Here is a 55,680-nt window from a genome sequence, read left to right on the forward strand (position 1 = left end):
CCCCGAACGGGCCAGGACGTTGCGCGAGGCGACGGAGCCGGGCCAGGTGCTGAAGGAGCTGACGTGAAGGTAGCCAGGTTCCACGCCCCGGGCGACCTCAGGATCGAGGACGCGCCGGAGCCGCAGGCCGGGCCGGGCGAGCTGAAGATCCGGGTGCGCAACTGCTCGACCTGCGGCACCGACGCCAAGATCTTCCGGTACGGCCACCACCACATCAGGCCGCCGCGCGTGATCGGCCACGAGATCGCCGGCGAGGTCGTGGGCACCGGGGCGCGGGTGCAGGTGATCGCCGCCATCCCGTGCGGGACGTGCCCGGAGTGCCGCCGGGGCCGCCTGACCGTCTGCCCGCGTCAGGAGTCGATGGGCTACCACTACGACGGCGGCTTCGCCGAGTACGTGGTCGTCCCGGCCAAGGTGCTGGCGGTGAACGGGGTCAACACCGTTCCGGACGGCGTCGGGTTCGCCGAGGCGTCGGTGGCCGAGCCGCTGGCCTGCGTGCTCAACGGCCAGTCGCTGGCCGGGGTGGGGCCGGGCGACGACGTCGTGGTGATGGGCGCGGGACCGATCGGCTGCCTGCACGTACGGCTGGCGCGGGCGCGCGGCGCGTCCCGGGTCTTCCTCGTGGACGTCAACGCCGACCGGCTGGCCATGGCGGCCGCGCTGGTGCGTCCGGACGCGGTGATCGACTCCGACGCCGTCGGGCAGGTGCTCAAGCTGACCGGCGGCCGCGGCGCCGACGTCGTGATCACCGCGGCGGCCTCCGGCGCGGCCCAGGAGCAGGCGGTCCGGATGGCCGCCCGGCAGGGGCGCGTGAGCTTCTTCGGCGGCCTGCCGAAGGACGACCCGGTCATCGCCCTCGACGCCAACCTGGTCCACTACCGGGAGCTGACCATCGTGGGCGCGAACGGCTCCAGCCCCGCGCACAACGCCGAGGCCCTGCGCCTGGTGGCCGAGGGCGCCGTCGTGGTGTCCGACCTGATCACCCACCGGCTGCCGCTGCCCCGGGTGCTCGACGGGATCGACCTCGTCAGCACGGGCAGAGCGATCAAGGTGACGATAGAACCCTGAAGGAGGTTGGCGATGGCGAGTCGAACGGTGGCCGTGGCCTCGGCCGGCGGCCTGCACGCGCGTCCGGCGAAGGTGTTCGTGCGGGAGGCGGCCCGGCTCGGGGTGCCGGTGCGGGTGCGGCTGGGCGAGAAGTCGGTGCCGGCCGGCAGCATGCTGGGGGTGTTGTCGCTGGGCGCGGTGCGGGGCACGGTGGTGACGCTGGAGGCCGAGGGCGCGGGGGCCGAGGAGGCGCTCGACGCGCTGGCCGCCCTGCTCACCCGCGACCTCGACGCCGTCCCCGCGCCCGGCGCGGCTGAAACTGCGGCCGGTGAGGCGCTCGATGCCTGAGGCGGCGCTGAAGGGCGTGGGGGTCAGCCAGGGCCGCACCGCCGGGCCCGTGGTGCGGATGGCGGCGCCGCCCGTGCTGCCCGCGCCCCGCCGGGTCACCGACCCCGGCGCCGAGGCGGCCGCCGTCGCGAAGGCCCTCGACGCCCTCGCCGCCGACCTGGAACGCCGCGCCGCCCACGCCGGCGCCGAAGGGGCCGAGATCCTGGAGGCGCTGGCCATGATGGCCGCCGACCCGCAGCTGCGCGAGCAGGCCGAGGCGCACGTGCGCGACGACGGCCTGGACGCCCCCCACGCCCTGGACGCCGCCTTCTCCGCGCACCGGGAGGCCCTGGCCGCGCTCGGCGGCTACCTCGCCGAGCGGGCCGCCGACCTCGACGACCTCAGGTCCCGCGCGGTGGCCGCCGCCCTGGGCCTGCCCATGCCGGGCGTGCCCGACCCCGGCCATCCGTTCGTGCTGGTGGCCGCGGACCTGGCGCCAGCCGACACCGCCGGTCTGGGCCCGCGGGTGCTGGCGCTGGTGACCGAGCGCGGCGGGCCCACCAGCCACACCGCGATCCTGGCCCGCGGCCGCGGCCTGCCCACCGTGGTGGCCTGCGCCGGGGTCATGGACGTCCCCGACGGGACGGTGATCGGCGTGGACGGCGTCACCGGCGAGGTCACGGTCGGCCTCACCGGCGCTGAGGCGGAGGGCGTACGGGAGTCCGACCGGCGCGACCGGGAGCGGCTGGCCGCCGGCGCCGGGCCCGGCAGGACCGCCGACGGCCACCCGGTGAGGCTGCTGCACAACATCGGCTCGGCCGCGGACCTGCGGCCGGGCGCGGAGGGCGTGGGCCTGTTCCGCACCGAGTTCCTGTTCCTCGGCCGCAGGCTGCCGCCCTCCCACGAGGAGCAGGTCGCCGCCTACGCGGAGGTGTTCGCCGGGGGCGGGCCGGTGACCGTGCGCACGCTCGACGCCGGCACCGACAAGCCGCTGCCCTTCCTCGGCCTGCCGGCCGAGCCCAACCCGGCGCTGGGCGTGCGCGGCCTGCGCGTCGACCGCGTGCTGCCCGGCGTCCTGGACGCCCAGCTCGACGCCATCGCCGAGGCCGCCCGCGCCACGGGCGCCGACGTGCGGGTGATGGCCCCGATGGTGACCACCGCGCGCGAGGCGGCCGACTTCGCCCGCCGCGTGCGCGCCCGCGGCATCGCCCGCGCGGGCGTGATGGTCGAGGTGCCAGCCGCCGCACTCCAGGCCGACGAGCTGCTGGCCGAGGTGGACTTCCTCAGCGTCGGCACCAACGACCTGGCCCAGTACACCTTCGCCGCCGACCGGCAGCATCCCGGCCTGTCCGACCTGCTCGACCCGGCCCAGCCCGCCCTGCTGCGGCTGGTCGGCATGTGCGCCGAGGCCGGGCTGCGGGCGGGCAAGCCGGTCGGGGTGTGCGGCGAGGCCGCCGGCGACCCGGCGGTCGCGCCGCTGCTGGTGGGGCTCGGGGTGTCCAGCCTGTCGATGGCCCCGGTGTGCGTGCCCGTCGTCCGCGAGGCGCTGGCGGCCCTCACCCTGCAGGAGTGCCGCGAGCGCGCCCGGCTGCCGCGGCGCTGACCGGTCAGCCGACCGGCTCGGGGTTGTGGGCCCTGAGCCGGAGCCGGTCGTCCTCGACGTCCACGGTGACCTTGCCGCCCTCGGCCACCTCGCCGGTCAGCAGCATCGTGGACAGGCGGTTGTCCAGTTCCCGCTGCACGGTGCGGCGCAGCGGGCGGGCGCCGAACTCGGGCTGGTAGCCGCGCCGGGCCAGCCAGTCCTTGGCCTCGTCGCTGACCTCCAGGGTGACGTCCTGGCCGCGCAGCCGCTGCCGGGTGCGGTCCAGCAGCAGGTCCACGATCTGGCGCAGCTGCTCGCGTTCCAGCCGCTTGAAGACGATCACCTCGTCGATGCGGTTGAGCAGTTCGGGGCGCAGGGAGTGGCGCAGCAGGTCCATGAGCTCGTCCTGCAGGCGCGGGGTGTCGCCCTCGGCGTCCAGGATGAGCTGGGCGCCGATGTTGCTGGTCATGATGACGATGGTGTTGGTGAAGTCGACCGTGCGGCCCTGGCCGTCGGTCAGGCGGCCGTCGTCGAGCATCTGGAGCAGGATGTTCATGACGTCGGGGTGGGCCTTCTCGATCTCGTCGAGCAGGACGACGCCGTGCGGGCGGCGGCGGACGGCCTCGGTGAGCTGGCCGGCCTCCTCGTAGCCGACGTACCCGGGAGGCGCGCCGATCAGGCGGGAGACGGTGTGCCGCTCCTGGAACTCGCTCATGTCGATGCGCACCATGTGGTCCTCGCCGCCGAACAGCGCGGCGGCCAGCGCCCTGGCCAGCTCGGTCTTGCCGACGCCGGTCGGGCCGAGGAACAGGAAGCTGCCGATGGGCCGGCCGGGGTCCGACAGGCCCGCTCGGGCGCGGCGGACGGCCTCGGCGATGGCGGTGACGGCCTCGTCCTGGCCGATGACCCGCTCGTGCAGGTGCTCCTCCAGCCGCATCAGCCGCTCGCGCTCCTGCTCGGTGAGCTGGGTGACGGGAATGCCGGTACGCCGGGAGACGACCTCGGCGATGTCCTCCACCATGACCTGCGGGACGCTGTCGTGCCCCTGCCGGGCGCGGTCCAGCTCGGGACGGAGCTTGTCGATCTGGACGGTGAGCTCCTTGGCCCGGTCGAAGTCGTCGGAGGTGACCGCCTGGTCCTTGTCGCGGCGCAGCGCGTCGAGGCGTTCCTCCAGCTCGCGCACGTCGCTGGCGGGGGTGCGCGAGCGCAGCCGGACCCGGGCCGAGGACTGGTCCATCAGGTCGATGGCCTTGTCGGGCAGGAACCGGTCGGGGATGTAGCGGGCCGAGAGGTTGGCGGCGGCGTCCAGGGCCTCGTCGGTGATGCGGACCTGGTGGTGGGCCTCGTACGCGTCGCGCAGCCCGGCCAGGATCTCGACCGTCTGCTCGACGGTGGGCTCGCTGACCAGGATGGGCTGGAAACGGCGTTCGAGCGCGGCGTCCTTCTCGATGTTCTTGCGGTACTCGTCGATGGTGGTGGCGGCGATGACGTGCAGCTCGCCGCGGGCCAGGGCGGGCTTGAGGATGTTGGCCGCGTCCATGCCGCCCTCGGCCGAGCCGGCGCCGACCAGGGTGTGCACCTCGTCGATGAAGACGATGGTCTCGTCGGCGTGCGCGCGCACCTCGTCGATGACCTTCTTGATGCGCTCCTCGAACTCGCCCCGGTACTTCGACCCGGCGACCATGCCGGTCAGGTCGAGCGCGACGACGCGGCGGTCCTTGAGCGTGTCGGGCACGCTGCCGTTGACGATGCGCTGGGCGATGCCCTCGACGATGGCGGTCTTGCCGACGCCTGGCTCGCCGATCAGGCACGGGTTGTTCTTGGTGCGCCGCGAGAGCACCTCGATGGCCTGCTCGATCTCGTCCTCGCGGCCGACGACCGGGTCGATCCTGCCCTGCCTGGCCTCCTCGGTCAGGTCGCGGCCGTACTCGTCGAGCGCGGGCGTGTCGGTGGGCCGCCGTCCGTCGCCGTGCTGCTGGCGGGACGCGCCGGACATGATGGCCTGCTGCAGCTCGTTGGCCGAGACGCCCTGCTCCTGGAGCAGGCGGGCGGCCCCGGAGTCGGGGTTGGCGGCCAGGGCGAGCAGCAGGTGCTCGGGGCCGATGTAGGAGGACTGGAGGGCGCGGGAGATGCGCTGGGCGTCCAGGACGGCGCGCTTGGCCGCCGGGGTGAGCGTGGTGGGCTGCTCGGTTCCGGTGCCGGGTCCGGCCAGGGCGTCGATGCGGTCGCGCAGCCTGCCGAGGTCGACGCCCGCCGCCTGCATCAGCGGGCGGGTGGCGTCGGACTCGGTCAGCGCGTCGAGGACGTCCAGGACGTCCATGTCCTGCGCGCCGCGCTGCCCGGCGACCTCCAGGGCCCGGCTGAGCACCTCCCTGGCCGAGGCGCTGAGGAGCTTGCCCACGTCGACCCGCTGCACGCTGGGACGGGACGGCGGCCAGCCCTCCATCCCGCCGAACACCCGCCCGGTGAGCTCCTCGAACCCCCTGAACGGATCTCCTCCGAAGAACGACCTGAACGGCATGTCGGACATTTGATCTCCCCCTAGTGCATCAGGGGGACATCTAGCCGAAGAAGCCGCAAGTCATAGCCAGCAATCGGCAAAGGGGACGCATTACTCGGTGGCTATGAGGTCGATCACGGGGGTGTCGCCCGAGACGAGCTCCAGCGTGCGATGCGCGGTGCCCGGGTTCTCCAGCAGCGCCATGACGACGGCGGCCACGTCGTCACGCGGCACCGAGCCGGGCGGCACCTGCGGGGCCAGCCGGACCAGGCCCGTGCCGGGCTCGTCGGTCAGGCGGCCGGGGCGCAGGATCGTCCAGGCCAGGCCGTCGCGGGCGCGCAGGTCGTCCTCGGCGGCGGTCTTGGCCTCGATGTAGGCGGCCCAGACCGCGTCGCTGCCCGGCGCGGGCGGGCGGCCCGCGCCCATGGAGGAGATCTGGATGAACCGCCGCACACCCGCCCGCTCGGCGGCGTCGGCCATCAGGACGGACGCGGCCCGGTCGACGGTGTCCTTGCGGGCCGCGCCGCTGCCCGGGCCGGCGCCGGCCGCGAAGATCACGGCGTCGGCGTCGCGCAGGATCTCCGTCACCTCGTCGGCGGTGGCCTTCTCCAGGTCGCACAGCACGGCCGCGGCCCCGGTGGCCTCGACGTCGGCCACGTGCGCGGGGTTGCGCACCAGGCCGACGGCGCCGGACCTGAGCCGCTCGGCCAGCCGCAGCGCGATCTTGCCGTGCCCACCCGCGATGATGATCCGCATGCCCCCATGGTGTCATGGACGTCATGAACGACTTCCCGCAGGCCCCCACGCCCGCGTTCCTGTTCGACCTCGACGGCACCCTGATCGACAGCGTCTACCAGCACGTCATCGCCTGGCGGCAGGCGCTGTCCGGGATGGGGATCGACCTGTCGGTGTGGCGCATCCACCGGCGCATCGGCATGAGCGGCGGCCTGTTCGTCAGCGCGCTGCTGCGCGAGACCGGCCTGAAGCTGACCCAGGAGCAGATCGACCAGCTCCAGGTGCACCACGCCGAGGCGTACGAGCAGCAGGTGGACTCGGTCAAGCCGCTGCCCGGCGCGGCCGAGCTGCTCGGCGAGCTGACCGCGCGCGGCGTGCCGTGGGCCATCGCCACCAGCGGCTACGCCCGTACGGCCCGGCTCGCGCTGGGCATGCTCGGCCTGCCGGAGGACACCCCGATGGTCACCCGCGACCAGGTGCGGCGGGCCAAGCCGGACCCGGATCTGTTCCTGGCCGGTGCGGCGCTCGTCCAGGTGGACCCGCTGCATGCGATGGTGGTGGGCGACAGCGTCTGGGATCTGCTGGCCGCCCGCCGGGCGGGCGCGCTCGGCATCGGGCTGCTGTCCGGTGGATATGGCAGGGACGAGCTCGAACGTGCCGGCGCCTTCCGCGTGTACGCCGATCCGGCGGACATGCTCGACAGGCTGGACGAGCTCGGCGTGCGCTCCCCGTCCTGAGCGAGGGGGGAATATCTCGCCGAACCTCCCAGCTTGATCGTGCGTATCCCCCACAGAGGAGCATTGAGATGGACTTGGCAGACATCGGCGTCACCGGCCTGGCCACCATGGGGCGCAACCTGGCCAGGAACCTGGCCAGGCACGGGTACGCCGTCGCTGTGCACAACCGCACGACGGCCCGCACCCAGCAGCTGGTCAGGGAGTTCGGCGGGGAGGGCACGTTCGTGCCGGCCGAGGAGCTGGCCGCTTTCGTGGCGTCGCTGAAGCGGCCGCGCCGGGCGATCATCATGGTGAAGGCCGGTCCCGGCACCGACGCGGTGATCGACCAGCTGGCCGAGCTGATGGAGCCGGGCGACATGATCGTCGACGGTGGCAACGCGCATTTCCAGGACACCCGGCGGCGTGAGGCGGCGCTGCGCGAGCGCGGCATCCATTTCGTCGGCACCGGCATCTCCGGCGGCGAGGAGGGCGCGCTGCTCGGCCCGAGCATCATGCCGGGCGGCTCGAAGGAGTCGTGGGAGGCGCTGGGCCCGATCCTGCAGGACATCTCCGCCAAGGTGGACGGGGTGCCGTGCGCGGTGCACGTCGGCCCCGACGGCGCCGGGCACTTCGTGAAGATGGTCCACAACGGCATCGAGTACTCGGACATGCAGCTCATCGCCGAGTCCTACGACCTGCTGCGCCAGGCCCTGGGGGCGACGCCGGCCGAGCTGGCCGAGGTGTTCAGGGAGTGGAACCGGGGCGACCTGGACTCGTACCTGATCGAGATCACCGCCGAGGTGCTGGAGCAGGTCGACGCGGCCACGGGCAAGCCGTTCGTGGACGTCGTGGTGGACCAGGCCGAGCAGAAGGGCACCGGCCGCTGGACCGTGCAGAGCGCCCTCGACCTGGGCGTGCCGGTGACCGGGATCGCCGAGGCGGTCTTCGCCCGCGCGCTGTCGGGCCACCCCGAGCAGCGCGCCGCCGCCGCCTCGCTGGAGGGCCCCAAGCTGTCCGGCGTCGGCGGCCGCGAGCTGATCGAGGACGTGCGCCAGGCCCTGTACGCGTCCAAGATCGTCGCCTACGCGCAGGGCTTCGACCAGATCGCCGCCGCCTCCAAGGAGTACGGCTGGGACGTCGACCCGGGCGCCATGGCCACCATCTGGCGCGGCGGCTGCATCATCAGGGCCAAGTTCCTCGACCGCATCCGCGCCGCCTACGACGCCGACCGGCAGCTTCCGACGCTGCTGGCCGACCCGACCTTCGCCGCCGCGCTCAACGCCGCGCAGGAGGCGTGGCGGCGCGTGGTGACCACGGCCGTGCGGATCGGCGTCCCGACGCCGGGCTTCTCCTCCGCGCTGGCCTACTACGACGGGCTGCGCCGCGACCGCCTGCCGGCCGCGCTGGTGCAGGGGTTGCGCGACTACTTCGGCGCGCACACCTACCACCGGGTGGACCGGGAGGGCGCCTTCCACACCGACTGGTCGGGCGACCGCGCCGAGCACCCCGCCTGACCGCCCGCCGGGGCTCGGCGGACGGTCAGCGGCCGGTCAGCGCGACCGGGTTGGCCACCGCCGTGACCACGCAGAACCCGATCGGGCCGGCCGCGTCGTGCAGGGTGACCTGGCCGGTCGCGACGCCGTCGGCGCTGAGGTGGCCGGTGGCCTCGACGCCGATCAGCTCGCCCTCGGGCAGCCGGGCGAGCGTCAGCGTGTAGTCGGCGTTGATGAAGCTGACGCCCGCCGAGCCGACGTTGGCCAGCGGGCTGGCGAAGTCGGCGGCCAGGGCGGCGCGGGTGAGCGGCGTCAGCGGCTCGTCGTCCACCAGCGGGTGCGTCTCCCGCAGCCAGACCCGGTCGCGCCCGCCCTGTCCCCAATCGGTCAGCCGCCACAGGTCGAACGGCGGCTTCCAGCCGTGCCCCTCGGCCGGGTCGCCGGCGGGCGGCGGCTCGTCCCAGGCGGGCGTGTGCGGCAGCCGGCCGGCGGGCTGCTCGCCCTTCCGGAGCAGCACGGCCGAGGCCCGGCCGATCACGCCCTGTTCGGTGGAGAGCACGGCGTCGGCGACCCGGATCCGCCGTCCGTCCCTGACCAGGGTGGTCTCCACCGTGACCGGCAGCATGGGACTGTTGCGGAACAGGTCGACGGTCAGCCTGGCGAAGTGCAGGCCGGGCTCGCCGTGCCGCTCCTCCAGGGCGCTCGCCGCCAGGCCGCCGAGCAGACGGCCGTGGAGCATGTCGGGGGACCAGGGGCTGCGCGCGTGCGGGGCGGGCACGAACTCGCCCTCCTTGCGCGTGAAGAACGCTGACGTCGCCATCACCGAATCATATTCTGGAAGCGAGCAGCCGCCGTCCCAGCGCGTGCAGATGTTCCTTCAGCTCGGCCGGTTCGAGCACCTCGAAGTCGAGGTCGAGAAAGGCCACGGCCACGGCCATCAGGCGCAGGTCGTCGCCGCGCATGGTGAGCACGCAGGCGGTCTCGTCCACCGGCTCGACCTCGCCGCCGATGCGGCCGGCCAGCCGTCCGGCCGGGGCGTGGATCAGGAAGCGGGCCTGCACCGGCCACATCTGGTGACCGAGCCGGTGCCGCACCCAGGCGGCGACGTCGGCCTCCGGCGGCTCGCGCGGGGCGAAGCGCGGGCCGTTGGGCGTGCGCACCTCGATCCGGTCGGCCCGGTACGTGCGCCAGTCGCGGCGGTCGACGTCCCAGCCGACCAGGTACCAGCGGCTGCCCTTGCTGACCAGGCTGTGCGGCTCGGCCCTGCGCAGCGTGACGGCGCCCTCGTGATCGGTGTAGTCGAAGCGCAGCTGCTCGCGGTCGCGGCAGGCGGCGGTGATGCGGGTCAGCAGCTCGGGGTCGACCGTCGGGCCCTGGCCGCCGACGCGCACGGTGTGCGTCTGCAGGGCGTTGACGCGCTGCCGCAGGCGGGCGGGCAGCACCTGTTCCAGCTTGGCCAGGGCGCGCAGCGAGGTCTCCTCGATGCCGGTCACCGTGCCGCCGGCGGCCGTGCGCAGGCCGACCGCGACCGCGACGGCCTCCTCGTCGTCGAGCAGCAGCGGCGGCAGCTCGGCGCCGGGGCCGAGCCGGTAGCCGCCGGCCACCCCCGGCGTGGAGCCCACCGGGTAGCCGAGGCTGCGCAGCCGGTCGATGTCGCGGCGCAGCGTGCGCGGGGCCACGCCGAGCCGTTGCGACAGCTCCGCGCCGGGCCACTCGCGCCGGGTCTGCAGGAGCGAGAGCAGGCGCAGGAGCCGCGCCGAGGTGTCGAGCACGGGTCCATTGTGGCCCGATCCTGGCCGCAATGCTGCCTAGCGTGGGCGGCATGAACCGATTCGTCATCGACATCCCGCAGTCCGCGCTCGACGACCTGCGGGCGCGGCTGGACCGTACGCGCTGGCCGGACGCCCTGGAAGGGGTCGGCTGGTCGTACGGCGTGCCGCCCGAGGCCGTGCGCGAGCTGGCCGCGTACTGGCTGGACGGCTACGACTGGCGGGCGCACGAGGCGCGGCTCAACGAGCTGCCGCAGTACACCACCGAGATCGACGGCCAGCGCGTGCACTTCGCCCACGTGCGCTCGCCGCGTCCGGGCGCGCTGCCGCTGCTGCTGACGCACGGCTGGCCGAGCACGTTCGCCGACTTCTCCCGGGTGGCCGAGGCGCTCGGCCGCGATTTCCACCTCGTCATCCCGTCCGTGCCCGGGTTCGCCTTCTCCGGCCCCACCACCGAGACCGGCTGGGGCGTGCGCCGGGTCGCCGCCGCCTGGATCGAGCTCATGGACCGCCTCGGCTACGACCGGTACGGCCTGCAGGGCGGCGACTTCGGCTCGCTCGTCTCGCCCGCCCTGGCCCGGATGGCCCCCGACCGGGTGACGGGCGTGCACCTGAACGCGCTCACGGCGTTCGTCTCCGACGACCTGTCCGGCCTGACCGAGGCCGAGACCGAACGCGCGCGGCGGATCGAGCGCTGGCAGCGCGAGTTCTCCGGGTACGCCGCCGTCCAGGGAACCAGGCCGCAGACCCTCGCCTACGCCCTGGCCGACTCGCCGGCCGGCCAGCTCGCCTGGCACCTGGACGCCTTCGCGAGCTGGGGCCAGGACCCCGGCGGCGTCGCCCCCGACGACATCCTGACCAACGTCACCATCACCTGGCTGACCGGCACCGCCGGCTCCTCCGCCCGCCTGTACCGCGAGAGCGGCGGCGACTGGGAGCCGCCCGCCGAGCCCGGCAGGACGCCGACGGCCGTGGCCGTCTTCCCCGGCGACAGCACGGTCCGCCGCTACGCCGAGCGCTCCCACAACGTGGTGCGCTGGTCGGAGCCGCCGCGCGGCGGCCACTACGCCGCCCTGCAGGCCCCCGACCTGCTGGCCGAGGACGTCAGGTCGTTCTTCACCGAGCTCTAGCCGCGCTCTGGCCGTGCTCTGGCCGTGCTCTAGCCGCGCTCTGGCCGTGCTCTGGCCGTGCTCTAGCCGCGCTCTGGCCGTGCTCTGGCCGTGCTCTGGCCGCGCTGTGGTGACCTTGCTCTAGCCGGGCATCACGCAGAACGGGTGGCCCTCGGGGTCGAGCAGCACCGTCCAGTCGTCGCCGCCCGGCTGGTGGCCGGGCAGGGTGGCGCCCAGGGCGACCAGCGCCCGCCTGGCCTCCTCGACGTCGGGGACGGTCAGGTCGAGGTGCACGTGCTTGCCGTCGTTGGGCCAGCCCGGGCCCCGGTAGCCGTCGATCCGCTGGAAGGCCAGCGGCACGGGGCCGCCGGTGACGGTGGCGTAGCCGGGGTCGGAGTCGCCGACCTGCCAGCCGGTCGCCTTGGCGTAGAAGGCCGCCAGGGCGACGGGGTCGGCGCAGTCGAAAACTATGGAGGACATCACTGTTGTCATGCCCCCACCCTGCCGCTGACCCCGTCGGAGGTCTTGAACATCCTTGCACCCCACCGCCGCCCCGGCCCTACCCCTGAACCCACCCCTCGCCGCACCCCGTCCTACGCCCGCCGCCCCATGCCTCCGCTTCGGGCCTCACCGCGCCGGCCCCGTGGCTCCGCCGCGATCCCCCTCCGACGCTGTAACCCCGGAGGCCGAAGGGGGCACGGGAGGCTCGGGCCGTGGCCGGCGGGGAGATTGTCGGTGGTGGGGCGTAGCGTTCGGCGGGTGCGATCCTCCAAGCTGCTGGCCCGTGGGAAGGGCTTCACCCTCGACCTGGTGACCTGCGTCGACGACCACCGCGGCTGGTCGCGGCCCGAGGTGGGCCGGGCCCACCGCATGGTGCTGGTCCACCGTGGCGCGTTCCGCCGCATGGCCGACGGCCGCCAGGCCGCCGTCGACCCGACGATGGCCTACCTCGGCGCGCCCGGCGAGGAGGAACGCTTCGCACACCCGGCTGGCGGCGACGTCTGCACCTCCCTGTCCCTGTCCCCCTCCCTCTGGCGCACGCTCGCGGGCGACACCACCCGCCTCGCCCGCTCGACGGTCTACGTCGACGCCCGCTTCGAGCTCGCGCACCGCCGCCTGCTGGCCGCCGCCCGCGCGGGAGACCCCGACTTCGCCCTGGTCGAATCCCTGCTGTCGCTGACCGGCGCCACCCTCACCCAGCTGGCCGGGCCCACCACCCCGGCCGTCGCAGAAGGGGCGGCCGGAGCGCGCCGGCCCGCGCCCTCCCCCGTCCGCTCCACCGCGGCCATCGCCGACGCCGCCCGCGAGGCGATCTCGGCCGACCATCCGGCGGCCGCCGGGCTGTTGCCGCTGGCGGAGTTCCTGGCCGTCTCCCCCTACCGGCTCAGCAGGGCCTTCACCCGCGAGCTGGGCGTCTCGCTGACCCACTACCGCAACCGGGTGCGGGTGAGCCGGGCGCTCGACCGGCTGGAGAACGGCGAGACCGGCCTGGCCGCGCTCGCCGCCGACCTCGGCTTCGCCGACCAGGCCCACCTGACCCGTACGATCCGCCGCCACGTCGGCCACACCCCGACGGTCCTACGCCGCCTGCTGGCCTCCTCCGCTCCCCACGGACGGGTGGATTTCGGGTCGCCTGCCACCGTAAGCTCCCCCAATGCGTGATGCAGGTGAGGACCCCCGGCCCGCCCGGGGCGTCGTACGCGAGGTCCACTCGCTCAACGGTCCCGTCGCCCTGGCCTACTCCCCCGACCTCGACGGCCTGGCCGATCCCGGGGAGATCGTGTGGGCGTGGGTGCCGTACGAGGAGGATCCGTCGCGGGGCAAGGACCGGCCGCTGCTGGTCGTGGGCCGTACCGGCCGCAGGCTTCTCGGCATGATGTTGTCGAGCAAGGGCGACGACGGCTCCGACTGGCTGGAGATCGGCGCGTGGGGCCGCGACGGGCGGGTGTCGTACCTGCGGCTCGACCGGGTCTTCGTCCTGGACGAGGACGACATCCGCCGCGAGGGCGCGGTTCTCGACGGCGACCGGTTCGCGCGGGTGGCCTCCGTCCTCATGCAGACGCACGGGTGGGGCGTGGGCTGACCCACGTACGGCCGCGCCCGTGCCGTCCCACGCCCGCACCGATCCTCCCCGCACCGCCCCCGCTCGCGCCCGCAGTGGCGGCGGTCCCGTCACGAGAGCAGGCGGTCCTGTAGCAGCGGGCGGTCCCGTCACGAGAGCGGGCGGTCCTTTAGCGGTGGGTGGGCCGTTACGGCGGGTGGTCCCATTACGGCGGGTGGGCCCGTAGCTCCCGGGATGGGCGTGAGGGAGTATCCGGATGGTAAGCGCACGATCCGGTCATCGTCCGAGATCGCCCGCGCCTGCGATCATGGGTGCATGCGTGTTGTGGTGATCGGCAGCGGGATCGTCGGGGCGAGCGCGGCCTACTACCTGAGCGGCCGCGGCGTGGCCGTGACCGTGGTGGACCGCGGCTCCCAGGGCCAGGCGACCCAGGCGGGCGCGGGCATCGTGTGCCCCTGGGGGGACCATCCGGAGGACGACTCCTGGTACCGGCTGACCAGCGAGGGCGCCCGCCACTACCCGAGGCTGGTCGAGGCGCTGGGCGAGGACATCGGCTACGCCAAGGTCGGCGCCCTGCTGGTGGCGGAGGACCCGGTCGACCTTGAACCGGTGCGGGCCCTGCTGCGCCGCCGCTACGCCGACGCGCCCGAGATGGGCGAGGTCACCGACGTGCTGACGCCGTCCGACCTGTTCCCGCCGCTGTCCGACGACCTCAGCGCGCTCCTCGTGCCGGGCGCCGCCCGGGTGGACGGCAGCGCCGTGCGCGACGCGCTGCTGCGCGCCGCCGTCGCCCGGGGCGCCGAGGTGCTGCAAGGCAGCGCCGTCCTCACCCCCGACGGGCAGGTGCGCCTGCACGCCGCCGACGAGGACATCCCGGCGGGGAGCGGGCCGCGGTGGGCCCAGCCGGGGCCTGGAGCCGGCGCGGTGAGCGGCCGGACGACCTCGTGGCGCCAGGCCGCTCCCCTCATGCCGGACTACCCGCCGTCCGCCACCGGCGACCTGACCGAGAGCCCCCTTGAGGCGTCCGCCGAGGGACCGGTCGGCGCAGCGGGCGACGCCCCCTTCGGCGGCCCTCCGGACGGCTCCCCCGAGGGACCGGCCCCGGTCCCCGCGCCCGTCCCGCCCGTGGAGCCGGACGTGCCCGTCCCACCGGCCGAACCCGTCGCCCCTTCCGTGGCCGAACGCGTGCCCGCCGGCGAAGGCGTGCCGCTGGAGGCGGACGTCGTGATCGTGGCGGCCGGGGCGTGGACGGGCGAGGTGTGCCGTCCGCTCGGGGTGGAACTGCCGGTGTTCCCCCGGCGCGGACAGATCCTGCACGCCACCCTCGACGGCGTGGACACCGCGTTCTGGCCCATCGTGCTGCCCAGGAGCGGGCCGTACCTGCTGGGGTTCCCCGGATCGCGGGTCGTGATCGGCGCGACCGTGGAGGACGTCGGGTTCGCGCCCCGGGTCACGATGGGCGGTCTCGAAGAGGTGATCGCGGCGGGGTTGCGGGTGGCGCCCGGCCTGTTCGGGGCGACGGTGTCGGAGACCAGGGTCGGCCTGCGGCCGGTCAACGCCCCCGGCCCAGCGCTCATCGGGCGGCTTACGCCGCGGGTGGTGGTGGCGACGGGGCTGAGCGCGTACGGGCTGACGGCGGGTCCGTTCACCGGCGAACTCGTCGCCAAGCTCGCCCTCGACGAACAACCCCCCATCGACCTCACCCCCTACGCACCCCGCACCGCCTGACCCACCGGCCTGGCCGGCGCGGGCCCCGCACCGACCAGGCCGACCCGTGGAGCCGGGTGAGGCCCAACCGGGCGTGAAGGCATCCATCGGCCGCCGCTCCAGAGCGTTTCAGCAGGACGACACCGCCCCCAAACGGCAGGCCGGCCCAGGAACGACAGCCGCCGGCGGAGCCATGCCGCATCCAGACTGCAGACCGAACCACGAGAAGAGCGGCCCAGCGAAACCACTCTCCACCCAAAGTGCAGGCACGCCTCACGACGAAAGCCAGCCGTACCGCGTTCGGACAGCAGGCTGAACCAGCTCAAAGGGCGGCCAACGGCGGCCCTGCCGCGTCCGGCTGCTGGGCATTGGCGGTAAGTCGGCATTAGCGAGACCCCGGCATGATCCAGGTTGTGCTGCGCGGATATGGTGGATTTCTCCCCACCGTGATCTCGTGGGGAGGCCGCGTTGCCGCTGTTCGCGCTGCTGATCGTCCTGCTGCTGGCCGCCGGATGCGCCACCGCCCCGGAACCGGCGGAAGGCCCCCAGAGCCCCACAGAACGGGCCGCTCCCGCCGTCACCCCTCCGCCGCGCCCCTCGGTCCCCGCGCCGATCCCCCTTCCCGCCGCGCACGTCAAGGTCCCCTACGCCGCCTCCGGCTCGTACGCCGTGGTGCCCGGCGGCGCGCCCGCCCGGCCGGGAGAGGGCGAGGTGGTGCGGTACCTGGTGGAGGTCGAACGCGGCCTGCCGATCGACGGGACCGTGTTCGCGGCCGCCGTGCACCGGACCCTCAACGACCCGCGCGGCTGGGCCCGCTTCCAGCGCGTCGACCACGGCCCGGTACGGGTACGGGTGGCGCTGTCCAGCCCCGGGCTGACCGTCCGCCAGTGCCTGCCGTTGCGCACCGGCGGCACGTTGTCGTGCTGGAACGGGACGCGCTCGGTCATCAACGCGCTCCGCTGGGCCGACGGCGTCCCGCAGTACGAGGGCGACCTGGCCGCCTACCGCGACTACCTCATCAGCCACGAGGTCGGCCACAGCCTGGGACACGGCCACCGCGCCTGCCCCGGGCCGGGCCTGCCGGCTCCGGTGATGGTCCAGCAGTCGAAGTCGCTGGGCCGCTGCCGTCCGAACCCGTGGCCCCACCCGGAACGCCGCCCGGACGAGCGCCGCGACGCCCTGACCCGCAACCCCTGACAGAAGGCGGGACCCGCGAGCCCGAGAGCCGCGAACCTCCTACTCCGAAGGACTCGCGGAAGCGGGCGGAGAACTCACGGAGGCAGGCGCCGCAGACGGAGAACTCGCGGAGGCAGGCGCCGCAGACGGAGAACTCACGGAGGCAGGCGCCGCAGACGGAGAACTCGCGGAGGCGGGCGCTACAGAGGAGAACTCCCAGCGGTGGGCGCCGCAGACGGAGAACTCCCAGCGGCCGGCGCCACAGAGGGAGAACTCGCAGCGGCGGGCGCCCCAGAGGGAGGGCTCGGCGCGGCAAGCGGAGTGGAGGGCAGGCCGGAGCCTGGGCCCACGCCGCGCAACAAGGTGTCCACCAGCCGGCCCGCCAGCGCCTCCGGCTCGCCGTCGCGACTCTGCGCCGCCTCGTGGATCAGCGCGTAGTACACCCGCCGGGCCCACTCCGGCTCCACGTCCTCCCGCAGCACCCCGGCCGCCCGCGCCTGCTGGAACAACCGCTCACACCTCGCCTCGACCTCGGAGTGCACCCGGGCCACTTCGGCCCCCGCCGACGGCCCGCGGCTCATCGCGAACCCCCAGTCGATCTTCACTCGCAGCACGTTCGCCGTCACCTGGTAGAGCGCGACCAGCGGCGGCGCCTGCTCGGGACGGGCGGCGTCCACGGCGGCGGCGAACTGCCGGGTGGCCCACTCGGTCATGGCCTCCACCAGCGACTCCCGGGAGGCGAAGCGCCGGTGGACGGTCGTGCGCGCCACGCCGGCCGCCTCGGCGATCTGCTCCATGCTGGCCGCCGGGTTCCTGCTGAGCACCCGTTCGGCGGCCTCCAGGATCGCCTGGACGGTCCGCTCCGCGTCGGACCGCAGGGCCCGTGTAGTCCCACTCACACCTCAGAGGGTACAGCACAGTTCCTCTTCGAATCGAAGTTGCATCATCAGTGTTGCAAGTTCTAGAGTCGTCGCATCACCACTGATGCAAGAAGGGCGACTCACATGGACATGCGACTCACCGGCAAGACCGCCGTCGTCACCGGGGCGAGCAGGGGGCTGGGGCTGGCGCTGGCGATCGTCGAGGCGCTGACGACTGAAGGCATGCGCGTCGTGGCCGCGGCCCGCACGATCTCCCCCGAGCTCGAGCGCACCGGCGCGATCGCCGTGACCGCTGACCTGTCCACCGCGGCGGGCCCGGCCGAGCTGGTCGAACGCGCGCTGGCCGAGCTCGGCGAGATCGACCTCCTGGTCAACAACGTGGGCGGCGGCGACGGCGGCGAAGGGCAGGTCAACGGCTTCCTCGGCTTCGACGACGACGCCTGGCGCCAGTCGTACGACCTGAACTTCCTCAGCGCCGTGCGAGCCACCAGAGCCGCGATGCCCAGCCTGTTGCGGCGGGGCGGCACCGTGATCAACGTCTCGTCCAACGGCGCCCGCGTGCCGCACATGGGGCCGGTCGTGTACACCACCGCCAAGGCCGCGCTGACGGCGTTCGGCAAGGCCCTGGCCGAGGAGTTCGGCCCGCGTGGCGTGCGGGTCGCCACGGTCTCCCCCGGCGCCGCGCGCACCTCGCTGTGGGAGGCCCCCGACGGGTACGGCGCCGCCCTGGCGGCCTCGCTCGGCATGGAGCACGAGCAGTTGCTCGCGGGGCTGCCGTCAGCCACCGGAATGACGACCGGTAGGTTCGTCGAACCGGAAGAAGTCGCCTCCTTGGTGACGTACCTGGCCTCGCCGCACGCCGGGAGCGTGAACGGCGCCGACTACGTCATCGACGGCGGAGCGATCAAGACGGTATGAACTATCGCGATATATCGTAGAACGGGAACACCGGGGAATCCCGCCCGGTTGGGCGGGATGGACATCATCTCCAGGGGAGTGTGGGCAATGGCAGGAATGCGGACCGCACGGCGGATCCTCGCGGGCGGCGCGCTCGCCGCCGCGGCCGGGTGGGCGTTGCGCGGGATACCGGCCGAGCTGGGCGTGCGGCCTTTGACGTCGGGGCCGGACCGGGTGAGCAGGATGCGGCGCTCGCCGCAGTTCAGGGGCGACACGTTCGTCAACCCCATGTCCGAGCCGACCGCCTTGATGACCACGCCGCCGGTAGGCCTGCTGGCCGAGATGGCCAGGAACAAGGAGCAGCGGCATCCCGCCGGGCCCATCCCGCTGCGCCTGCCGCCGTCCGGCCCGCCGCCGGCCGACGGCCTGCGCGCGGTCTGGTACGGCCACGCCTCCACCCTGGTGGAGATCGAGGGCAAGCGGGTGCTGTTCGACCCGGTGTGGAGCAACCGGGTCTCGCCGTCCCAGCTCGTCGGCCCCAAGCGGCACCACCCCCTGCCGGTGGACATCGGCGACCTGCCGCAGGTGGACGCGATCGCGATCTCGCACGACCACTACGACCACCTCGACATGGCCACCGTGCGCTCGCTCACGCGCACCCAGAAGGCGCCGTTCCTGGTCCCGCTGGGCATCGGGGCGCACCTGGAACGGTGGGGCGTGCCGCTGTACCGGATCATCGAGCTCGACTGGGACGAAGAGGCCGAGGTGGCGGGCCTGCGCTTCGTCGCCACCGCCGCCCGGCACTTCTCGGGGCGGGCCTTCACCAGGAACGACACCCTGTGGGGCTCGTGGGTGGTGGCCGGGGCGAACAAGCGGGTGTTCTACGCCGGCGACTCAGGATACTTCCAGGGCTACCGGGGCATCGGGGCCGCGCACGGGCCGTTCGACCTGACCCTGATGCCGATCGGCGCTTACAGCCCGGCCTGGCCCGACATCCACATGAACCCGGAGGAGGCCGTCAACGCCCACCTCGACCTCGGCGGCAAGCTGCTGCTGCCGGTCCACTGGGCGACGTTCACGCTGGCGCTGCACCCGTGGGCCGAGCCGGTGGACCGGTTGTGGCGGGAGGCGAAGGCGCGCGACGTCGAGATCGTGGTGCCCCGCCCGGGCGAGGGCGTCGACGTAACCGCCGTCCCGTCCGTGGACGGCTGGTGGGAGACCCTGGGATAACCGTCCCATCCGTGGACAGCCGGTGGGAGACCGCGGGACAGCCATCACGTCCGGGTGACGCCGGGTGTGGGGGGCCGTACGGCCCCCTACAGTCGTGGGGTGAGCAACATGGAACGTGACCCCCGCGAACTCCGCTGCGCCGCCGACGGCGGCGACCGGAGCGAGGTGCTGACCGGACGCGAGGTACCGCTGGGCGGCCCACGCGCGATGCGGGTGAGCAGGACGCTGCCCGGCGTGCACCGGCGAATGATCGGCGCCTGGTGCTTCGTCGACGCCTACGGCCCGGAGCCGGCGCTGATGCGCGTGCCGCCCCACCCGCACACCGGCCTGCAGACGGTGACCTGGCTGCTCGCGGGCGAGGTGCTCCACCGCGACAGCGTCGGCAGCCTGAGCACGGTGCGTCCCGGCCGGCTCAACCTGATGACGGCCGGGCGCGGCATCTCCCACTCGGAGGAGTCGCCCGGCACGACGCTGCACGGTGTGCAGCTCTGGGTGGCCCTGCCGGAGGCCCACCGGCGCACGGCCCCCGCCTTCGAGCACCACGCCACCCTGCCCGTGTTGTCCGGCCCGGGCTTCGACGCCATCGTGATCATGGGCACGCTCGGCGGCGTGACCTCCCCCGCCACCACCTACACCCCGCTGGTGGGCGCCGAGGTGACGGTCGACGGCACCGGCGAGGTGCCCCTCGACCCCGCCTTCGAGCACGGGCTGCTGCAGCTCGACGGGGAGGTCGAGCAGGCCGTGCCCGGAGCGCTGCGCTACCTGCCGCCGGGCGCCGGCACGTTGCCGCTGTCGGGCCGCGGGCGGGTGCTGCTGATCGGCGGCGAGCCGTTCGGTGAGGAGATCGTCATGTGGTGGAACTTCGTGGGGCGCTCCCACGAGGAGATCGCCGCCTTCCGCAAGGAGTGGGCGGAGGGCGAGGGCTTCGGCGCGGTCGAGGGCTTCGACGGCGAGCCGCTGCCCGCCCCGGCGCTGCCCTCCATCCGCCTGAAGCCGCGCGGACGGGTACGCCCCGAGACGCGCTAGTAGACCGAGATGTGCGGATGGTCGAAGTGGTTGGCCGTCGTGCCGCCGCGGTTCGACATCGTCCGCCAGGTGCCCGTCCTGGCGTGCCAGATGCGCTGGCGGTAGATGATGTACATGATCCCGAGGCGCCGGGAGTTCTTGATGGCCCACTCGGCGATCTCGTAGCCGCGCTTGACCTCGGCCGCCGACGGCATCGCGCCGCCGTGGCTGAGCATGAAGTCGCAGGCGCGGCCGAGCGGGTGCTCGCCGCCGTCCTGGATCGTCCGGTAGCAGCCGATCCCGTACGGCACCACGAACCGCTCCTTGATCAGCGTCTTGACCAGGCGCATGCGGGGGGTGATGTTCTCGGAGCCGTCCGGGAGCTGCGGCACCCACGTGCCGTCCGGACGCCGCACGCCCGGGGCCGTGTAGAGCTTGTCGATCCGGTCCCTGATCTTCTCGATCAGCTTCTCGGCCTTCTTCTTGCGCCCCTCCAGGTCGGCCACCGCGGTGCCGAGCTCCTCGGCGCGGGCGGCGGCCTCCTGCTCTGCCTTGAGGCGCTCGTCCCTGACCTTGGCGTAGCCGCGCAGCCGGGCGTCCTGGACGTCGATCAGGTGGCGGCTCAGCGCCAGGCGGCTCAGCAGCGCGTCCGGGTTCTGGCTGCCGGTGACCAGGGCGATCTGGTTGGGTTCGCCGCCGATGTACTGGGCCACGGCCAGCGTCCTGAGCTGGAGGGACTCGCGGTCGTAGACCTCCTGGGCGGCGGCCAGCCGCTCGCGCGCGCTCTTCTCCGTCTTCTCGGCCTGCTGCTGGGCGCGGCGGCTGTTGTAGTACTCCTCGATGAGCCGGTCCGACTCCTTGCTCAGCGCGGCCAGCTCCTTCTTGAGCTGCTTCACCGAGGGTTTGGGAGCCGCGCGCCCGGCCGAGGCGTTGCCCGCCGCCATCGGCGGCCCGGCGATCGTGGCGACCATGGCGACGAGCACGGCGAGCACGGCCCGCGCCACGTGGCCCACGGCGGAGGAGGCGACCGCCACTGTCCTCCTTAGCCTGAGCCGCAGGGCAGGTTCCGGTCAGGAGCTAATCAGAGTCCGGGACGCCCTCTTTCCGACGCTGATAGTAGGGGATCAAGCATCATTCCCCGCAACTCATGACTTTTCCTGACTACGTGATTTTCGTGCGCGTCTGACCGCGATACGGCCTCCGAGCAGGGCAGATCCGGGCACCACGAGCATGCCGAGCAGGCTGGAGCCCAGGCCGACGTCGAGGTCGGCGTCCAGCAGCCCGCCCCCGCCGCGGCCGAGCAGCGAGCCGCCGAGCGACAACCCGACCGAGACCGACAGGAGCGGTTCGTGGCCCTTGGCGGGCGGCTTGGCGGAGGGCTCCGGGGCGGGGGCGCTCGTGGCGGGCGGTCTGGGAACCGGGCCGCCGGTGGCGGACTGCCGGGTGGATGTCGGCGACGGCCGCGTGGACGGCGGCCCCGAAGGCGGCTCCGACTTCGGGGGCACAGAAGGCGGCCCGGACCTGGGCGGCCCCGACTCCGACGGCCCGTTGGTCGGCCTCGGCGGGCGGCTGTTCGGGGCCTTCGTGACGGGCGGCGCCGGAGGCGCGGACGACGCGGGCCCCGCGGTCGGCACGCCGGGCACCGTCGGCACGGTCGCCGCGGTCGGATCTCCGCTGGGCCCGGCCGTGGCCGTCGAGGACGGCGGGACCGTCCCTGACCCGCTCGGCGCGGGCAGCTCCGGATCGGGTGAGACGGGCGGCGTCGTGAACGAGCTCTCCGTGGACTCCGGCGGCATCGCGATGCCGCTGCCGGGCGAGGGCGAGCCGCTCCAGATCACGAACGTCGACGCCACCGCCGCCGCCGTCGCCAGCACCAGCCCGCCGGTCACCGCCAGCTTGGCCGGCGGTCCCAACGAGCTGCGCACCACGCTGGTGCCCGTCGCGACGCCGTTCTCCGCACCGCTCCTCCCGATGATCCCGCCGCCGAGGCCCTCGCCCATCCCTCCGCCGGTCCCGGCCGACGGCAGCAGCGCGGCGAACGGCATCGCCAGCACGGCCAGGCCGGACCGCCCGCGCAGCTCCCATCCCGCGCCGTACGTCCCGCGTGCCACCTCCTCCAGCTCGGCCAGGAACGCCTCGGCCGAGGCCGGCCGGTGGGCGGGGTCCTTGGCCAGGCCGTGCTCGACGAGCCCGCGCAGGCGTCCGTCCACGTGCTCCAGCGGGGGCGGCATGTGCTGATGCTGGAAGGCCAGGGCGGCCAGGTTCGCGGCGGTGAACGGGCGGCGGCCGGTGAGGCATTCGTAGAACACCAGGGCGGCGGCGTACACGTCGCAGGCCGGGCCGGCCGGGGCGTCCTCCCACTGCTCGGGGGACATGTAGGCGGGGGTGCCGGCCAGGGCGCCGGTCTCGCCGAACCGGGTCGCGACGCCGAAGTCGACCAGCTTGCTGTCGCCGTCCGGGGTGACGATGACGTTCTCGGGCTTGAAGTCGCGGTGCGCCACCCCGCGCCGGTGCGCCTCGGCGAGGCCGAGCAGGGCCCCCTTCAGCAGGGTGAGCGCGGCCTCCACGCCGGTGCCGCCCTCGGCGGCGATCAGGCGGCGCAGCGTGACGCCGTCGACCAGCTCCATCACGATCGCGGAAGTGCCCCCGGCCTCGACGTAGTCCAGCAGGCGGGCGGTATGGGGGCTGTCGATCTCGCTGATGACCCGTGCCTCGGCGCGGAAGCGGGCGGCGAACTCGCCGTCGGCGCGCAGAGACTCGGACAGGTGCTTGATCGCGACCGGTAAGCCGTCGGAGTCACGGACGGCGAGCATGACGCGGCCGGTTCCTCCGTGACCGAGTTCCCGGATCTCCGTGTAACCGGGAACAGCCATGTCGGGCCTCCTGACCGGATAAAGATCCTTATGTCAGGACGCTAGCCGAAGGTAACAGGCCGTGTCGAGTCCCTTCGCTGGAGTAACCGACCCCCTGTCCCAATCGGTATTTTTCCTACTTCCTATAGTAGGTCCGTGGCTCTCACCGATCATCTGCGCGAATGGCTCGGGGCCTGGCCGCCCACGGGAAACCTCGACGTCACGGGCTCGCCGCTGCGTACGCTGCCCGCCTGGGACGGTCGCGTGCACCCGGCCGTCGGCGTCGGCACCCCGGAGGGGGCGGTGTTGTCGGTGCCGCCCGAGCACGTCGCCCGGGTACGCGCCGCGCGGACGCTCCGGGAGATCCCCGGGCTGATCGGATATGGGGATCGCGGCTGGTTCGACGCCGTCTTCCGGTGGACCACCGACCCCGCGCCCCTGCCCGACGCCGGCGAGTGGGTCCCGGCGACGGACGAGGCCGTCCCCGGATGGCTGCGCGTGTTCGGCGGCGAGGTGCTGGTGGCCGTGGCCCCCGAGACCGGCGAGCATCTGGCCGGGGTGGGCATCAAGCGGCACGACCGGTTCGGCCGGGAGCTGTCGGTGGTGACCGCGCCCGAGGCCCGGGGGCGCGGCCTGGCCAGACGGCTGGTGGCGCAGGCGGCGCGGCGGGTGCTGGACGAGGGCGCGGTGCCGACGTACATGCACGCGGTCAGCAACACCGCCTCGGCCGCCGTCGCCAAGGCGGCGGGCTTCCCCGACCTCGGCTGGACCGCCTTCGGCGTCGCCGAGAACTGACCCACCGCGCCAAGCCGCGCGAAGGGACCACCGGCCGCGGGGTCAGGCGGCCGGGATGGCTGGGGCCGGGGGTCAGGCGGCCGGGATGGCTGGGCGGGGGGTCAGGAGGGTGCGGATGTTGCGGGCGGCGGTGCGGCCCGCGCGGTTGGCGCCGACCGTGCTGGCCGAAGGCCCGTAGCCGACGAGTTGCAGCCGCGGCTCCCGGACGACCCGCGTCCCGTCCACCTTGATGCCGCCGCCCGGCTCCCGCAGACGCAGCGGCGCGAGGTGGTCGAGCGCCGACCGGAAGCCAGTGGCCCACACGACGACCTCCGCCGCGGTCTGCCGCCCGTCCGCCCACTCCACGCCGTACGGGGTGAGGCGGCGGAACATCGGCAACCGCTCCAGCGCCCCCTTGGCCATCGCCTCCCGCACGACGACGCTGTAGCCGAGCCCGGTGACGCTGACCACGCTCTGCGGCGGCAACCCGGCCCGCACCCGCGCCTCCACCAGAGCGACGGCCTCGCGCCGGGCGTCCTCGCCGAAGTCGTCGCCCCTGAAGACGGGCGGCCGCCGGGTGACCCAGACGGTGCCGGCGGCGACCCCGGCGACCTCCGACAACACGTGCATCGCCGAGGCCCCGCCCCCGACCACGACCACCCGCCGACCGGCGAACGCCGCCGGCCCGCGATAACCCGCGTAGTGAAGCTGCTCGCCCAGGAAGTCGCCGGCCCCCGGGTAGTACGGCCAGTACGGACGGGTCCAGGTGCCGGTCGCGTTGACCACGGCCCTGACCGCCCACTCCCCCGCGTCCGCCGCCACGACCAGCCGCCCGTCCTCGCCCTCCCGGACGGCCGTCACCTTGACCGGCCGCAGGACCTCCAGCCCCACCCGCCGCTCGTAGTCTCCGTAGTACTCCGGGACGACCTCCGCCGCCGGCCGGTCACCGGCCGCCGCCACCCCGTCCGGCACGCCGGGCAGGTCGAAGATCCCGTGCACCTTGTCCATGGTCAGCGACGGCGACCGGTGCCGCCACGCGCCCCCGGGCCCCGCGGCCGCATCGAGCACGGTCGTCCCGATCCCGAACCGTCGCAGGAAGTACGCGCTGGACAGCCCCGCCTGCCCGGCCCCGATCACCACAACCTCGGTCGTCTCCACGGTCGAGTGCAACCCCACACACCCGCCCGCTCTTCCCACCCAGCCGTCCCAGCAGCGGCACCCCAGCCGACCCGCAGCGGCGCCCGGCCGGTCCAGTGGCGACACACGGCCCCTCAGGCAGCGACGCCGGGGCCGTTCCTGCAAACGACGCCCGGCCGGTCTGGTGGCGACACCCCACCGGATCAGGCGGGTGGCGGCTCCGTCAGCGCCGTGGCGAACAGAGCGCGGTGGCGCAGGATGTGTTCGCGGTCGGCGCCGTACAACACATCGTCGCCGCGGGCGATGTGCGCGGCGAAGGCCTGGTCCCCCGCCGCCGCGCGCTCGTGCATGTGCCGTACGAGGTGCGCCAGCCGATCGGCGGCGGTGGCGGGCAGCGCCGGACGGTCACCTTCGGCCAGGCCGTAGGCGTCGGCGAACAGTCGCAGCCTGCGTGCCTGCTCCTGCACTGGGTCGGCCCCGTCGTGGCGGGGATCGCTCAGCGGGACGAACCGGTAGGCGGCGTAGGCGACGTCCCACACACGCGGCCCCGGGTGGGCCGTGTCGAAGTCGATCAGGGCCACCGGCCGCCCGTCGCGGAACACGCAGTTGTACGGCGCTACGTCCCCATGGCAGATGACCTCGGCGGGTTCGCGCGGCGGGAAGTACCAGTCGGCCCCGGTGGTGGACCGGAAACCCTCGGTGGCGTCGTGATAGCGGCGCAGCAGTCGAGCGACGTTGCCGAGGGCCTGGTCGGAACGGGCGTAGGCGGGCAACGGATCACCGGGCACCTCGCCGGGGACGAAGTCGAGCACCTCCCGGCCCTGAGCGTCGATCCCGTGCCCGGCCGGCGCGCCCGTGAAGCCGCAGGCGGCCAGGTGGGCGAGCAGCGCGTGCACGGCCGGCGTCCAGGGGCCGGTCGGCCGGCGCACGGTGGCACCGACCCGCACCACCAGGTTCACACCGCCACCGGTCAGCGGCTCCCCATCACACCAACCACCGGTCAGCAGTTTCTCGTCACCCTCGGACACGCCCGCCATCCTCGCATCCCGGCGCGCACCGGCCACCGCCGTCGAGCCCCGGCCCCGCCGGGAGGGAGGCGTCAGCGGGGTCTGAAGGCGACGGCGGTCGTGGAGGCGATCGCTGTCACCAGGACCACCATGACCAGGACCGTGCCGAGCGGGTTCTTGCGTCGCGGCGGCGCCTGGACCTGCTTGACCCGCTTGCGCACAGCGACCCTCGGGGTGGGCTTGGGCGTCGGCGTGACTTCCTGGACGGGCACCCGCACCGGAGGGGCCACGCGCACCGGCCGGGGCGTCGGATGGTGCACCGGCCTCGGCGTGTGCGGCGGCGGAGTGGGCGGAGGCGTGGGGCGCGGTGTCGGCCGTGGCGACGAGCGAGGCGGCGGAGGCGGAGGCGGGGACGGCGGCGGGGACGGGCGGACGTCGCAGTCGCCCACCTCGACGCTGCCGCTCGGCCCGTACACGCACACCGAGCCGGGACCGATCGACACGCGCGGCGCGGGGACGCCGGTACGCGGCGCCCGCCCGCCGGGCCGGATCGCCTCCGAAGTCGGCGCCGACCCCCGCGGCTCAGGATCGTCCCAGATCTGCGCGCCCGGCACCGACACGCGCGGCCCCGGACCGTCCTCCCGGATCTGCGCGCCCGGCACCGACACCACCGGCCCGGTACGGCCGTCGTGCCCCCGCCCGCCGTGGATCGTGATCCCCGGGCTCGGGAGCTGCGACGGACGTACGCGCACGGTGCCGGAGGCCGGGGATTGCAGGTCAGCCGCCGCCGGGCCGGCCGCGCTCGCGGCGAGCAGAGCGGCGGCCAGCAGCAGCGGCGCGCGCCTGACGCCCACGGTCACATTCCCCCGGCGATGCGGGAGAACTCCTGCAGCGCGCCCTGGAACGCCTGGGGCCCGACCGCCAGCGGCCCGGCGAAGGCGTGGGAGATGTCCCAGGTCAGATAGGTGCCGAAGCCGAGCATCGCGGCCATCGCGAGCAGCGGCAGAACCGCCAGGCCGCGTGGCCGCGCGCCGGCCAGGTAGGGGAAGACGACGACCAGCAGGCCGGTGAGCACGGTCAGGAACAGCAGCCCCTGGGGCGGGGTGGCGGCGGCGTCCATCGAGCGCTGGGACCGGGCGGCGGCGATCGCGGCGACGCGTTCGAGCACGGCGTCGCGGGCGTCCTTGTCGTCGTCGGTCTTGGCGGCGACGGCGCTCACCCGGCTGCGCATGGCGTCGAGCCGGGCGGCGCCGACCGGGTCCATCCGGCCCTCGGCCATCAGCGGCCACTCGTCTCTGACCACGAAGGTGACGTAGTCGCGCAGCGCGGTGCGGACCGTCTGCTGAGCGGTGCCGGGCAGGTCGGCCGCGGCCCAGTAGGCGTCGATCGCGGCCTGGCTCTCGGCCTGGGCGTTCTGGCGGGCGGCGTCGGCCGTGGTCCACGGCACGATGATCGCGATCGCGAACACCAGCAGGAACAGGGCCGACAACATCGACCCGGCGTGACCGGCCGAGACCCCGTCGGGCTCGGCATCCTCGCTGCCCTTCTTCGTGAGCCGGAACACCAGCGCGGTGAGCGCCACCACGCCCACGGCCGCCACGATCGAGAGCGTGTACGCCCACATGAAGATCTCCCAAATCTTCTCGAATACACAGTGTTACATGACTATCACACTATGCGACGCTGGTGTCAGCTACCGGCAGGTAAAGTCGCGGCAAGCGTGTCGGCCGCCGAGAGGTCGGCGGAGGACACAGCCGGGGCGGCCCAGGGAGGTCGAGAACCTGCTCGCGCAGGGGTCCGGGGCGGCGCCGCCGCTGGACGGATCGTTGATCATGACCGGGTGTTCTGACCAAACGTCCAGCCGGTCGGTGATGATCCAGAAAAATGGTGACTATGGACGGCGTGAATCTCAACGGCCGTAAATTCGTGATGGTGAGCTCGACGGCGAGCGCGGTGGACCCCGACAGCCCGACGGAGTTCCAGTACTGGGAGGCCGACGGCGTGGTGTGGGGCAGCTACACGGGCGACACCGTGACCCACGGCCGCTTCGTCGGGACGCGCGACGGCGCCGACGTCTCCATCTCCTACGCCCACGCGCTTAAGGCGGGCGGCAAGGCGGGCGGCCAGAGCAGCAGCCGCGTCGAGCAGGGTGAGGACGGGCTGCTGCGGCTGGTCGAGGAGTTCCGGTTCGACGGCGACGACACGCTGCACGTCAGCGTGTGCGCCGAGGTCCCGGCCTCCTGACCGGCCCTCCGACGGGAAGCCGGAAGGCCGGGGGCCGATCGGCCGGAAGCGGACGACGCACCGCCCACCCGGCCGCCCGGCCGCCCCGCCACCCGGCCGCCTCGGCGCAGGGCCGGCGCCCAACCGTCCTTGCGGAAGGCACCGCCCGGCCCCGTTACGGAAGGCGACGCCCGGCCCTCCTCACGGAAGGCAGCGCCCGGCCCCCTCATGGAAGGCGGCGACCGGCCCTCCTTGCGGCAGGGCGGTGGCTAGCCGTCCTTGCGGAGGGCGGCGCGTCCCTCGGCCGCGCCGACGAAGCGCATCTTGCCGAGCGGCACGTCCCCTTGCGTCTCCTGGGGCGTGCGGCGCGCGGGACGGGAGGCGTCCCGGTCGGACGGCAGCACGTACGGCCGCTTGAGCACTTCGTCCAGGATGAACACGGTTTCGGTGGCCTTGACCGCCGGGATGTTGGCCAGGCGGTCGGTCACCATGGTGTGCACGGCGGCCACGTCGGAGACCCGTACCTGGATCATGGCGTCGTGCTGGCCGGTGGTGATCGCGCAGTACTCGACCTCGGGCATCCGGGCCAGTTCGGCCCTGAACTGCTTCCACATCTGCTGGCGCACGGTCACGAAGATCAGCGCGGTGATGCCGAGCCCGGCGCGCACGTGGTCGATCTCCGCGGTGAAGCGCTTGATCGCGCCGTCGGCGCGCAGCGCCTCGAAGCGCGTGTAGGCGTTCGCGCGGGAGATGCCCACCCGTTCGGCCAGCGCGGCGACCGAGATCCTGCCGTTCTCGCGCAGGACCTCAAGGATCTTCATGTGGACGTCGTCCAGCTCGAGACCGATGCCGATCCGTCCAGGCTGACCGCTGCCGCTGGCACCATTTCTGGAAATATCACTCATCATTACACCTCGACCATTTATATCCGTCTCGCGGACCGCACATGACCTGGACGTTCTGCCGGACAATCCTCGACATCCTTCTCCCGAACGTCCAATTTGGAGGACCCCATGGCGACCCGCTCGCAGACGGCGGCAGTGCTGCTCGCCGGTGCGCTCGCCCTCGCCGCCTGCGGAAGCGGCGGCACCTCGCAGACCCCGGCGGCCTCCGGTGGCGGTGGGAAGACGCTCGTCATCGACACGTCGTTCGACCTCAAGACGGCCGACCCCGGCCGCACCTACGAGCCGACCGGGCTCATCGTCGGCAAGGCCGTCTACGAGACGCTGCTGACCTTCGACGGTTCCGACGTGACCAAGCCGGTCCCGGCGCTGGCCGAGTCCTACGAGCTGAGCGAGGACGGCAAGACGCTGACGCTCAAGCTCAAGAAGGGCCCCACCTTCGCCGACGGCTCGCCGATCACCGCCGACGACGTGGTGTTCTCGCTCAACCGCGTGCGTGACATGAAGGGCACCCCGTCGTTCCTGCTGGACGGCGTCGAGGTGGCCAAGACCGACGACTCGACGATCACGCTGACGTCGAAGGCGCCGAACCCGGCGCTGCCCTACATCCTGCCGAACCCGGCGCTGGGCATCCTCAACAGCAAGGTCGCCAAGGAGCACGGCGCGACGGCCGACGCCCAGGACAAGGCCGAGCAGTACCTGAACGCCTCCTCGGCGGGGTCCGGCCCGTACACGATCGAGTCGTTCAACGTGAGCAGCCAGGTCACGCTCAAGGCGAACCCCAAGTACTACGGCACCAAGCCGGCCTACGACAAGGTCGTCATCCGCAACGTCGAGGCCGCCACGCAGAAGCTCAACGTGCAGCGCGGCGACAGCCAGGTGGCGCTGAACCTGTCCGGTGACCAGGTCACCAACATGCCCTCCACCCTGCAGGTGAAGAAGACCGCCTCGGCGAACGTCATCTTCCTGCTGGCCAACCAGGACTCGGGCGTCAGCAAGACCACGCCGAACGCCAAGTTCGTCGAGGCCGTGCGCAAGGGCGTGGACTACGCGGGTCTGCTGGAGCTGGCCGGCGAGGGCTCGACGCAGGCGCCGGGCGTGATCCCGTCGCAGCTGCTCGGCGCGCTGCCGCCGGAGCAGGCGCCCAAGCGGGACGTCGAGGGCGCCAAGGCGGCCCTGGCGGCCAGCGGCGTGTCGAACCCGACCGTCAAGCTGGAGTTCCCGAGCGAGCTGACCGTCAACGGCCTGTCGTTCCAGCCGCTGGCCGAGCGCATCCAGGCCAACCTCAAGGAGGTCGGCATCACGGTGGACCTCCAGCCCGCGCCGGTGACGACCGCGCTGGACAACTACCGCAACGGCAAGGAGGAGATGGGCCTGTGGTACTGGGGCCCGGACTACCCGGACCCGAGCGACTACCTGGCCTTCGCGCCCGGCAAGACCGTGGGCCTGCGGGCCGGCTGGAAGGAAGGCGCGGCCAAGGAGATCGAGGCCGCCGCTGACAAGGCCGCGACCGCGATCGGCGACGAGGCGCGCAAGACGGCCTACGCCGACCTGCAGACCAAGCTCAACACCTCCGGTCCGTTCGTGCCGCTGATCCAGCCGAGCCAGAACATCGTGTCGGCCGGGTCCGTGACGGGTCTGGAGTACCACCCGGTCTGGACCGTGGACGTCGCCGACCTCGGCGCGAAGTAAGGAGACCGGCAGGTGTCCGACAACCTGGGCGCGGCGGGCTCACCGCCGCGCCCCGGCACCGGCTCCCCGGTCGAGGCGGCCGCCGCGGGCGCGCGGCGGCGGCGGGGGGTGCACCCGCTGGCGCGCTTCCTCATCCGGCGCATCCTCATCGCCGTGCTGCTGGCCTGGGGCATCACGCTCGTCACGTTCCTGCTGACGAACCTGGTGCCCGGCGACCCCGTGGCCGCCAACCTGGGCCAGCGGGCGCTGGGCGACCCGGCCATCGTGGCCCAGTGGCGGTCCGAGCACGGCCTGGACAAGCCGCTGTGGCAGCAGTACGCGATCTATCTGCAGGGCCTGGTCCAGGGTGACCTGGGCATGAGCCAGCAGAGCCACCGCCCGGTCAGCCAGGACCTGGCCGAGTTCGTCCCGGCGACGCTGGAGCTGGCGGGCGCGGCGATCCTGATCTCGCTGGTGCTGGGCGTGGCCTTCGGCGTGGTCGCCGCGCTGCGCAGGGACCGGCTGTCCGACCACGTGCTGCGGCTGGTCAGCCTGGTCGGCATCTCGGTGCCGACGTTCTGGCTGGCGCTGGTGGCGTTCTACGTGTTCTTCTTCCGGTTGCAGATCACGCCGGGCAGCGGCCGCGTGGACGCGGCGCTCGGCTCGGCGCCGGCGGTGACCGGGCTGCAGACGGTCGACGCGCTGCTGGCGGGCCGGTGGGACATCTTCACCTCCGCCGTCGGCCATCTGATCACGCCCGCGCTGGTGCTGGCGTTGTACACGATCGGCCTGCTGACCCGTTTCACCCGTTCCGCGGTGCTGGAGGTGCTGGGCCAGGACTACGTCCGGGCGGCCCGCGCCAAGGGGCTGCCGGGCCGGGTGATCCTGTTCAGGTACGTGCTGCGTTCGGCGCTGGTCCCGATCATCACCGTGGCCGGTCTGGCCTTCGGCAGCCTGCTGTCCGGCACCGTCCTGGTCGAGGCGATCTTCGCCTGGCCCGGCGTCGGCCAGTACGCCTACAAGAGCGCCACCAGCCTCGACCTGCCCGCCGTGATGGGCGTCGGCCTGGTCGTGGGCGTGGTCTACCTGGTCATCAACCTGATCGTGGACGTGCTGTACGGCGTCATCGATCCCCGAGTGAGGCTGCAATGAGAGGCAAGGGGCTGCTGGGCAGGCTGCCCGAGGCGTGGCGGCAGCCGCTGGCCGTCGCGGGCGCCGTCCTGGCCGTGGCCTGGCTGGTGATCGCGCTGGCCGCGCCGTGGCTGGCGCCGCACGACCCGCTGGCCCAGGACCTGCCGCGGCTGGCGCCCCCGGGGCCCGGCCACTGGTTCGGCACCGACCAGCTCGGACGCGACATCCTGAGCCGCGTCATGTACGGCGCGCGGGTGTCGATCCCGCTGACGTTGCTGCTGGTCGTGCTGTCGGTGCTGGTCGGCGGCCTGCTGGGGGCGTGCGCCGGGTACTTCGGCAAGTGGGTCGGCGAGACGATCATGCGGATCGCGGACCTGGTGTTCGCGTTCCCGACGGTGATCCTGGCCATGGTGGTGGCCGCGGCGCTGGGCGCGAGCCTGGGCAACGCGGTGCTGGCCGTGCTGGTGGTGGCCTGGCCCGCCTACGCCCGCGTCACCCGCGGGCTGGTGCTGGGCGTGCGCGAGCGGGAGTTCGTGCTGAGCGGGCGGCTGCTGGGCTTCTCGGTGTGGCGCTCGCTGCGGGTGGACGTGCTGCCGAACGTGACCGGCCCGATCCTGGTGCTGGCCACGCTCGACATCGGCACGGCGCTGCTGCTGCTGTCCGGCCTGTCGTTCCTGGGCCTGGGCGCCAAGCCGCCGTCCCCCGAGTGGGGCGCGATGGTGGCCTCCGGCGTGGAGGTCTTCGACAGCTGGTGGGTGGCGACGTTCCCCGGCCTGGCGATCCTGACCGTGGTGCTGGCGTTCAACTTCCTCGGCGACACGCTGCGGGACGCGCTCGACCCGCGGACGGCCCGCGCGATCAAGGAGCGTGCGTTGTGACGCTGGACATCACCGGCCTGAAGGTGTCGATCCACGGCAAGGAGATCCTGCGCGGCGTCGACCTGAAGCTGGCCGCCGGGCGCGTGCACGGCCTGGCCGGCGAGAGCGGGTCGGGCAAGACGATGACCGGCCTGGCCGTGCTGGGGCTGCTGCCGCACGGCGCGCGCGTCTCGGGCCGGATCGGGCTCGGCGAGCGGGACCTGCTGACGCTGCCGCCCAAGGAGCTCAACCAGGTGCGCGGCGGCGAGGTCGCCATGGTCTTCCAGGACCCGGCGACCAGCCTGCACCCGATGCTCACGATCGGCCGGCAGCTCACCGAGCACATGCGTCACCACCTGGGCCTGGGCAAGGCCGAGGCGAAGGCGCGGGCGGTCGAGCTGCTGGGCAAGGTGCGCATCCCGGGCGCCGAGGAGGCGTACGGGCGTTTCCCGCACCAGTTCTCCGGCGGCATGCGGCAGCGCATCGCGATCGCCGTCGCGCTGGCCTGCTCGCCCAAGGTGCTGATCGCCGACGAGCCGACCACGGCGCTGGACGTGACCGTGCAGGCGGGCGTGCTGCGGCTGCTGCGCGGGCTCTGCGACGAGCTGGGCCTGGCCGTGCTGCTGGTCACGCACGACCTGGGCGTCATGTCGGCGGTCGCGGACGAGGTGAGCGTGATGAAGGAAGGCCTGGTCGTGGAGACCGGACCGCGCGGGCGGGTGCTGCGCGACCCCGAGCACCCCTACACCCGCGCGCTGCTGGACTCGCTGCCTGATTCTGCTTCGGACGTGGAGGGCTGATGCTGGACATCGAGGACCTGGTCGTCGAGCACCGCTCCCCCGGGCGTCCGGTGGTGCGGGCGGTGGCGGGGGCCAGCCTGACCGTACGGGCCGGCGAGGTCGTGGGCCTGGTGGGCGAGTCGGGGTGCGGCAAGTCCACCCTGGCGCGGGCGGTCTGCGGGCTGAACCCGGTCACCCACGGGTCGATCGCGTTCGAGGGGCAGCGGGTCACGCCGCTCGGCCTGCGGCGCAGGAAGCTCACGGGCATCCAGATGGTGTTCCAGGACCCGTACGCGTCGCTGAACCCGCGGCGCCGGGTGGGCGACCAGATCGCCGACGGCCTGCGCACCGCGGATGACACCCGTACCGACCCGGCCGACCTGCTGGAGCGGGTGGGCCTGCCGCGCGAGTTCGCCGGACGGCACCCCCACGAGTTCTCCGGCGGCCAGCGGCAGCGCATCGCGATCGCCAGGGCGCTGGCGGCCCGGCCCCGGCTGCTCATCGGCGACGAGCCGATCTCCGCGCTGGACGCCTCCGCCCAGGCCCAGGTGGCCCGGCTGATGCGCGACCTCGCGGTGGACTCCGGGGCCGGGCTGCTGTTCATCAGCCACGACCTGTCGGTGGTGCGGCTGATCGCCGACCGGATCGCCGTCATGTACCTCGGCAAGATCGTCGAGGTGGGCGGGACGGCCGAGGTGTGGGACGACCCGAAACATCCGTACACCAGGGCGTTGCTGGGGGCCATCCCCAAGCCGGACGGCATGGGCGTGCTGCCCGCCGAGCTGGCCGGGGACGTGCCCGATCCGGCGAACCCGCCGGGCGGCTGCCGGTTCAACCCGCGCTGCCCGCTGGTGATGGAGGTGTGCCGCGAGAAGGAGCCGGACTTCGGGCCGGTCGCCTGCTGGCTGCACGAGCCGGCGTGAGCCGGAGCCACGCCGCGCGGGTGGCGGCCGTGCGGCGGGCGATGGCCCAGGAGGGCATCGACGTGCTGGTGTTGCGGCCCTCGCCCGACTTCCGGTTCCTGAGCGCCTCCCCAGAAGGCGCTCTCCCTGAGGGCGTCCTGCCTGAGGGCGGCGCGCCGGACGGCGGCGCCGGGCCGGGCGTGTTCCTCGTGGTGACGGCCGAGGCGATCGTCGAGACCCGCGACCCGGCGGGCCTGGTGCCCGCCTCCGCGCGCCGGGTGGGGGTGGACCCGGAGATGCGGGCGAGCGAGCTGTTCCGGCTGGCGATCGCCGCCGAGCTGGTGCCCGCCTCCGCGGTGCTGGCGCCGCTGCGGCTGCGCAAGGACCCCGCCGAGCTGACGGCGCTCGGCCGGGCGGTCGCGGCGGCGGAGGCGGTGCTGGCGCAGGCGGCCGAGCTGGCCTGGTTCGGCGCGACCGAGCGGGCGATGGCGCGCCGGCTGCGGCTGCTGGCCCTGGAGTCGGGCTGCGAGGAGGTGATCTCGCTGCGCGTGTCGGCGGGCGAGCACACCGCGCGGCCCGAGCACGTGCCCGGCGGGCGCGTGATCAACCCGGGCGACGCGCTGCTGGTGTCGGTGTGCGGCCGCTGGGACGGCTACTGCGCCGAGGCGGGCCGGGTGTTCGCCGTCGCCGAGCCGCCGGAGGACTACGAGGCGATGTACTCGGTCGTGCTGGCCGCCCACCGCGCGGCGCTGGCGGCGCTGCGGCCGTCGGTCCCGTTCGCGGAGCTGGCCAGGACGGTGCACGAGGTCATCGACGCCAGCGGCTACGGCCGCTTCGCCGCCCCGCACGTGGGCCGGGGCGTGGGCCTGGGCCACGACGAGGGGCCGCGGGCCGGCGAGGACGCGGTGTTCGCCCCCGGGATGACGGTCTGCCTGGAACCGGCCATCTACGTGCCCGACCTGTTCGGCGCGCGGGTGGCCGACGTGGTGGCCTGCACGGCCGCCGAGCCGGTGCCGCTGGGCACGCGGCCGCACACCCTGCACGTCCTCGACCGCTGAGGCGGCCTGCGCTTACGCTGGGTGACGACGATCACCGGGGGGCGTCGTGGATCAGTTCGTGCTGCTCATGCTGGTGCTGCTGGGCGCGCTGGTCACGGTTCCGCTGGGTGAGCGGCTGGGGCTGCCCGCGCCGGTGCTGATGACGCTGCTGGGCATCCTGCTGGCGGTGCTGCCGTTCGTGCCGAACGTGGACATCCCGCCGGGCATCGTGCTGCCGCTGCTGCTGCCGCCGCTGTTGTACGCGGCGGTGCGGCGTACGTCCTGGCGGCAGTTCGCGGCGAACTGGCAGCCGATCTTCCTGCTCGCGGTGGCGCTGGTGTTCGTGACGACGGCGGCCGTGGCGGCCACGGCGCACGCGCTCGTCCCCGGCCTGCCGCTGGCGGCGGCGGTGGCGCTGGGCGCGCTGGTCGCGCCGCCCGACCCGGTGGCGGCCACGGCGGTGGCCGGGCGGCTGGGCCTGCCGCGGCGCATGGTGTCGCTGCTGGAGGGCGAGGGCCTGTTCAACGACGTGACCGCGATCGTGCTCTACCACGTGGCGGTCGCGGCGGTCGTCACCGGCGTGTTCTCCTGGCCGGGGGCGCTGGGCGAGTTCGTGTTGTCGGCGGGGGTGGCCGTGGCGGCGGGGTTCGCGCTGGGCTGGGCGGCCGGGAAGCTGATGGCGCTGCTGGGCGACGCGACGCTGCAGGTGGGCCTGTCGCTGGTGGTGCCGTTCGTGAGCTACGCGGTGGCCGACGAGCTGCGCGGCTCGGGCGTGCTGGCCGTGCTGACCACCGCCTTCTACCTCAGCGACCGCATGTGGGACGCCGACGACGTGTTCGGCAGGTTCGCCTCGTCCACGTTCTGGCAGGTGGTGGACACGCTGGTGACGGGGGTCGCGTTCGGGCTGATCGGGCTGGAGCTGCACACGGTGTTCGGCACGGTCCACGGCCGGTTCGGCGAGGTGCTGTGGTGGAGCGCCGCCGTGGTGGGCGTCGTCGTGGTCGTCCGGCTGCTGTGGCTGCTGCCGGCCGCGTGGCTGGCCAAGAAGGGGCGGCGCGAGGACACCGAGGTGCCGATGAGCTGGCGCGAGACCGTCGTCATGTGGTGGGCGGGCATGCGCGGCGTGGCGTCCGTGGCGCTGGCGCTGGCCATCCCGCTGCGCATCCACGACGGGCGGCCGTTCCCGCAGCGGCCGGTGATCGTGTTCATCGCGTTCGCGGTCATCCTGGTGACGCTGGTGGTGCAGGGGCTGACGCTGCCGTGGCTGGTGGCGCGGCTCGGCGTCAAGGCCGACACGGCGGCCGAGCGCGATCTGGAGAAGCGCCTGGCGATCCGGGCCGCCCACGCGGCCAAGCGGCGGCTGCGGGAGATCGACGAGGCCGAGGACCTGCCCGAGGAAGTGGTCGAGCTGCTGGGCCGGCGCATGATGGACCTCGGGCTGCGGATCAGCCCCGAGGCCGCCGACGACGAGCGGCGCGAGGCGTTCGAGCAGCGGGCGCGGCGGGCCCGGCTGGTGCGGCGGGTGCAGGAGGAGATGATGTCGGCCGCCCGGCAGGCGGTGCTGGACGCCCGCCGCGACCCGCGGGCCGACCCCCAGGTGGTCTCCCGGGTGCTGCGCGCCCTCGACGCCCGGAGCATGCGCTGACCAGCCCCGATCCGTCCACCGGAGGGTTGACGGTGTGTGATCGGGGGCCGCAGAGGGTAGTCATTTCCATATGCTGCGGATCGGCACGCTGGGCGCCGCCCCGTCGGTCGGCGTCGTGGCCTGTGGCTGGCACGACAGCGGTCCGGGCCCCTTCACCACCGGCATCAAGCTGATCTACACGCTCGGCGGCCCGCTGCCCGAGCTGCCCGGCCTGCGGATCGGGTCCGGGGCGCTCATAGGCGCCGAACAGATCGCCGCCGCGCTGCTCCAGGGTCTCGACGTGGTGATCACCGAACCCGCCTGCCCGGCCGCGCCCGTGGTGGCGGCCGGCATGTGGCACTACGGCTGGACCAGGCGCGACGTGTCGGCCCTGGCCGGGGCGACGGTGGCCGGTCTGGCGCTGGCCACGCAACCGGGCGCGTGCGTGGCGGAGATCGGGCGCGACGGCGCCGGCTCCATCGACGGGCAGATGCCGGCCGAGTCGGTACGGGCCCGCGTGGCGGCGGCGTTCTCCGGCGGCCGGTACCGCACACCGGAGGTGACGGTGCCGCTGGAGGCGGTGCGGCTCAGCGAGGACACGCCGTGCCGGATCCGCATCGCCCGCACCCCCGGCATCGTCGTCTGAGGCTCACGGGGGGCTGTGGGGCTCGGCGACGAAGAACCGCCGGCCTTTGGTGGCCCGGCACGAACCCTGATGTCGCCGCATGTCGTACGGTCGCCAGGGAGCACCTGCGCGCCGACCGAGTTGGAGAGAGTGTGAAGATCACAGGAGTAGAGCTGCGCCGGATCGCGATGCCGTTGGTGGCGCCGTTCCGCACGTCGTTCGGCACCGAGACGGCCCGGGACGTCCTGCTGGTCAGGGTGGTGACCCCCGACGCCGAGGGGTGGGGCGAGTGCGTGGCCATGTCCGAGCCGCTCTACTCCAGCGAGTACGTCGACGGCGCCGCCGAGGTGATCCGCCGGTTCCTGCTGCCCGCCCTGCCGCCGGCCGTGGACGCGTACGGCGTCGGCCGCGCCCTCGAACCGATCAAGGGCCACCGCATGGCCAAGGCCGCGCTGGAGACCGCCGTGCTGGACGCGCAGCTGCGGGCCGCCGGCGAGTCGTTCGGCCATTTCCTGGGCGCGGCCCGCGACCGGGTGCCGTGCGGGGTGTCGGTGGGCATCATGGACTCGATCCCGCAGCTCCTCGACGCCGTGGCGGGCTACGTCGAGGAGGGGTACGTCCGCATCAAGCTGAAGATCGAGCCCGGCTGGGACGTCGAGCCGGTGCGCGCGGTGCGCGAGCGCTTCGGCGACGACCTGCTGCTCCAGGTGGACGCGAACGCGGCGTACTCGCTGGCCGACGCCCGCCGGCTGGCCCGGCTCGACGCGTTCGACCTGCTGCTGATCGAGCAGCCGCTGGCCAACGACGACCTCGTCCAGCACGCCACGCTGGCCCGCCAGCTGCGCACGCCGATCTGCCTGGACGAGTCCATCGAGTCGGCCGAGCACGCGGCGGCCGCCATCGCGCTCGGCTCCTGCTCGATCATCAACATCAAGCCAGGCCGCATCGGCGGCTACCTGGAGGCGCGGCGCATCCACGACCTGTGCCGGGCCAACGGCATCGCGGTGTGGTGCGGCGGCATGCTGGAGACGGGTCTCGGCCGGGCCGCGAACGTGGCGCTGGCGGCGCTGCCCGGGTTCACGCTGCCGGGCGACACCTCGGGGTCGCGCCGCTACTTCGCGACCGACGTGACCGAGCCGTTCGAGCTGGTGGATGGCCATCTGGAGGTGCCCACGGGGCCGGGGCTCGGCGTCGAGCCGATCCCGTCGGTGCTGGAGGAGATCACGACGTCCACGGAGTGGATCCCGCTGTAGGGCGCCCGTCCTGGAGGGCGGGGCCGGCCGGGGTCGCGGGACCCCGGCCGGCGCCCTGCGGGTCAGGCCCGGGTGAAGCGCAGGCGCAGGGTGGCCGGGGCGGCGTGCAGGTCGTAGCGGGGCAGGGCGCCGGGGCCGCAGGTGGCGGTGCCGATGCCCTGCTGGGCGAGATCCAGGTGGAGGTGCACCCGGTCGCCGGGCACCAGGTCCGGACGGTGGCGGGCGGCCTCCAGCTCGGCGGTGCTCCACCGGCGCGCGGTCAGCCCGAACGCCGGCTCGCCCGCGACCCGGAACCCGGGCGTCCCGGCCGGCCCGCCGAGCTCGGCCCATCGCACGTCGGCGCGGCGGCCGTTCTCCTGCGGGTAGACGTAGGGCGTCTGGAGGTCGTCGATCGTGGCGCTCCAGCGGCCGACGCGGGCGGCCATGCCGGTGTCGGGGTAGGCCTCCCCCGGCCCCCGGCCGTACCAGGTGACGTGGGTGAGCTCGCCGGGCAGCGCCAGATGCACGCCCAGGCGCGGGATGGGGTCGCGCCACTCGCCCTCGGGCTCGACGTCCACGGTCAGTTCCAGGGCGTCGCCGGAGGGCGCGGTCCACGTCCAGGCGACGCGCATGCCGAGGTCGGTGGCGGCGGGGGCGACCCTGGTCTCGACGGCGAGTCCGTCACCGGTCCGCACGCCGTCCACGCGGTGGGTGAGGCGGTGCAGGCCGAGCTCACGCCACCTGCGGCCCAGGCCGCCGTAGCGGTCGTTGTCGGTGGGGGCGCGGTAGAGGTCCAGGCGCGGGCCTTCGACGTCGAGGCCGAACAGGCGCAGCAGGCGGCCGGTGCGCGGGTCGAACTCGCCGCCGCCCAGCCTCAGCCGCCCGCCGGACGTCCGCGGCCGGCCCCCCGCACCGGCGGCCGCGGGCACGGCGGGGCTCGGCAGGCGGGTCTGGGACCAGCCGATCTCGTGGCCCGCGGGGGCCCATGGCTGGTCGCCGGTCAGGGTGGCGCGGGCGGTGAGCCAACGTTCCCCGGCGCCGTCCGGCGGCGGGGGCAGGGCGGGCAGCTTCACCTCGCCGCCGGACGGCGGCACCGCCAGCGGGAACCGCGCGACTTCGAGCCCGTCGTCCTCGACGACGGCCTCGAAGTCGAGGTGGGCCAGGTCGCGGAAGTCGTGCCGGTTGACCACCCGCACGACGCCGTCGCCGAACGCGAACCGCACCGGCTCGAACACCTTCTTCAGGTCCAGCAGGCCCGGGGAGGGCGTGCGGTCGGGGAACACCAGGCCGTCGATGACGAAATTTCCGTCATGGACGGATTCGCCGTGGTCGCCGCCGTAGGCGTACTCGTGGCGGGGATGGGTCAGGCCGTGGTCGATCCACTCCCACACGAACCCGCCGGCCAGCCTCGGGAACCGTTCGAACAGCTCCTGGTACTCGGCCAGGCCGCCGGGCCCGTTGCCCATGGCGTGGGCGTACTCGCACTGCAGGAACGGCATCGCGCGCCGCCGCGCGTCCAGGGCGGGGTCGTCGAGCGGGTCCTCCTCGCCGCGGCCGATGGCCTCGACCTCGGCGTGGGTGGCGTACATGCGCGAGTAGACGTCGGTGTGGGCGCACGACCAGTCACCCTCGTAGTGCAGCGGCCTGGACGGGTCGCGCTCGCGCGTCCAGGCGGCCATGACGGCGAGGTTGCGGCCGACGCCCGCCTCGTTGCCGAGCGACCACATGATGACGCTGGGGTGGTTCTTGTCCCGTTCGACCATGCGGCGCATGCGGTCGAGCAGGGCGTCGGCCCAGCGCGGGTCGTCGGTGGGGTTGCGCCGCCAGCCGACCTGGCCGAAGCCGTGCGTCTCCAGGTCGCATTCGTCGACGACCCACAGGCCCAGCTCGTCGCACAGGTCCAGGAAATCGGGGTGCGGCGGGTAGTGGCTGGTCCTGACGGCGTTGACGTTGTGCCGCTTCATGAGCAGCACGTCCTCGCGCATGGTCTCGTACGGGACCGCGCGGCCGTGGTCGGGATGGAACTCGTGCCGGTTGACGCCCTTGAGCAGCAGCGGACGGCCGTTGGCCAGGAGCACGCCGTCCTCGACGGAGACGGTGCGGAAGCCGACGCGCAGCCGTACGGTCTCGTGCGGGGTGGTGAGGACGGCCTCGTACAGGCGGGGCGTCTCGGCGGTCCACGGCTCGGCCTCGACGGTGATCTCGACGCCGGGTTCCAGGTCGCGCACGCCGAGCTCGGGGATGCTCAGCAGGCCCTCGGCGGCCTCGAAGGACAGCCGGCCGTCGTGGGCGGCGTGCACGAACACGTCGGCGGCCGACGTCGTGAGGGTGACGCCGCGGAAGATGCCGGGCAGCCACCACATGTCCTGGTCCTCCAGGTAGCTGGCGGCCGACCACTGGTGCACGCGCACGGCCAGCACGTTGCGTCCCGGACGCAGCCACGGCCCGGCGTCGAACTCGACGGGCAGCCTGCTGCCGGTGGAGAAGCCCAGCTCGTGGCCGTTCAGCCAGACCCTGGCGAAGGAGTCGACGCCTTCGAAGCGCAGCCTGCCGCCGCGCCAGCCGTCCGGCAGGTCGAAGGCGCGCCGGTAGTCGCCGGTCGGGTTCTCGTCCGGGACGTGCGGCGGGTCCACGGGGAAGGGGTAGGAGACGTTGGTGTAGGCGGGGGCGCCGTGGCCGTGCAGGGGCCAGTGGGCCGGCACCGGCAGCTCGTCCCAGGCGGAGTCGTCGAAGCCGGGCCGGGCGAAGTCGTCGGGCACGTCGGCCACGGGTGAGAGGCGGAAGCGCCACAGGCCGTCGAGGTCGAGGGCGGGGGCGTCGGAGCGGAGTGCCGCGCGGGGTTCGAGACGGCCCGAACCGGGGGCGAAGGTTTCGAGATCCATCCCTTCCGACAGTAGGGGTTGATGGTGGTTCCGTCAGCGATGCGCCGTCTGGTGGTGCTTGGACTTCCCTGCCGTGGTTGTTGGAGGAATGGAACCGGCGGCGGCCCCGGCCTCAGGCGTTCCTGGAGAACAGGATCCCGTTCGCCCCGGCGCCGCCGGGCAGCGCGGAGGCGGCCGCGAGATAGCCGGCCAGCAGGCTCTCGGCCACCGCGCCCACGGCCGCGTCGCCGGGCAGGAACTCGGGGGTGTGCAGGCCGGCGGCCGTGTCCACGCCGACGAACATCATCAGCGACGGCGCCACCGAGGCGTAGTGGGAGAAGTCGTCGGCCCCGCACGAGCGCAGCCCGCCGTCCACCGTCCAGCCGTGGCCGCGCAGCAGCCCGCCGGCGCGTACGGCCAGCCCGGTGTCGTTGACCAGCACCGGCTCCCCGGGCAGGATCGTCACCTCGGCCGTGCAGCCGCACGCCCTGGCGACGTCCTCGACCACCTGGGTGAAACGTTCGTGCAGCTCCTGGCGCCAGTTCTCGGACATCGCCCGGAGGGTCCCCCTGGCCACGGCCTCGCCAGGGACGGCGTTGGGCGCGGTGCCGGCGTTGACCGTGCCGAAGGTGACGACGGTGGGCGTCATCGGGTCGGCGACCCGGCTGACGACCTGCTGGGCGGTGACGATGACCTGCGCCATGGCCACCACCGGGTCCCTGGTGAGGTGGGGGTAGGCGGCGTGGCCCTCCGCTCCCCTGACGACCACCCTGAACTCGTCGGAGGAGGCGTTGACCGCGCCCGGCACGGAGGCGACCGTGCCGTCGGCCAGCAGGGGCTGCACGTGCGCGCCGATCATGGCGCCGACCCGGTGGCGGTGCAGCGCACCCGATCCCACGACGTCGGAGGCGCCGGAGGGGAAGCCCTCCTCGCGCGGTTGCAGCACGACCAGCAGGGGCGGGTCGGCGCCGAGCCGGTCGAGGGTCCTGGCCAGGGCGACCACGGCCGCCATGTGCACGTCGTGGCCGCAGGCGTGCATCGCGCCCTCGGGGGCGGCCCATTCGACGCCGGTGCGCTCGGTCAGCGGCAGGGCGTCGAGCTCGCCGCGTACGCCGACCGCCGGGCCGGGTCCGCCGACGCGCAGGACCGCGCCCGTGCCGGCGACGTGCTCGACGTCCCCGGCGGGCAGCGCGTCGAGCAGCCGGTCCCGCGTCGGGCCCTCCTGGCCCGACAGGCAGGGGGACGCGTGCAGCTCGCGGCGCAGCGCCTGCGCCGCGGGCAGCTCCCGCAGCAGGCCCTCCCGCAGCGCCGCGTAGGCGGCGCCGTCCACGCCGCCGGTCCCGATGACGGCTCCATCGACGGGCCTGTTGATCGTACGGCCCCCGAAGTCGTTCACCCCGTGCTCTCCTCCCGTGTTCCCAGTCCGTAGACGCGTCGCGCGTTGTCCGCCCCGACCATCGCCGCCACCCGCATCGCCTGCCCGGCCGACCACTCGCCGTCCAGCACGAGCCGGCCGAGCACCCGCGCCATCGCCCGCCGCCACAACACCGCGCCGAGGTGGTGCAGCTCGGCCGGCCCCCACCCGTCCGACGAGAACAGGATCTTGGCGAACGGCGCCAGCTCCAGGCTCTCGGCCACCAGCGCCACGCTGCGGGCCCCGGTGTAGGTCACGCCGAGCCCCACGTCGAAGTAGACGTTGGGATAGGCCTGCGCGAGGAACCCCGCGTGCCGCTGGAACGGGTAGCAGTGCAGCAGCACCAGCGGCACCCCGGTCGGCTCGGCGCGCTCGACGAGGCCGCGCAGCAGCAGCGGATCGGCCCGGCGCAGGTCGAGGTCGGGATCGCCGAGGCCGGTGTGGAACTGGATCGGCAACCCTCGCTCGATCCCGGCCCAGATCACGTGCCGCAGCAGCACCGGCTCCGTCAGCTTACCGCCGCCTGACCCGAGCCAGCGCCCGGCCGCCTCGGTCACCTCCGCCCGGCTCGGCGGCTCGGGGTCCAGGTCGAGGCCGTGGCGGTAGGCGGCGACGCTCTTGAGCCCGCGCGCGCCGCCGGTGCGCTCCCACAGCTGCCGGGCGAACGCGTCGGCGAAGGAGGAGGCGTCGCAGCCGCCGGCCGCGACCTGCTCGGCCACCGTCTCCAGTCGCACCACCTCGTCGGCGGGCGCGCCGGTGAGCTCGGCCATGCCGGACGGGCCCACCAGCTCGTCTCCCCGGTAGCCGGTCTCGACCAGGTAGTGGGCCACGTTCGCGGCGCCGAGCAGCAGCCGGTTCACCTCGCCGGCGCCCAGCCGGGCCCTCCTGGCCAGGTACTCCTCCGGCGTGCAGTGCGGTTCGAGCCCGAGGACGGGCGCGCAGTGGCGCAGGATGGCGTACCCGGTCTGGGAGTCGAACTGCGTCATCCACTCCGGCACCGGCCGGTCGGACTCGGTGATCAGCTCCTCGAACGCGGTGCGCGACAGGTCGCGCGGCACCACGCCGTGGACGTGGTGGTCGACCAGCGGCAGCTCCTCGATGGCCCGGACGAACCCGGCCGGGGCGAGGTCGAGGTCTGCGGCGGTGGCGTACACGTCGGTCACGGAGAGATCTACTCCCCCGTGCGCGCGCGGACGAACCACCCCGCCCCGATCCGGTGCCCGTCTAGGGGGCCGCGGCGGGCACGGCGAGCTGCTGGACCAGCCACGGCAGCGCCTGCGGCAGCTCCCGGTTCCAGGTGTTGAAGTTGTGGCCGCCGCTGGGCAGGATCAGCGACGAGGCCCGCATGGGCGGCTTGACGGCGTTCAGGAAGCGCTCGGTCGGCAGGTAGTCGGCCTCGCCCTTCCTGCTGCTGGTGACGAGCACGGACACGGGCGGCGCGGGCAGCCGGGCCAGGCGCCACATCAGGTCGTTGCGGTCGGCGAGCGCCTTGTCGCCGTGGAACAGGTCGCCGGTGGTGCCGTCCACGATCGTCTTGTAGTAGCCCGACAGGGAGACGGCGGCGGAGAACGCGTCGGGGCGGCTCATCGCCAGCTTCAGCGCGCAGTAGCCGCCGGTCGAGCCGCCGAGCACGCCCCAGGAGTCGCGGCCGGCCGCCGCCCGGTAGTGCGCGGTCACGGCCTGCCGGACGTCGGTGGCGAAGTACGTCAGCGCCTGCGGGCCGCCCGGCACGTCCACGCACTCGGTGTCGCGCGGCAGCACCACGCTCGGCCGCATCATGACCAGGACGGCCGGCTCGACCTGGTGCAGGCCGATGGCGTGGGCCAGGCGTCCGGGCAGGTCGAGGCGGGTCATGAGGTTGCGCGGGTCGCCGGGGTAGCCGGTCAGGGCGAGGATCGCGGGGAACCTGCGCCGGGGGTCCTTGAAGTAGGCCGAAGGCAGGAACACGTACGCCTCCTCGCTCAGCCGCGTGGTCGCGCCCGGCAGGACGACCTCCTCGATCCGCCCGCCCGGGACCGCCCGGCTGTCCAGCACCCGCAGCCCGGCCGCGGCCCCGGCGACGGTGATCTGGCCGGCGCCGGTGTCGGCGCCGAGCAGGTCCGCCCAGGAGGCGTAGAAGCCGAAGTAGTAGTTGACCAGCAGCGCGAGCGCCGCCACGGTGAGCGCCTGGCAGCCCGCCAGCAGGCCGGCCCGGCCCAGCACCGGCGGCAGGCCCCGCCCGGCCAGCCGCGGCCACACCCAGACGGTGGCCGCGAGCCCGGCCACCGCGAGCGCCACGGCGGTCACCAGCAACGCGATCGAGGTCAGTCCCATGAACAGCAGGAATATCCCGGCCGGCGTAAGCGCGTGGTTAACGGCGAGATTAACCGGCAGGGGCTTCAATCGGTATTTGTGAAGCGTCCTTGGATCCCCGCGCTGGCGGGTTACGCGTCGCTGGTCATCGGCCTGCTGGACATCGCCAAGGCCGTGGCGCCGCGGCTGGAGCACACGCGGATGGGCCAGTGGTCGGATCTGCTGCCCGGGACGGTGACGACCGTGGCGCGGGCGACGTCGCTGGTGGTCGGCATCATGCTGGTGATGATCGCGCACGCGCTGCGCCGGGGGAAGGTGCGGGCCTGGCGGGCGGTGGTGGTGCTGCTGCCGGTGAGCGCCGTCATGGCCGTGCTGCACCTGCGGCCGGTGACCGCCGCGATCAGCGTCGTGCTGCTGGCCGTGCTGGTGGCCGGCAGGCGGGAGTTCACTGCGCTGCCCGACCCGCGCTCGCGCTGGCGGGCGTTGTGGAACCTGCTCGTGCTCGGCGCGATCGACCTGGCGCTCGGCTACCTGATCGTGAGCGTCCGGCCGGGCGCGCTGGTGGGCCGTCCTGGCGTGGCCGAGCGGCTGGAGCACGTGGCGCTGGGGCTGGCGGGCATCGAGGGGCCGGTCACGTTCACCGTGGAACGCGTCTCCGACCTGGTCTACTTCTCCCTCGTCGGGCTGGGCGCGCTGACCGCCGTGACGACGCTCTACCTGGCGCTGCGTCCGGAACGGCCGGCCGCCGAACTGACCGCCGACGACGAACGCCGTCTGCGCGCCCTGCTGGACGTCCACGGCGAGCGTGACTCGCTGGGTTACTTCGCGCTGCGCCGGGACAAGAGCGTGATCTTCTCGCCGTCGGGCAAGGCGGCCGTGGCCTACCGGGTGGTCTCCGGCGTGATGCTGGCCAGCGGCGACCCGATCGGCGACCGCGAGGCGTGGCCGGCCGCGATCGCCGCGTTCATGGCCGAGGCGCGGCGGCACGCCTGGGTGCCCGCCGTCATCGGCTGCGGCGAGACGGGCGGCGAGGTCTGGACGAAGGTCGCCGGGCTGTCCGCGCTGGAGATCGGCGACGAGGCGATCGTCGAGGTCGACGGCTTCACGCTGGAGGGCCGCGCGATGCGCAACGTGCGGCAGATGGTCAACCGCACCCGCCGCGCCGGGTACGTCTGCCGGGTGCGCCGCGCCTGCGACGTGCCCGAGGAGGAGAAGGAGGGCATCCGCCGGGCCGCCGGGCTGTGGCGCGGCACCCAGACCGAGCGCGGCTACTCGATGGCGCTCGGCCGCTTCGGCGACCCCGCCGACGCCGATTGCCTGGTGGCCACCGCCTGCAAGGACGGCGACCTGAAGGCCGTGCTGCACTTCGTGCCGTGGGGCAGCCGGGGCGTCTCGCTGGACCTGATGCGCCGCGACCGCGACGCCGACCCGGGACTGAACGAGCTGCTGATCGCCGAGACGCTGCAGGCGGCGCCGTCGCTGGGGATCACCCAGGTGTCGCTCAACTTCGCGATGTTCCGTTCGGCGCTGGCCCGCGGCGACCGGCTCGGCGCGGGGCCCGTGCTGCGGGCCTGGCGGTCGGTGCTGGTCTTCCTGTCCCATTGGTTCCAGATCGAGTCGCTGTACCGGTTCAACGCCAAGTTCCGGCCGATCTGGGAGCCGCGCTTCGTCGTCTACCCGAACGCCCGCGACCTGCCCAGGATCGGCGTCGCGGCGCTCCAGGCCGAGGCGTTCATCCCGTCGGGCCTGCCGCTGCGCGCCCGCCTGCGCCTGCCCAGGCCCTTCACGCACGACCGGGCCGCCGCCGCTCCCCAGACGCCGTGAACCGCGCGGTTCAGGGGGAGGCGGCGGTGCCGGTGGCGGGCCACATGGTGTTGAGGCGGCCGGCGGTGGCCTGGTAGGCGCGCTCGGCCTCCGGCGTCAGGACGACGTCGGCGCCCGGCCCGGCGGCGGCCAGCCGTTCGCGCAGGACGATGGAGTCGGCGGTGTCGGCCAGGTCGAGCAGCCCGGTGAACCGGGCGGCGGAGGCCACCAGCTCGGTGGCGGGCAGGCCGGTGCACACGGCGTCGAGGGCCTGGCGGACCACGCCCTTGCCGACCGCGCCGAGGCCGAGCGCCACCGCGGCGGCCGACAGGGTGGCCACGTCGAGCGGGTCGACGTCGACCAGGCGCAGCGGCACGTGCTCGACCTGGCCGCCGGGGGCGTACAGGCGACCGGCCAGGCGGGCGGCGGCGGCGCGCCTGCCCTGCGTGGGGCCGATCGCGCGCCAGAGCCGGCGCAGCGCGGTCAGCGCGATCCCGCCGGCGAGCGGGCCGGGCAGCGGCGAGCCCACGGACTCGGCGGCGCGCAGCACCAGCAGCAGCCTCTCCAGCTCGCCCACCGCGCGGGCCAGGTCTTCGCCCAGGTCGGGGACGAGGACGGCGCGCGGGCCGAGGCCGGTCATGTGCGGCTCCTCACGGAGCCCTCGTCGTCGAGCGGTCGTCGGGCGGCGGAGCGGTCAACCGGAGGGTCACAACCGGAGCGTACGCCGCCCCGGCCACGCCGCACACCCCACCGATGAGCACCCGGCCCCCAGCCCGCGCTCCTCCCCCAGCTGCCTCCGCACCCCGTGAGGGACGGGCGAGCCGGGCGTGTGGGAGGATCTGGCCTCGATGGGTCCATGGTCGTTGGTGCGGTGGCTGCGTGCGGCGAGCTTCGCCGGCACGTGTGCCGCGCTGGCCGCGCTCGCCCACCTGGCGGGCGGCGGCTGCTTCGACCCCGGGGCGCTGCTGGCGGGGTTCCTGCTGGTCCTCGCGCCGGCCCTGGCGCTGACCGGGCGTGAGCGCACGCTGCCCGCCATCGTGCCCGCGACGGGCGCCTCGCAGGTCGTCCTGCACCTTCTGCTCTCCCTGAGCTGCGACCATCCCGCACCGGCCGCCGCCCCCGTGGACGTGGTTCACGCGCACGACACGGGCGCCCCGGGGTTCGGGATGCTGCTCGTGCACGCGGCGAGCGTGCTGCTGACGTCGGTCTGGCTGCGCTGGGTGGAGTCGGGGCTGTGCGCCCTGGTCCGCGAGCTGGCCGGGTGGGTGCTGCGCCCGCTGCTGGTGCTGTTCCTCGTCGTGGCCGGGTGGGCTGCGCCGGCGCGCACACCGGTGGGCGGGCGCGACGACGTCACGGCGCGCGTGCGGGTGTTCCTGCGGCACGTGCTGGTGCTGCGGGGGCCGCCCGCGGGTGGACCGGAGCCGCGAGGGCCGGTCCGTCCGACGGTCGTGGGCCTGCCCGCCTAGGCGCGCCCGCGGTCCTTCGCGCGCCCGTCCGCCGCGGTTCCTCCGACGACAATCCCGGCTCGCCGCCGTGCCCGCCCCCGCCGTGGGGCCGGTCCGGCGTGCGCGCCTCCGGACTCGACTCAGAGGACATCACCCATGAGACCTTCCCGTACCCGCCGGGCCGCGGCGCTCGCGCTCGTGCTGCTGGCCGCCGCCTGCGGCGCGCCCACGGCGACCGGCGCCGCCACGGAGGCGGCCACCGTCGCGCCGGCGGCCGCCGGCCGGACCGTCTACCCCCTCACCTTCGACAACTGCGGCACGCGGGTCACCTTCCGCCGGCCGCCGCAGCGCGTCCTGATCCTGAACGGCACCAGCGTCGGCGAGGTGGAGAGCTTCCTGCTGCTCGGGCTGGAGCGCAGCATCCTGGCCAACGCCCAGAGCTACGGCGTCTCCGACGACCCGTCCATGACGGCCCGGATCAAGGCGCTGCCGACCGGCGGGCTGACCATGAACAAGAACTTCGACGTGCCCGCCGAGCAGGTGCTCAAGCTCAAGCCGGACCTGGTGGTCTCCACCTGGTCCGGCGGGTTCGACCCCGCCCGCGGTTTCGCCACCCGCGAGCAGCTCGCCGCGGCCGGCATCACCTCGCTGGTCAACCCGGTCAACTGCGCGATGGGCAAGCCGGCGGCCACCGAGCAGGAGAAGCGCGCCTACCGCAACCAGTCGATCAACTCCTCGCTGGAGTTCCTCAGCCTGCTCGGGCGGGTGTTCGACGTGCAGCGCGAGGCGTTCGACCTGATCGGGCGGCTGCGGGCGCGGGTGGAGTCGGTACGGGCCCGCGTCGCGGCGCTGCCGCCCAGGAAGGTGCTGATCGCCTATCCCGGCATGGCCATGATGAACGCCAACGGCCTGCCCGCCGTGATGACCGGCGGCATCTACGACGACGTCATCAGGGCGGCCGGCGGCGTCAACGCCTTCGCCGGCCAGACCGCCGACATGACGCGCACCCTCAACCGCGAGCAGCTCGCCACCGCCGAGGTGGACGTGCTGGTCGTCGGGCTGTTCACGCCCGAGGAGAAGGGCGAGGAGGCGGCGGCGAAGCTGTTCGCCGCCTACCCCCACTGGGCCGCGGCCAGGTCCAGGACCTTCACGGTCGTCTCCGACGGCGTCTATCTCGGGCCGCTGAACGCCTGGGCCGTGGAGAAGATCTCCAAGGTGGTGCATCCCGGTGGCTGACACGCTGACCGCGCCGCGCCGCACCGTCCCCGTCCCGCCGCGGCGGCCGCACGCGGTGTCCGGGCGGGCGACCGGGTTCCTGCTGGCCGGGCTCGGGGCCGCGCTGGTCGTGGCCCTGGTGATCGGGATCTCCGCCGGGTCGGTGAACCTGCCGCCGGACCAGGTGTGGGGGGTGGTGTGGGCGTACCTGACGGGGCGGGGCGAGCAGGCCGATCCGCTGCTGGCGCAGGTCGTGTGGGAGATCCGCACGCCCCGGGCGCTGCTGGCGGCGCTGGCCGGGGCCGCGTTGTCGGTGGCCGGGGTCGCGTTGCAGGCGCTGGTCCGCAACCCGCTCGCCGACCCGTACGTGCTGGGTGTGTCGTCGGCGGCGTCGCTGGGGGCGGTGCTGGTGCCCGCGCTCGGGGGCGGGGCGCTGGCCGGGCTGACCGGCGCGCTCGGCGTCACGGGGGCCGCCTTCGCCGCCGCGCTGCTGTCGGCGCTGGTGGTGTACGTCCTGTCCCAGCGTTCCGGCAGGCTGCTGGACTCGTGGCTGGTGCTGACCGGCGTGGCCGTCGGCTACCTGTGCTCGGCGGCCACCACGTTCGTGCAGCTCCAGCTCAACCCGACCGAGCTGCAGGGCATGATGTTCTGGCTGATGGGCAGCGTCGCCGGGGCGTCGTGGGCGGATCTGGGGGTGCCCGCGCTGCTCGTCGTGTGCTGCGTGGCCTGGCTGTCCTCGCAGGCGCGGGCGCTCAACGCGCTGCTGGCCGGCGAGGAGTCCGCGGTGGCGATCGGCGTGCCGGTCGCCGCGCTGCGGATCGGGCTGCTGGCGGCCGGGTCGCTGCTGACGGCGACGGTGGTCAGCGTGGTCGGCGGCATCGGGTTCATCGGGCTGATGGTCCCGCACATGGTCCGGTTCGTGGTCGGGGCCGACCATCGCCGGGTGCTGCCGGTCTCGCTGCTGGCCGGGGCGGTGTTCCTGGTGCTGGTCGACCTGGCGGCGCGGATCGCCGACCGGCCGAACGAGTTGCCGGTGGGCATCTTCACCACGGGGCTCGGCGTGCCGTTCTTCCTGTGGCTGCTGCGCAGGCGGCGGGCGGGAGGCGGCGGCGATGCGGCTTGACCTCGCGGGCGTGAGCGCGAGCATCGACGCGCGGCCCATCGTCACCGACGTCACGCTGAGCGCCGGGCCCGGCGAGTTCGTGGCGCTGGTCGGGCCGAACGGCAGCGGCAAGTCCACGCTGCTGCGCACGGTCTACCGGTCGCTGCGCCCGTCGGGCGGCGTCGTCCGGCTGGACGGCGACGACCTGTGGCGGATGCGGCCGCGGCACGCCGCGCGGCGGCGGGCGGTCCTGCCGCAGCACAACCCGGCCGGAGAGGGGTTCTCGGTGGCCGAGGTCGTCGCGGCCGGGCGGCACAGCCACAAGCGGGCGCTGGACCGGGAGAGCGCGGGCGACCGGGCGGTGGTCGCCACGGCCCTGGAGCGGGTCGGCATGGACTGGGCGGCCGACCGGCTGATGACCACGCTGTCCGGTGGCGAGCGGCAGCGCGTGCTGCTGGCCCGCGCGCTGGCCCAGGAGGCGCCGCTGCTGATCCTGGACGAGCCGGGCAACCACCTGGACGTCGGCTCCCAGCTCCTGCTGCTGGACCTGATCCGCTCGCTCGGCCTGACGCTGCTGGCCGCGCTGCACGACCTGGACCAGGCCGCCGCCTACGCCGACCGGATCGTCGTGCTGCGCGAGGGCCGGGTCGCCGGGCAGGGGCCGCCGCTGGAGGTGCTGACCCCGGCCTTCATCGAGGAGGTCTTCGGCGTCCTGGCCCATGTGGGGCCGCATCCGATCACCGGGCGGCCGCACGTCGCGGTGGCGTCCAGGTCGGGAGGTAAGCGCCTGCCCTAGGGCCGGTCAGCACTCGTCCCCCGGTGCGGAGCCGTGTCCGGCGCCGTCCGTCCGGCCGGTTATAACCGAACGGAGTGGATCTTCGTCGTGAAGGGGCCGGGGGCCGTGTCGATCAGCAAAGTAGGACGAATGGCCGCCGGTGTCGGCCTGCTCGCGGCAGTGTGCGTGCCGGAGCGGGCCGTCGCCGTCCCGGCCCCGCCTCCGGGCGCGGCACCGGGTTCAGCGCCGGTCGCGGCCCCGGCGCCCGCGCGGGCCCCGGTGCTCAACCTGGTGCTGGACGGCGGCCGGTTCGCGCTGCCGGACGCCTTCGCGATCCTGGCGGGCCGTCCGGTGCTGGCGCGGGTGTCGGAGGCCGCGCGGGCCCGCATGGCGCAGTCGCGGGCGGGGGCGCTGGCGGCCCTGAGCGGCCAGCGGGTGTACGGCTGGAACCAGGCGCTCGGCCCGCTGAAGGATCGCCCGCTCTCGCCGGAGGAGGCCGAGCAGTTCCAGCGCAACGTGCTGCGCTCGCACGCGGCGGGCGTCGGCCCGGCCTTCCCCGACGACGTGGTCAGGCTGGCCCTGGTCCTCAAGGCCAACCAGATGGCCAGGGGGAAGATGGGCGTCCGGCCCGAGGTGCCGCAGCGGCTGCTGTCCCTGGTGAACGCCGGGGTCGTGCCGGTGATGCCGCAGATCGGCTCGCTCGGCACCGGCGACCTGCAGCCGCAGGCGGCGGCCGGGCTGGCCGCGCTGGGCGAGGACGCGCCGGTGCACTACCGGGGCGAGACCGGGCCGGCCTCGCGCATGTTGCCCCGGGCCGGGCTGCCGGCGAGCTTCACCTTCGAGGCCGGGGAGGCGCTGCCGATCGTCAGCGGCAGCACGGTGCTGGCCGCCACGCTGATGCACGCCGTGCACCGGGCCACCGTGCTCGCCGACCAGGCGGAGGGGGCCTTCGCGCTGTTCATGGAGGCCATCAGGGCCGAGCGCGGCTCGCTGGACGCGCGCACGCACCGCGAGCGGCACATCCCGGAGGAGGACGCGGTCGCGGCGCGGCTGCGGGCCATGGTCGCGGGCTCGGGCTGGATGACCGAGGAGGGCCGCAGGCGGCTCGACCCGGCCGACTACACCCCGCGCGTGCAGGACGCGGTCTCGGTGCGCGCGGCCCCGCACATCATGGCCGGGCTGCGGCAGGTGCTCGCCGCCACCCGGCGGACGCTGGCCCGCGAGGCCAACTCCTCGGCCTCCAACCCGCTGGTCTTCCGGCGCGAGCGCGGCCCCGGCTACGAGTTCGTGATGGGCGGCAACTGGGACGGCTCGATCATGGGCCATCTCGCCGACAGCCTGAACGCCGAGATCACCGACCTCGGCGTCCTGTCGCAGGAGTTGTCCGGCCGCCTGCTGTCGCCCCGCTGGAGCTACGGCCTGCCGGCGAACCTGGCCGGCGGGAGCGTCGGCCTGAACTCCGGGATGGTGCAGGCACAGTCGGTGGCCGCGGCGGTGGTCCCCGAGATGCAGGTCAGGGCCCATCCGGCGGGCACGTTGTCGCGTCCGGTCAAGGACGGCCAGGAGGACCACAACACGATGGCGATGGCCTCGGCCCGCGACCTGCACGCGAACCTCGACCGTCTGGAGATCGTGCTGGCGGTGCAGTACCTGATGGCGGCGCAGGGCATCGACCTGATCGCGGCGAGGATGGCCGGCCTGCCGCTCGGGACGGCGACCCGCGCCCTGCACGACGAGCTCAGGCGCTACGTCGCGCCGCTGGGCGACGACCGTTACCTGACCCCCGACCTGGAACGGACGATCTCGCTGGTGCACGCGGGCGGCCTGACGCCGTCCGTCGCCCCCTGAGACGGCCCGTCCGGCGCTCACCCGGCGGGCGGGGGCAGCAGGCGGACCGCGTCCAGGGCCAGCGCGAGGTCCACGATGTCCCGCGGGCGGGTGAGCGAGCGGCCGGTGAGCTGCTCGATCCGGCGGACCCGGTTGATGATCGTGTTGCGGTGGCAGAACAGCCGGCCGGCGGCCCTGGCGGCCGACCCGTCGCAGGCCAGCCAGGTCTCCAGGGTGGTCAGCAGCGTGTCGCGGTCGGCCGGGTCGAGGGCGAGCAGCCGGCCGAGCGCGCCTTCGACGAGGTGGCCGGTGACGCCGGGCCGGCTGATCATCAGCACGGCCGGCACGCGTTCGTCCAGGCGGGCGATCTCGGGGCCGCCGTCGGCGCAGGTGCGCATGGCGAGGGAGGCCAGCTCGTGCGCGGTGCCCAGCTCGTCCAGGCCGGTGACGACGGGGCTGACGCCGGCCACGCCGCTGACGATGAGGCTCAGCTCCTGGCACAGGTCGTCCAGGGTGGCCCGGCCGAGCGCGACGACGGCGACCTCGTGGCCGGTGCGCATGCGCCACAGCAGCCGCAGCGCGCCCAGGGTCGCGGGCAGCCGGACGTCGTCGTGGTGCCGTCCGCCGGGGAAGCGCACGGTGACGACGGCGTAGCGGGCGCGTTCGGGCAGGCCGAGGGAGTCGGCGGCGGCGCGCACCACCCCCGCGTCGGCGCTGCCGTCGAGCAGGGCGTCCAGCAGCGCGTTGACGCGTTCCTTGCTGCGGCCGAGAATCTCCTGCTCGCGCCGGGCGTAGACGTCGCAGGCCACCAGCGACTGCCGGTCGATCGCGTGCCAGACGTGGCTGGCGGCGCGGACCAGGACGTCGAGGCGTTCGGGACGCTCGCGTTCCATGTGGTCCACGATCGCCGACCAGGTGACCTGGCCGGCCAGGCGGTACATGCGCAGCAGCGACTCCAGCGGAAGGCCCTGCTCGGCCCTGCGCTGGGCCATCGACCGGGTGAAGACCAGGTCGCGCCGCTCGGACGGCTCCTGCAGGATCGCGGTCAGGCCCAGGCGCACGCCTTCGAGGGTGCTCTTCCAGTGCTCGTCGTAGGGGACGCAGGCGCTGTAGACGTCGTCGCCGCCGCGCGTCCTGGCGACCAGCTCGCCGGTCAGTTCGGGCAGGCGTTCGAGCAGTGCCCTGGCTGCGGTGCGTAACGTCTGGCGGACGTCCTCGTCCACGACCGTAGGGGGACGCATTCCCCGAGGCTGCCACCGGCCGCCGTTCCAGAACAAGGCTCTGTAGCGTTTTGTGACCTCGCGTTGTGCGGCTGCACAACGCGCCCCCGGCCGCGGTGGGCAGCGAGCCCGACTTCGCCGCCGCATCTGGACGGCGGCCCCGCCCGCCGGTTTGGGTGGGCCGCCATGGGGTCCTGTGAGGAAGACGAATGGCCGAGCTGAGCGTGGACGGTCTGGTGGTGGACTACGGTCCCGTCCGGGCGCTGGACGGCGTGTCACTGAGCGTGCCGTCCGGGGCGGTGGTGGCCGTGCTGGGCGCGAACGGCGCCGGGAAGACGACGCTGCTGCGGGCGGTCTCGGGAACGCTCCGGTTCCACCGGGGCCGGATCGCCGCCGGCGGCGTCACCGTGGCCGGGGCGCGGGTGGACGGGCAGCCGGCCGCGGCCGTGGTGCGGCGCGGCGTCACGCACGTGCCCGAGGGCCGCCGGGTGTTCGCCCGCATGACGGTGGAGGAGAACCTGCGGGCTGGCGGCCTGGGCACGCCGCGCGCGGCCGCCGTCCGGGCCCGGCGGCGGGTGCGCGAGCTGTTCCCCGTCCTGGCCGAGCGCGCGCACCAGCGCGCCGGGCTGCTGTCGGGCGGCGAGCAGCAGATGCTGGCCATCGGCCGGGCGCTGATGGCCGAGCCGTCGGTGCTGCTGCTGGACGAGCCGACGCTCGGCCTGGCCCCCCGGGCGGCC

The 55,680-nt window shown here is 74.1% G+C and carries 52 protein-coding genes (2 of these 52 cut by a window edge); 33 read left to right on the plus strand and 19 right to left on the minus strand.

Translation table 11 applies throughout. The annotated features are described in order from the left end of the window. The 4 genes in view from AB0J76_RS23545 to ptsP are tightly spaced (at most 12 nt apart) and all read left to right on the plus strand, a layout consistent with a single transcriptional unit that may run on beyond the window. On the plus strand, positions 1–67 hold the 3' end of the coding sequence (locus AB0J76_RS23545; RefSeq protein ID WP_352329385.1) for a PTS sugar transporter subunit IIA. Its footprint begins 359 nt before the window's first position; only the last 67 of its 426 coding nucleotides appear in the window; its start codon lies beyond the left edge, outside the window; it ends in the stop codon at positions 65–67. Then, complete coding sequence (locus AB0J76_RS23550; RefSeq protein ID WP_352329386.1) at positions 64–1,068, plus strand: zinc-dependent dehydrogenase; 1,005 nt, start codon at positions 64–66, stop codon at positions 1,066–1,068. Before AB0J76_RS23545 ends, AB0J76_RS23550 begins: the two co-directional genes overlap by 4 nt. Before the next feature lie 12 nt (positions 1,069–1,080). Further along, on the plus strand, positions 1,081–1,395 hold the full coding sequence (locus tag AB0J76_RS23555; protein ID WP_352329388.1) for an HPr family phosphocarrier protein: 315 nt from the start codon (positions 1,081–1,083) through the stop codon (positions 1,393–1,395). Next, entirely contained in the window at positions 1,376–2,977 is a 1,602-nt protein-coding gene (gene ptsP / locus AB0J76_RS23560; RefSeq protein WP_364390448.1) for a phosphoenolpyruvate--protein phosphotransferase, read from the plus strand. Before AB0J76_RS23555 ends, ptsP begins: the two co-directional genes overlap by 20 nt. A 4-nt stretch (positions 2,978–2,981) precedes the next feature. Here the strand turns inward: ptsP and AB0J76_RS23565 are convergent, their stop codons facing one another. Next, positions 2,982–5,486 carry an ATP-dependent Clp protease ATP-binding subunit gene (locus AB0J76_RS23565; protein ID WP_352329254.1) on the minus strand — a complete coding sequence of 835 codons (2,505 nt, stop codon included), beginning with the start codon at positions 5,484–5,486 and terminating at the stop codon, positions 2,982–2,984. Positions 5,487–5,567: 81 nt separating this feature from the next. Further along, entirely contained in the window at positions 5,568–6,212 is a 645-nt protein-coding gene (locus tag AB0J76_RS23570) for an SDR family oxidoreductase (RefSeq protein WP_352329252.1), read from the minus strand. Between the two features lie 23 nt (positions 6,213–6,235). On the opposite strand from AB0J76_RS23570, the gene AB0J76_RS23575 reads away from it, so the two are divergent. Both AB0J76_RS23575 and gndA read left to right on the plus strand, forming a co-directional pair. After that, positions 6,236–6,928: an HAD family hydrolase gene (locus tag AB0J76_RS23575; RefSeq protein WP_352329256.1), complete on the plus strand. Its 693-nt coding sequence runs from the start codon at positions 6,236–6,238 to the stop codon at positions 6,926–6,928. Between the two features lie 68 nt (positions 6,929–6,996). Further along, a complete protein-coding gene (gene gndA / locus AB0J76_RS23580) occupies positions 6,997–8,421 on the plus strand; it encodes an NADP-dependent phosphogluconate dehydrogenase (RefSeq protein WP_352329250.1) in 1,425 nt (474 codons plus the stop codon). Positions 8,422–8,446: 25 nt separating this feature from the next. Here the strand turns inward: gndA and AB0J76_RS23585 are convergent, their stop codons facing one another. Together AB0J76_RS23585 and AB0J76_RS23590 are read right to left on the minus strand one after the other, a co-directional pair. Next, positions 8,447–9,220 carry a thioesterase family protein gene (locus tag AB0J76_RS23585; protein ID WP_352329248.1) on the minus strand — a complete coding sequence of 258 codons (774 nt, stop codon included), beginning with the start codon at positions 9,218–9,220 and terminating at the stop codon, positions 8,447–8,449. Positions 9,221–9,227: 7 nt separating this feature from the next. Further along, a complete protein-coding gene (locus tag AB0J76_RS23590) occupies positions 9,228–10,172 on the minus strand; it encodes a YafY family protein (RefSeq protein ID WP_364390451.1) in 945 nt (314 codons plus the stop codon). A gap of 50 nt (positions 10,173–10,222) precedes the next feature. Between AB0J76_RS23590 and AB0J76_RS23595 the strand changes: the two genes are divergently transcribed. Continuing rightward, positions 10,223–11,299 (plus strand): epoxide hydrolase family protein, encoded by a 1,077-nt coding sequence (locus AB0J76_RS23595; RefSeq protein WP_352325361.1) that lies wholly within the window; start codon positions 10,223–10,225, stop codon positions 11,297–11,299. 120 nt (positions 11,300–11,419) lie between these two features. On the opposite strand, the gene AB0J76_RS23600 is transcribed toward AB0J76_RS23595, so the two are convergent. Further along, complete coding sequence (locus tag AB0J76_RS23600) at positions 11,420–11,770, minus strand: VOC family protein (RefSeq protein WP_352325359.1); 351 nt, start codon at positions 11,768–11,770, stop codon at positions 11,420–11,422. 267 nt (positions 11,771–12,037) lie between these two features. Between AB0J76_RS23600 and AB0J76_RS23605 the strand changes: the two genes are divergently transcribed. From AB0J76_RS23605 to AB0J76_RS23620, 4 genes are all read left to right on the plus strand, one after another. Then, on the plus strand, positions 12,038–12,940 hold the full coding sequence (locus tag AB0J76_RS23605; RefSeq protein WP_352325358.1) for a helix-turn-helix transcriptional regulator: 903 nt from the start codon (positions 12,038–12,040) through the stop codon (positions 12,938–12,940). After that, positions 12,933–13,361, plus strand: a complete 429-nt coding sequence (locus tag AB0J76_RS23610) for a type II toxin-antitoxin system PemK/MazF family toxin (protein WP_352325357.1) — start codon at positions 12,933–12,935, stop codon at positions 13,359–13,361. Before AB0J76_RS23605 ends, AB0J76_RS23610 begins: the two co-directional genes overlap by 8 nt. A 294-nt stretch (positions 13,362–13,655) precedes the next feature. Continuing rightward, the gene (locus AB0J76_RS23615) at positions 13,656–15,068 is read left to right on the plus strand and encodes an FAD-dependent oxidoreductase (protein WP_352325356.1); all 1,413 of its coding nucleotides are present in this window, start codon (positions 13,656–13,658) and stop codon (positions 15,066–15,068) included. Positions 15,069–15,515: 447 nt separating this feature from the next. Continuing rightward, positions 15,516–16,244: a DUF3152 domain-containing protein gene (locus AB0J76_RS23620; protein WP_352325355.1), complete on the plus strand. Its 729-nt coding sequence runs from the start codon at positions 15,516–15,518 to the stop codon at positions 16,242–16,244. 179 nt (positions 16,245–16,423) lie between these two features. Here AB0J76_RS23620 and AB0J76_RS23625 read toward each other — a convergent pair whose 3' ends face one another. Further along, positions 16,424–17,122: a TetR family transcriptional regulator gene (locus AB0J76_RS23625; protein ID WP_352325354.1), complete on the minus strand. Its 699-nt coding sequence runs from the start codon at positions 17,120–17,122 to the stop codon at positions 16,424–16,426. Positions 17,123–17,227: 105 nt separating this feature from the next. On the opposite strand from AB0J76_RS23625, the gene AB0J76_RS23630 reads away from it, so the two are divergent. The 3 genes from AB0J76_RS23630 (at position 17,228) to AB0J76_RS23640 (ending at position 20,257) form a co-directional block, all read left to right on the plus strand. After that, positions 17,228–18,022, plus strand: a complete 795-nt coding sequence (locus AB0J76_RS23630) for an SDR family NAD(P)-dependent oxidoreductase (RefSeq protein ID WP_352325353.1) — start codon at positions 17,228–17,230, stop codon at positions 18,020–18,022. A 96-nt stretch (positions 18,023–18,118) separates the two neighbouring features. Further along, positions 18,119–19,231 (plus strand): MBL fold metallo-hydrolase, encoded by a 1,113-nt coding sequence (locus AB0J76_RS23635; protein ID WP_352325352.1) that lies wholly within the window; start codon positions 18,119–18,121, stop codon positions 19,229–19,231. 99 nt (positions 19,232–19,330) lie between these two features. Continuing rightward, positions 19,331–20,257 (plus strand): pirin family protein, encoded by a 927-nt coding sequence (locus tag AB0J76_RS23640; RefSeq protein ID WP_352325351.1) that lies wholly within the window; start codon positions 19,331–19,333, stop codon positions 20,255–20,257. Here AB0J76_RS23640 and AB0J76_RS23645 read toward each other — a convergent pair. Together AB0J76_RS23645 and AB0J76_RS23650 are read right to left on the minus strand one after the other, a co-directional pair. After that, positions 20,254–21,270, minus strand: coding sequence for a hypothetical protein (locus AB0J76_RS23645; RefSeq protein ID WP_352325350.1), 1,017 nt, complete (start codon positions 21,268–21,270; stop codon positions 20,254–20,256). The genes AB0J76_RS23640 and AB0J76_RS23645 overlap by 4 nt on opposite strands. 111 nt (positions 21,271–21,381) lie before the next feature. Further along, complete coding sequence (locus AB0J76_RS23650) at positions 21,382–23,109, minus strand: protein kinase (protein ID WP_352325348.1); 1,728 nt, start codon at positions 23,107–23,109, stop codon at positions 21,382–21,384. 135 nt (positions 23,110–23,244) lie between these two features. Between AB0J76_RS23650 and AB0J76_RS23655 the strand changes: the two genes are divergently transcribed. After that, positions 23,245–23,883: a GNAT family N-acetyltransferase gene (locus tag AB0J76_RS23655; protein ID WP_352325347.1), complete on the plus strand. Its 639-nt coding sequence runs from the start codon at positions 23,245–23,247 to the stop codon at positions 23,881–23,883. 72 nt (positions 23,884–23,955) lie between these two features. Here AB0J76_RS23655 and AB0J76_RS23660 read toward each other — a convergent pair whose 3' ends face one another. From AB0J76_RS23660 to AB0J76_RS23675, 4 genes are all read right to left on the minus strand, one after another. Then, positions 23,956–25,020, minus strand: a complete 1,065-nt coding sequence (locus AB0J76_RS23660; RefSeq protein ID WP_352325346.1) for an NAD(P)-binding domain-containing protein — start codon at positions 25,018–25,020, stop codon at positions 23,956–23,958. Positions 25,021–25,202: 182 nt separating this feature from the next. After that, complete coding sequence (locus AB0J76_RS23665) at positions 25,203–26,027, minus strand: aminoglycoside phosphotransferase family protein (protein ID WP_352325345.1); 825 nt, start codon at positions 26,025–26,027, stop codon at positions 25,203–25,205. Positions 26,028–26,098: 71 nt separating this feature from the next. Continuing rightward, positions 26,099–26,860: a hypothetical protein gene (locus tag AB0J76_RS23670; protein ID WP_352325344.1), complete on the minus strand. Its 762-nt coding sequence runs from the start codon at positions 26,858–26,860 to the stop codon at positions 26,099–26,101. A 2-nt stretch (positions 26,861–26,862) separates the two neighbouring features. Next, the gene (locus AB0J76_RS23675; protein WP_352325342.1) at positions 26,863–27,630 is read right to left on the minus strand and encodes a hypothetical protein; all 768 of its coding nucleotides are present in this window, start codon (positions 27,628–27,630) and stop codon (positions 26,863–26,865) included. Positions 27,631–27,899: 269 nt separating this feature from the next. Between AB0J76_RS23675 and AB0J76_RS23680 the strand changes: the two genes are divergently transcribed. Further along, on the plus strand, positions 27,900–28,250 hold the full coding sequence (locus AB0J76_RS23680; protein ID WP_352325341.1) for a hypothetical protein: 351 nt from the start codon (positions 27,900–27,902) through the stop codon (positions 28,248–28,250). A gap of 248 nt (positions 28,251–28,498) precedes the next feature. On the opposite strand, the gene AB0J76_RS23685 is transcribed toward AB0J76_RS23680, so the two are convergent. Next, entirely contained in the window at positions 28,499–29,050 is a 552-nt protein-coding gene (locus tag AB0J76_RS23685) for an Lrp/AsnC family transcriptional regulator (protein ID WP_352325339.1), read from the minus strand. On the opposite strand from AB0J76_RS23685, the gene AB0J76_RS23690 reads away from it, so the two are divergent. From AB0J76_RS23690 to menC, 10 genes are all read left to right on the plus strand, one after another. Then, positions 29,051–29,179, plus strand: coding sequence for a hypothetical protein (locus tag AB0J76_RS23690; protein WP_352325338.1), 129 nt, complete (start codon positions 29,051–29,053; stop codon positions 29,177–29,179). It abuts the gene before it with no gap. Between the two features lie 63 nt (positions 29,180–29,242). Next, positions 29,243–30,823 carry an ABC transporter substrate-binding protein gene (locus AB0J76_RS23695; protein ID WP_352325337.1) on the plus strand — a complete coding sequence of 527 codons (1,581 nt, stop codon included), beginning with the start codon at positions 29,243–29,245 and terminating at the stop codon, positions 30,821–30,823. Between the two features lie 12 nt (positions 30,824–30,835). Next, positions 30,836–31,954 carry an ABC transporter permease gene (locus AB0J76_RS23700; protein ID WP_364390458.1) on the plus strand — a complete coding sequence of 373 codons (1,119 nt, stop codon included), beginning with the start codon at positions 30,836–30,838 and terminating at the stop codon, positions 31,952–31,954. After that, complete coding sequence (locus AB0J76_RS23705; protein ID WP_352328927.1) at positions 31,951–32,811, plus strand: ABC transporter permease; 861 nt, start codon at positions 31,951–31,953, stop codon at positions 32,809–32,811. Before AB0J76_RS23700 ends, AB0J76_RS23705 begins: the two co-directional genes overlap by 4 nt. Continuing rightward, complete coding sequence (locus AB0J76_RS23710) at positions 32,808–33,590, plus strand: ABC transporter ATP-binding protein (RefSeq protein WP_352328929.1); 783 nt, start codon at positions 32,808–32,810, stop codon at positions 33,588–33,590. The genes AB0J76_RS23705 and AB0J76_RS23710 overlap by 4 nt, the downstream gene beginning before the upstream one ends. Then, positions 33,590–34,492 carry an ABC transporter ATP-binding protein gene (locus AB0J76_RS23715; RefSeq protein ID WP_352328931.1) on the plus strand — a complete coding sequence of 301 codons (903 nt, stop codon included), beginning with the start codon at positions 33,590–33,592 and terminating at the stop codon, positions 34,490–34,492. The genes AB0J76_RS23710 and AB0J76_RS23715 overlap by 1 nt, the downstream gene beginning before the upstream one ends. Next, the gene (locus AB0J76_RS23720; protein ID WP_352328933.1) at positions 34,489–35,529 is read left to right on the plus strand and encodes a M24 family metallopeptidase; all 1,041 of its coding nucleotides are present in this window, start codon (positions 34,489–34,491) and stop codon (positions 35,527–35,529) included. The genes AB0J76_RS23715 and AB0J76_RS23720 overlap by 4 nt, the downstream gene beginning before the upstream one ends. A 46-nt stretch (positions 35,530–35,575) precedes the next feature. Then, complete coding sequence (locus AB0J76_RS23725) at positions 35,576–37,153, plus strand: Na+/H+ antiporter (RefSeq protein WP_352328934.1); 1,578 nt, start codon at positions 35,576–35,578, stop codon at positions 37,151–37,153. Positions 37,154–37,223: 70 nt separating this feature from the next. Then, on the plus strand, positions 37,224–37,778 hold the full coding sequence (locus AB0J76_RS23730) for an acyclic terpene utilization AtuA family protein (protein ID WP_352328936.1): 555 nt from the start codon (positions 37,224–37,226) through the stop codon (positions 37,776–37,778). 131 nt (positions 37,779–37,909) lie between these two features. Then, the gene (gene menC, locus AB0J76_RS23735) at positions 37,910–39,010 is read left to right on the plus strand and encodes an o-succinylbenzoate synthase (protein ID WP_364390462.1); all 1,101 of its coding nucleotides are present in this window, start codon (positions 37,910–37,912) and stop codon (positions 39,008–39,010) included. Positions 39,011–39,072: 62 nt separating this feature from the next. Here the strand turns inward: menC and AB0J76_RS23740 are convergent, their stop codons facing one another. The 4 genes from AB0J76_RS23740 to AB0J76_RS23755 all read right to left on the minus strand — a co-directional run bounded on the left by AB0J76_RS23740 (position 39,073) and on the right by AB0J76_RS23755 (position 45,577). Next, the gene (locus AB0J76_RS23740) at positions 39,073–41,871 is read right to left on the minus strand and encodes a glycoside hydrolase family 2 TIM barrel-domain containing protein (RefSeq protein ID WP_364390464.1); all 2,799 of its coding nucleotides are present in this window, start codon (positions 41,869–41,871) and stop codon (positions 39,073–39,075) included. Positions 41,872–41,983: 112 nt separating this feature from the next. Next, the gene (locus tag AB0J76_RS23745; protein WP_364390465.1) at positions 41,984–43,246 is read right to left on the minus strand and encodes a M20 family metallopeptidase; all 1,263 of its coding nucleotides are present in this window, start codon (positions 43,244–43,246) and stop codon (positions 41,984–41,986) included. Continuing rightward, positions 43,243–44,427: an amidohydrolase family protein gene (locus AB0J76_RS23750; RefSeq protein ID WP_352330953.1), complete on the minus strand. Its 1,185-nt coding sequence runs from the start codon at positions 44,425–44,427 to the stop codon at positions 43,243–43,245. The genes AB0J76_RS23745 and AB0J76_RS23750 overlap by 4 nt, the downstream gene beginning before the upstream one ends. 61 nt (positions 44,428–44,488) lie before the next feature. After that, positions 44,489–45,577, minus strand: coding sequence for an alpha/beta hydrolase-fold protein (locus AB0J76_RS23755; protein WP_364390467.1), 1,089 nt, complete (start codon positions 45,575–45,577; stop codon positions 44,489–44,491). A 78-nt stretch (positions 45,578–45,655) separates the two neighbouring features. Here AB0J76_RS23755 and AB0J76_RS23760 point away from each other — a divergent pair, with 78 nt between their 5' ends. Further along, on the plus strand, positions 45,656–47,380 hold the full coding sequence (locus AB0J76_RS23760; RefSeq protein ID WP_352328199.1) for a phosphatidylglycerol lysyltransferase domain-containing protein: 1,725 nt from the start codon (positions 45,656–45,658) through the stop codon (positions 47,378–47,380). 10 nt (positions 47,381–47,390) lie between these two features. Here the strand turns inward: AB0J76_RS23760 and AB0J76_RS23765 are convergent, their stop codons facing one another. Further along, a complete protein-coding gene (locus AB0J76_RS23765; RefSeq protein WP_352328200.1) occupies positions 47,391–47,999 on the minus strand; it encodes a hypothetical protein in 609 nt (202 codons plus the stop codon). Positions 48,000–48,207: 208 nt separating this feature from the next. Here AB0J76_RS23765 and AB0J76_RS23770 point away from each other — a divergent pair, with 208 nt between their 5' ends. The 5 genes from AB0J76_RS23770 (at position 48,208) to AB0J76_RS23790 (ending at position 53,744) form a co-directional block, all read left to right on the plus strand. Then, on the plus strand, positions 48,208–48,825 hold the full coding sequence (locus AB0J76_RS23770) for a hypothetical protein (RefSeq protein ID WP_352328201.1): 618 nt from the start codon (positions 48,208–48,210) through the stop codon (positions 48,823–48,825). Between the two features lie 135 nt (positions 48,826–48,960). Continuing rightward, a complete protein-coding gene (locus tag AB0J76_RS23775) occupies positions 48,961–50,040 on the plus strand; it encodes an ABC transporter substrate-binding protein (RefSeq protein ID WP_352328202.1) in 1,080 nt (359 codons plus the stop codon). Then, positions 50,033–51,142 carry an iron ABC transporter permease gene (locus AB0J76_RS23780; RefSeq protein WP_352328203.1) on the plus strand — a complete coding sequence of 370 codons (1,110 nt, stop codon included), beginning with the start codon at positions 50,033–50,035 and terminating at the stop codon, positions 51,140–51,142. The genes AB0J76_RS23775 and AB0J76_RS23780 overlap by 8 nt, the downstream gene beginning before the upstream one ends. Beyond that, entirely contained in the window at positions 51,132–51,917 is a 786-nt protein-coding gene (locus tag AB0J76_RS23785; protein WP_352328204.1) for an ABC transporter ATP-binding protein, read from the plus strand. The genes AB0J76_RS23780 and AB0J76_RS23785 overlap by 11 nt, the downstream gene beginning before the upstream one ends. A gap of 129 nt (positions 51,918–52,046) precedes the next feature. Next, positions 52,047–53,744, plus strand: coding sequence for an aromatic amino acid ammonia-lyase (locus AB0J76_RS23790; RefSeq protein ID WP_352328205.1), 1,698 nt, complete (start codon positions 52,047–52,049; stop codon positions 53,742–53,744). 17 nt (positions 53,745–53,761) lie between these two features. On the opposite strand, the gene AB0J76_RS23795 is transcribed toward AB0J76_RS23790, so the two are convergent. Continuing rightward, positions 53,762–54,964 (minus strand): helix-turn-helix domain-containing protein, encoded by a 1,203-nt coding sequence (locus tag AB0J76_RS23795; RefSeq protein WP_364390471.1) that lies wholly within the window; start codon positions 54,962–54,964, stop codon positions 53,762–53,764. A gap of 188 nt (positions 54,965–55,152) precedes the next feature. Between AB0J76_RS23795 and AB0J76_RS23800 the strand changes: the two genes are divergently transcribed. Then, positions 55,153–55,680: the 5' portion of an ABC transporter ATP-binding protein gene (locus tag AB0J76_RS23800; RefSeq protein ID WP_352330131.1), read on the plus strand. The gene runs 249 nt beyond the window's last position; only the first 528 of its 777 coding nucleotides appear in the window; the start codon lies at positions 55,153–55,155; the stop codon falls past the right edge of the window.

This window comes from Nonomuraea sp. NPDC049624, assembly GCF_040675255.1.
Taxonomy (GTDB): domain Bacteria; phylum Actinomycetota; class Actinomycetes; order Streptosporangiales; family Streptosporangiaceae; genus Nonomuraea.

Excerpts from the sequence above, each read along its gene's own strand:
- AB0J76_RS23675 (WP_352325342.1), bottom strand. The coding sequence starts at position 27,630 with ATGTGGGCGTACACGCTCTCGATCGTGGCGGCCGTGGGCGTGGTGGCG.
- AB0J76_RS23630 (WP_352325353.1), top strand. The coding sequence starts at position 17,228 with ATGGACATGCGACTCACCGGCAAGACCGCCGTCGTCACCGGGGCGAGC.
- gndA (WP_352329250.1), top strand. The coding sequence starts at position 6,997 with ATGGACTTGGCAGACATCGGCGTCACCGGCCTGGCCACCATGGGGCGC.
- AB0J76_RS23785 (WP_352328204.1), top strand. The coding sequence starts at position 51,132 with ATGCGGCTTGACCTCGCGGGCGTGAGCGCGAGCATCGACGCGCGGCCC.
- AB0J76_RS23575 (WP_352329256.1), top strand. The coding sequence starts at position 6,236 with ATGAACGACTTCCCGCAGGCCCCCACGCCCGCGTTCCTGTTCGACCTC.
- AB0J76_RS23600 (WP_352325359.1), bottom strand. The coding sequence starts at position 11,770 with ATGACAACAGTGATGTCCTCCATAGTTTTCGACTGCGCCGACCCCGTC.
- AB0J76_RS23770 (WP_352328201.1), top strand. The coding sequence starts at position 48,208 with ATGGGTCCATGGTCGTTGGTGCGGTGGCTGCGTGCGGCGAGCTTCGCC.
- AB0J76_RS23695 (WP_352325337.1), top strand. The coding sequence starts at position 29,243 with ATGGCGACCCGCTCGCAGACGGCGGCAGTGCTGCTCGCCGGTGCGCTC.
- AB0J76_RS23615 (WP_352325356.1), top strand. The coding sequence starts at position 13,656 with ATGCGTGTTGTGGTGATCGGCAGCGGGATCGTCGGGGCGAGCGCGGCC.
- AB0J76_RS23570 (WP_352329252.1), bottom strand. The coding sequence starts at position 6,212 with ATGCGGATCATCATCGCGGGTGGGCACGGCAAGATCGCGCTGCGGCTG.
- AB0J76_RS23685 (WP_352325339.1), bottom strand. The coding sequence starts at position 29,050 with ATGAAGATCCTTGAGGTCCTGCGCGAGAACGGCAGGATCTCGGTCGCC.
- AB0J76_RS23795 (WP_364390471.1), bottom strand. The coding sequence starts at position 54,964 with ATGCGTCCCCCTACGGTCGTGGACGAGGACGTCCGCCAGACGTTACGC.
- AB0J76_RS23565 (WP_352329254.1), bottom strand. The coding sequence starts at position 5,486 with ATGTCCGACATGCCGTTCAGGTCGTTCTTCGGAGGAGATCCGTTCAGG.
- AB0J76_RS23775 (WP_352328202.1), top strand. The coding sequence starts at position 48,961 with ATGAGACCTTCCCGTACCCGCCGGGCCGCGGCGCTCGCGCTCGTGCTG.
- AB0J76_RS23635 (WP_352325352.1), top strand. The coding sequence starts at position 18,119 with ATGCGGACCGCACGGCGGATCCTCGCGGGCGGCGCGCTCGCCGCCGCG.
- AB0J76_RS23610 (WP_352325357.1), top strand. The coding sequence starts at position 12,933 with ATGCGTGATGCAGGTGAGGACCCCCGGCCCGCCCGGGGCGTCGTACGC.
- AB0J76_RS23730 (WP_352328936.1), top strand. The coding sequence starts at position 37,224 with ATGCTGCGGATCGGCACGCTGGGCGCCGCCCCGTCGGTCGGCGTCGTG.
- AB0J76_RS23650 (WP_352325348.1), bottom strand. The coding sequence starts at position 23,109 with ATGGCTGTTCCCGGTTACACGGAGATCCGGGAACTCGGTCACGGAGGA.
- AB0J76_RS23755 (WP_364390467.1), bottom strand. The coding sequence starts at position 45,577 with ATGGGACTGACCTCGATCGCGTTGCTGGTGACCGCCGTGGCGCTCGCG.
- AB0J76_RS23555 (WP_352329388.1), top strand. The coding sequence starts at position 1,081 with ATGGCGAGTCGAACGGTGGCCGTGGCCTCGGCCGGCGGCCTGCACGCG.
- AB0J76_RS23715 (WP_352328931.1), top strand. The coding sequence starts at position 33,590 with ATGCTGGACATCGAGGACCTGGTCGTCGAGCACCGCTCCCCCGGGCGT.
- AB0J76_RS23680 (WP_352325341.1), top strand. The coding sequence starts at position 27,900 with ATGGACGGCGTGAATCTCAACGGCCGTAAATTCGTGATGGTGAGCTCG.
- AB0J76_RS23595 (WP_352325361.1), top strand. The coding sequence starts at position 10,223 with ATGAACCGATTCGTCATCGACATCCCGCAGTCCGCGCTCGACGACCTG.
- AB0J76_RS23790 (WP_352328205.1), top strand. The coding sequence starts at position 52,047 with ATGGCCGCCGGTGTCGGCCTGCTCGCGGCAGTGTGCGTGCCGGAGCGG.
- AB0J76_RS23705 (WP_352328927.1), top strand. The coding sequence starts at position 31,951 with ATGAGAGGCAAGGGGCTGCTGGGCAGGCTGCCCGAGGCGTGGCGGCAG.
- AB0J76_RS23740 (WP_364390464.1), bottom strand. The coding sequence starts at position 41,871 with ATGGATCTCGAAACCTTCGCCCCCGGTTCGGGCCGTCTCGAACCCCGC.
- AB0J76_RS23585 (WP_352329248.1), bottom strand. The coding sequence starts at position 9,220 with ATGGCGACGTCAGCGTTCTTCACGCGCAAGGAGGGCGAGTTCGTGCCC.
- AB0J76_RS23765 (WP_352328200.1), bottom strand. The coding sequence starts at position 47,999 with ATGACCGGCCTCGGCCCGCGCGCCGTCCTCGTCCCCGACCTGGGCGAA.